Source organism: Saccharomonospora piscinae (assembly GCF_005862235.1).
Taxonomy (GTDB): domain Bacteria; phylum Actinomycetota; class Actinomycetes; order Mycobacteriales; family Pseudonocardiaceae; genus Saccharomonospora; species Saccharomonospora piscinae.
Genome location: NZ_VCEK01000003.1, coordinates 199 through 56981, shown reverse-complemented (window position 1 = coordinate 56981; position 56783 = coordinate 199). Strand labels below are relative to the sequence as shown.

General features: G+C 70.8%; 58 protein-coding genes and 1 riboswitch (1 of these 59 running past the window's edge). Of the genes, 26 read left to right on the top strand and 32 right to left on the bottom strand.

The genetic code is table 11. The annotated features are described in order from the left end of the window. Window positions 1–635 carry the 3' end of a helicase-associated domain-containing protein gene (locus FFT09_RS11475; RefSeq protein ID WP_138382666.1) on the top strand. The gene continues 1633 nt to the left of window position 1, outside the view, so only the last 635 of its 2268 coding nucleotides appear in the window; the start codon falls outside the window, past its left edge; the stop codon is at window positions 633–635. Between the two features lie 99 nt (window positions 636–734). Here the strand turns inward: FFT09_RS11475 and FFT09_RS11470 are convergent, their stop codons facing one another. From FFT09_RS11470 to FFT09_RS11445, 6 genes are all read right to left on the bottom strand, one after another. Beyond that, window positions 735–1334 carry a DUF742 domain-containing protein gene (locus tag FFT09_RS11470; RefSeq protein WP_081191743.1) on the bottom strand — a complete coding sequence of 200 codons (600 nt, stop codon included), beginning with the start codon at window positions 1332–1334 and terminating at the stop codon, window positions 735–737. Then, window positions 1327–1746, bottom strand: coding sequence for a roadblock/LC7 domain-containing protein (locus FFT09_RS11465; protein ID WP_024875247.1), 420 nt, complete (start codon window positions 1744–1746; stop codon window positions 1327–1329). Before FFT09_RS11465 ends, FFT09_RS11470 begins: the two co-directional genes overlap by 8 nt. 132 nt (window positions 1747–1878) lie before the next feature. Next, a complete protein-coding gene (locus FFT09_RS11460) occupies window positions 1879–2487 on the bottom strand; it encodes a GTP-binding protein (protein WP_024875248.1) in 609 nt (202 codons plus the stop codon). Further along, window positions 2468–3229, bottom strand: coding sequence for a DUF742 domain-containing protein (locus FFT09_RS11455; protein ID WP_081191744.1), 762 nt, complete (start codon window positions 3227–3229; stop codon window positions 2468–2470). Before FFT09_RS11455 ends, FFT09_RS11460 begins: the two co-directional genes overlap by 20 nt. A 54-nt stretch (window positions 3230–3283) precedes the next feature. Beyond that, entirely contained in the window at window positions 3284–3742 is a 459-nt protein-coding gene (locus FFT09_RS11450; protein WP_024875250.1) for a roadblock/LC7 domain-containing protein, read from the bottom strand. 3 nt (window positions 3743–3745) lie between these two features. Continuing rightward, window positions 3746–7033, bottom strand: coding sequence for a nitrate- and nitrite sensing domain-containing protein (locus FFT09_RS11445; RefSeq protein WP_138382665.1), 3288 nt, complete (start codon window positions 7031–7033; stop codon window positions 3746–3748). A gap of 575 nt (window positions 7034–7608) precedes the next feature. On the opposite strand from FFT09_RS11445, the gene FFT09_RS11440 reads away from it, so the two are divergent. The 4 genes from FFT09_RS11440 (at window position 7609) to FFT09_RS11425 (ending at window position 11164) form a co-directional block, all read left to right on the top strand. Then, window positions 7609–8631, top strand: a complete 1023-nt coding sequence (locus tag FFT09_RS11440; protein WP_081191745.1) for an ABC transporter substrate-binding protein — start codon at window positions 7609–7611, stop codon at window positions 8629–8631. Window position 8632: 1 nt separating this feature from the next. After that, window positions 8633–9403, top strand: a complete 771-nt coding sequence (locus FFT09_RS11435) for an ABC transporter permease (protein WP_081191746.1) — start codon at window positions 8633–8635, stop codon at window positions 9401–9403. Between the two features lie 134 nt (window positions 9404–9537). After that, complete coding sequence (locus tag FFT09_RS11430; RefSeq protein ID WP_138382664.1) at window positions 9538–10359, top strand: ABC transporter permease; 822 nt, start codon at window positions 9538–9540, stop codon at window positions 10357–10359. A 1-nt stretch (window position 10360) separates the two neighbouring features. Beyond that, complete coding sequence (locus FFT09_RS11425; protein ID WP_138382663.1) at window positions 10361–11164, top strand: ABC transporter ATP-binding protein; 804 nt, start codon at window positions 10361–10363, stop codon at window positions 11162–11164. 22 nt (window positions 11165–11186) lie between these two features. Here the strand turns inward: FFT09_RS11425 and FFT09_RS11420 are convergent, their stop codons facing one another. Beyond that, window positions 11187–13802: a sensor histidine kinase gene (locus tag FFT09_RS11420; RefSeq protein ID WP_138382662.1), complete on the bottom strand. Its 2616-nt coding sequence runs from the start codon at window positions 13800–13802 to the stop codon at window positions 11187–11189. 188 nt (window positions 13803–13990) lie between these two features. On the opposite strand from FFT09_RS11420, the gene FFT09_RS11415 reads away from it, so the two are divergent. The 3 genes from FFT09_RS11415 (at window position 13991) to FFT09_RS11405 (ending at window position 17511) form a co-directional block, all read left to right on the top strand. After that, complete coding sequence (locus FFT09_RS11415; RefSeq protein WP_176218263.1) at window positions 13991–14977, top strand: ABC transporter substrate-binding protein; 987 nt, start codon at window positions 13991–13993, stop codon at window positions 14975–14977. A 23-nt stretch (window positions 14978–15000) separates the two neighbouring features. Further along, window positions 15001–16647 (top strand): DNA repair helicase XPB, encoded by a 1647-nt coding sequence (locus tag FFT09_RS11410; protein WP_081191751.1) that lies wholly within the window; start codon window positions 15001–15003, stop codon window positions 16645–16647. An 81-nt stretch (window positions 16648–16728) separates the two neighbouring features. Next, window positions 16729–17511 (top strand): DUF72 domain-containing protein, encoded by a 783-nt coding sequence (locus FFT09_RS11405; RefSeq protein WP_138382661.1) that lies wholly within the window; start codon window positions 16729–16731, stop codon window positions 17509–17511. 2 nt (window positions 17512–17513) lie between these two features. On the opposite strand, the gene FFT09_RS11400 is transcribed toward FFT09_RS11405, so the two are convergent. From FFT09_RS11400 to FFT09_RS11370, 7 genes are all read right to left on the bottom strand, one after another. Beyond that, complete coding sequence (locus FFT09_RS11400) at window positions 17514–18092, bottom strand: type 1 glutamine amidotransferase domain-containing protein (RefSeq protein ID WP_138382660.1); 579 nt, start codon at window positions 18090–18092, stop codon at window positions 17514–17516. A gap of 150 nt (window positions 18093–18242) precedes the next feature. Beyond that, complete coding sequence (locus FFT09_RS11395) at window positions 18243–19871, bottom strand: M14 family zinc carboxypeptidase (protein WP_244231326.1); 1629 nt, start codon at window positions 19869–19871, stop codon at window positions 18243–18245. Between the two features lie 366 nt (window positions 19872–20237). Then, on the bottom strand, window positions 20238–21872 hold the full coding sequence (gene groL, locus FFT09_RS11390; protein WP_081191755.1) for a chaperonin GroEL: 1635 nt from the start codon (window positions 21870–21872) through the stop codon (window positions 20238–20240). A 254-nt stretch (window positions 21873–22126) separates the two neighbouring features. Beyond that, window positions 22127–23674 carry a serine/threonine-protein kinase gene (locus tag FFT09_RS11385; RefSeq protein WP_138382658.1) on the bottom strand — a complete coding sequence of 516 codons (1548 nt, stop codon included), beginning with the start codon at window positions 23672–23674 and terminating at the stop codon, window positions 22127–22129. 86 nt (window positions 23675–23760) lie between these two features. Beyond that, on the bottom strand, window positions 23761–23967 hold the full coding sequence (locus FFT09_RS11380; protein ID WP_005441480.1) for a cold-shock protein: 207 nt from the start codon (window positions 23965–23967) through the stop codon (window positions 23761–23763). A gap of 132 nt (window positions 23968–24099) precedes the next feature. Next, the gene (locus FFT09_RS11375; protein ID WP_024875264.1) at window positions 24100–24693 is read right to left on the bottom strand and encodes an AIM24 family protein; all 594 of its coding nucleotides are present in this window, start codon (window positions 24691–24693) and stop codon (window positions 24100–24102) included. Window positions 24694–24698: 5 nt separating this feature from the next. Continuing rightward, on the bottom strand, window positions 24699–25376 hold the full coding sequence (locus FFT09_RS11370; protein ID WP_081191757.1) for a TIGR00266 family protein: 678 nt from the start codon (window positions 25374–25376) through the stop codon (window positions 24699–24701). Window positions 25377–25451: 75 nt separating this feature from the next. On the opposite strand from FFT09_RS11370, the gene moeA reads away from it, so the two are divergent. The 4 genes from moeA to FFT09_RS11350 all read left to right on the top strand — a co-directional run bounded on the left by moeA (window position 25452) and on the right by FFT09_RS11350 (window position 30840). Next, complete coding sequence (gene moeA / locus FFT09_RS11365; RefSeq protein ID WP_138382657.1) at window positions 25452–26657, top strand: molybdopterin molybdotransferase MoeA; 1206 nt, start codon at window positions 25452–25454, stop codon at window positions 26655–26657. Between the two features lie 167 nt (window positions 26658–26824). Further along, window positions 26825–27523 carry a phosphatidylserine decarboxylase gene (locus FFT09_RS11360; RefSeq protein ID WP_081191759.1) on the top strand — a complete coding sequence of 233 codons (699 nt, stop codon included), beginning with the start codon at window positions 26825–26827 and terminating at the stop codon, window positions 27521–27523. A gap of 3 nt (window positions 27524–27526) precedes the next feature. Then, the gene (locus tag FFT09_RS11355; RefSeq protein WP_138382656.1) at window positions 27527–28504 is read left to right on the top strand and encodes a CDP-alcohol phosphatidyltransferase family protein; all 978 of its coding nucleotides are present in this window, start codon (window positions 27527–27529) and stop codon (window positions 28502–28504) included. A 38-nt stretch (window positions 28505–28542) separates the two neighbouring features. Continuing rightward, window positions 28543–30840: an AAA family ATPase gene (locus FFT09_RS11350; RefSeq protein WP_138382655.1), complete on the top strand. Its 2298-nt coding sequence runs from the start codon at window positions 28543–28545 to the stop codon at window positions 30838–30840. 11 nt (window positions 30841–30851) lie between these two features. On the opposite strand, the gene FFT09_RS11345 is transcribed toward FFT09_RS11350, so the two are convergent. Both FFT09_RS11345 and FFT09_RS11340 read right to left on the bottom strand, forming a co-directional pair. Beyond that, complete coding sequence (locus FFT09_RS11345) at window positions 30852–31550, bottom strand: LytR C-terminal domain-containing protein (protein ID WP_081191762.1); 699 nt, start codon at window positions 31548–31550, stop codon at window positions 30852–30854. Further along, window positions 31547–31861, bottom strand: coding sequence for a DUF3263 domain-containing protein (locus FFT09_RS11340; protein ID WP_024875271.1), 315 nt, complete (start codon window positions 31859–31861; stop codon window positions 31547–31549). The genes FFT09_RS11345 and FFT09_RS11340 overlap by 4 nt, the downstream gene beginning before the upstream one ends. A gap of 131 nt (window positions 31862–31992) precedes the next feature. Between FFT09_RS11340 and FFT09_RS11335 the strand changes: the two genes are divergently transcribed. The 4 genes from FFT09_RS11335 (at window position 31993) to thiD (FFT09_RS11320) (ending at window position 36196) form a co-directional block, all read left to right on the top strand. Next, window positions 31993–32544 (top strand): peptide deformylase, encoded by a 552-nt coding sequence (locus FFT09_RS11335; protein WP_024875272.1) that lies wholly within the window; start codon window positions 31993–31995, stop codon window positions 32542–32544. Window positions 32545–32629: 85 nt separating this feature from the next. Further along, complete coding sequence (locus FFT09_RS11330; protein WP_081191763.1) at window positions 32630–33559, top strand: S1C family serine protease; 930 nt, start codon at window positions 32630–32632, stop codon at window positions 33557–33559. A gap of 160 nt (window positions 33560–33719) precedes the next feature. Continuing rightward, window positions 33720–35357 carry a phosphomethylpyrimidine synthase ThiC gene (thiC, locus tag FFT09_RS11325; protein WP_081191764.1) on the top strand — a complete coding sequence of 546 codons (1638 nt, stop codon included), beginning with the start codon at window positions 33720–33722 and terminating at the stop codon, window positions 35355–35357. Further along, a complete protein-coding gene (thiD, locus tag FFT09_RS11320; protein ID WP_138382654.1) occupies window positions 35357–36196 on the top strand; it encodes a bifunctional hydroxymethylpyrimidine kinase/phosphomethylpyrimidine kinase in 840 nt (279 codons plus the stop codon). Before thiC ends, thiD (FFT09_RS11320) begins: the two co-directional genes overlap by 1 nt. Window positions 36197–36252: 56 nt before the next feature. On the opposite strand, the gene FFT09_RS11315 is transcribed toward thiD (FFT09_RS11320), so the two are convergent. Continuing rightward, entirely contained in the window at window positions 36253–37452 is a 1200-nt protein-coding gene (locus FFT09_RS11315; RefSeq protein WP_138382653.1) for a phosphodiester glycosidase family protein, read from the bottom strand. A gap of 150 nt (window positions 37453–37602) precedes the next feature. Here FFT09_RS11315 and thiD (FFT09_RS11310) point away from each other — a divergent pair, with 150 nt between their 5' ends. Beyond that, window positions 37603–38436 (top strand): bifunctional hydroxymethylpyrimidine kinase/phosphomethylpyrimidine kinase, encoded by an 834-nt coding sequence (gene thiD, locus FFT09_RS11310; RefSeq protein WP_138382652.1) that lies wholly within the window; start codon window positions 37603–37605, stop codon window positions 38434–38436. A 17-nt stretch (window positions 38437–38453) separates the two neighbouring features. Here thiD (FFT09_RS11310) and FFT09_RS11305 read toward each other — a convergent pair whose 3' ends face one another. From FFT09_RS11305 to thiO, 4 genes are all read right to left on the bottom strand, one after another. Further along, window positions 38454–38900: a MarR family winged helix-turn-helix transcriptional regulator gene (locus FFT09_RS11305; RefSeq protein ID WP_024875279.1), complete on the bottom strand. Its 447-nt coding sequence runs from the start codon at window positions 38898–38900 to the stop codon at window positions 38454–38456. 92 nt (window positions 38901–38992) lie between these two features. Continuing rightward, window positions 38993–39787, bottom strand: coding sequence for a thiazole synthase (gene thiG, locus FFT09_RS11300; protein ID WP_138382651.1), 795 nt, complete (start codon window positions 39785–39787; stop codon window positions 38993–38995). 5 nt (window positions 39788–39792) lie between these two features. Further along, window positions 39793–40002, bottom strand: a complete 210-nt coding sequence (gene thiS, locus FFT09_RS11295; RefSeq protein ID WP_081191769.1) for a sulfur carrier protein ThiS — start codon at window positions 40000–40002, stop codon at window positions 39793–39795. Further along, window positions 39980–41125, bottom strand: coding sequence for a glycine oxidase ThiO (thiO, locus tag FFT09_RS11290; RefSeq protein ID WP_138382650.1), 1146 nt, complete (start codon window positions 41123–41125; stop codon window positions 39980–39982). Before thiO ends, thiS begins: the two co-directional genes overlap by 23 nt. Then, a riboswitch (TPP riboswitch) is annotated at window positions 41121–41234 on the bottom strand. It overlaps the preceding gene by 5 nt. 51 nt (window positions 41235–41285) lie before the next feature. Between thiO and thiE the strand changes: the two genes are divergently transcribed. Next, window positions 41286–41966 (top strand): thiamine phosphate synthase, encoded by a 681-nt coding sequence (thiE, locus tag FFT09_RS11285; RefSeq protein WP_138382649.1) that lies wholly within the window; start codon window positions 41286–41288, stop codon window positions 41964–41966. Here thiE and FFT09_RS11280 read toward each other — a convergent pair. Together FFT09_RS11280 and FFT09_RS11275 are read right to left on the bottom strand one after the other, a co-directional pair. Then, window positions 41963–42835 carry a hypothetical protein gene (locus FFT09_RS11280; protein ID WP_208544408.1) on the bottom strand — a complete coding sequence of 291 codons (873 nt, stop codon included), beginning with the start codon at window positions 42833–42835 and terminating at the stop codon, window positions 41963–41965. The genes thiE and FFT09_RS11280 overlap by 4 nt on opposite strands. A 138-nt stretch (window positions 42836–42973) precedes the next feature. Then, window positions 42974–43708, bottom strand: a complete 735-nt coding sequence (locus tag FFT09_RS11275) for a GntR family transcriptional regulator (RefSeq protein WP_024875285.1) — start codon at window positions 43706–43708, stop codon at window positions 42974–42976. A 109-nt stretch (window positions 43709–43817) separates the two neighbouring features. Between FFT09_RS11275 and FFT09_RS11270 the strand changes: the two genes are divergently transcribed. Beyond that, window positions 43818–44897 carry an SIS domain-containing protein gene (locus FFT09_RS11270; RefSeq protein WP_208544407.1) on the top strand — a complete coding sequence of 360 codons (1080 nt, stop codon included), beginning with the start codon at window positions 43818–43820 and terminating at the stop codon, window positions 44895–44897. After that, window positions 44894–45901: an N-acetylglucosamine kinase gene (locus FFT09_RS11265; protein WP_138382647.1), complete on the top strand. Its 1008-nt coding sequence runs from the start codon at window positions 44894–44896 to the stop codon at window positions 45899–45901. The genes FFT09_RS11270 and FFT09_RS11265 overlap by 4 nt, the downstream gene beginning before the upstream one ends. Before the next feature lie 14 nt (window positions 45902–45915). Here FFT09_RS11265 and FFT09_RS11260 read toward each other — a convergent pair whose 3' ends face one another. Continuing rightward, the gene (locus tag FFT09_RS11260) at window positions 45916–46632 is read right to left on the bottom strand and encodes a DUF3159 domain-containing protein (protein WP_081192383.1); all 717 of its coding nucleotides are present in this window, start codon (window positions 46630–46632) and stop codon (window positions 45916–45918) included. Between the two features lie 209 nt (window positions 46633–46841). Between FFT09_RS11260 and FFT09_RS11255 the strand changes: the two genes are divergently transcribed. From FFT09_RS11255 to FFT09_RS11235, 5 genes are all read left to right on the top strand, one after another. Continuing rightward, on the top strand, window positions 46842–47708 hold the full coding sequence (locus FFT09_RS11255; RefSeq protein ID WP_138382646.1) for an SGNH/GDSL hydrolase family protein: 867 nt from the start codon (window positions 46842–46844) through the stop codon (window positions 47706–47708). A 64-nt stretch (window positions 47709–47772) separates the two neighbouring features. Next, a complete protein-coding gene (locus FFT09_RS11250) occupies window positions 47773–48477 on the top strand; it encodes an OmpA/MotB family protein (RefSeq protein ID WP_138382645.1) in 705 nt (234 codons plus the stop codon). 15 nt (window positions 48478–48492) lie between these two features. Beyond that, window positions 48493–48915, top strand: coding sequence for a hypothetical protein (locus tag FFT09_RS11245; RefSeq protein WP_244231325.1), 423 nt, complete (start codon window positions 48493–48495; stop codon window positions 48913–48915). Between the two features lie 61 nt (window positions 48916–48976). Then, window positions 48977–49468, top strand: a complete 492-nt coding sequence (locus tag FFT09_RS11240; protein WP_024875292.1) for a DUF6932 family protein — start codon at window positions 48977–48979, stop codon at window positions 49466–49468. Then, window positions 49462–50340, top strand: coding sequence for a hypothetical protein (locus tag FFT09_RS11235; RefSeq protein WP_024875293.1), 879 nt, complete (start codon window positions 49462–49464; stop codon window positions 50338–50340). Before FFT09_RS11240 ends, FFT09_RS11235 begins: the two co-directional genes overlap by 7 nt. Window positions 50341–50360: 20 nt before the next feature. On the opposite strand, the gene FFT09_RS11230 is transcribed toward FFT09_RS11235, so the two are convergent. From FFT09_RS11230 to FFT09_RS11195, 8 genes are all read right to left on the bottom strand, one after another. Then, complete coding sequence (locus tag FFT09_RS11230) at window positions 50361–50798, bottom strand: type II toxin-antitoxin system VapC family toxin (RefSeq protein ID WP_024875294.1); 438 nt, start codon at window positions 50796–50798, stop codon at window positions 50361–50363. After that, window positions 50795–51037: a ribbon-helix-helix domain-containing protein gene (locus FFT09_RS11225; protein WP_024875295.1), complete on the bottom strand. Its 243-nt coding sequence runs from the start codon at window positions 51035–51037 to the stop codon at window positions 50795–50797. The genes FFT09_RS11230 and FFT09_RS11225 overlap by 4 nt, the downstream gene beginning before the upstream one ends. 275 nt (window positions 51038–51312) lie before the next feature. Then, window positions 51313–52215 carry an ectoine hydroxylase gene (gene thpD / locus FFT09_RS11220; RefSeq protein WP_081191777.1) on the bottom strand — a complete coding sequence of 301 codons (903 nt, stop codon included), beginning with the start codon at window positions 52213–52215 and terminating at the stop codon, window positions 51313–51315. Between the two features lie 151 nt (window positions 52216–52366). Then, a complete protein-coding gene (locus tag FFT09_RS11215; protein WP_024875297.1) occupies window positions 52367–52756 on the bottom strand; it encodes an ectoine synthase in 390 nt (129 codons plus the stop codon). A gap of 41 nt (window positions 52757–52797) precedes the next feature. Beyond that, complete coding sequence (ectB, locus tag FFT09_RS11210; RefSeq protein ID WP_081191778.1) at window positions 52798–54051, bottom strand: diaminobutyrate--2-oxoglutarate transaminase; 1254 nt, start codon at window positions 54049–54051, stop codon at window positions 52798–52800. Window positions 54052–54112: 61 nt separating this feature from the next. Further along, a complete protein-coding gene (gene ectA / locus FFT09_RS11205; protein WP_024875299.1) occupies window positions 54113–54667 on the bottom strand; it encodes a diaminobutyrate acetyltransferase in 555 nt (184 codons plus the stop codon). Between the two features lie 273 nt (window positions 54668–54940). Further along, window positions 54941–55513, bottom strand: coding sequence for an HhH-GPD-type base excision DNA repair protein (locus tag FFT09_RS11200; protein ID WP_024875300.1), 573 nt, complete (start codon window positions 55511–55513; stop codon window positions 54941–54943). 56 nt (window positions 55514–55569) lie between these two features. After that, window positions 55570–56076, bottom strand: coding sequence for a mycothiol transferase (locus FFT09_RS11195; RefSeq protein ID WP_081191779.1), 507 nt, complete (start codon window positions 56074–56076; stop codon window positions 55570–55572). A gap of 48 nt (window positions 56077–56124) precedes the next feature. Between FFT09_RS11195 and FFT09_RS11190 the strand changes: the two genes are divergently transcribed. Continuing rightward, entirely contained in the window at window positions 56125–56778 is a 654-nt protein-coding gene (locus tag FFT09_RS11190; RefSeq protein ID WP_138382644.1) for a hypothetical protein, read from the top strand. The last annotated feature ends 5 nt before the right edge of the window (window positions 56779–56783 follow it).

Sequence of the window (56783 nt, the reverse complement as noted above, 5' to 3'; positions counted from 1 at the left end):
ACCTCGTCGACGACGTGGCGCGCAGGCACGGCAGGCTGCGCGGCGGGGTCGCGGCGTCGTTCCTGCGTTGCGACGACGAGGTGCTGCTGACCGAGGTCCTGGGCACGCAGGCCGCCTCGGAGCTGGAGCTGCGGCGCATCGCCCCCACCGTGCTCGTGTGCCCGTACCCGCTCGCCGAGGTGCTCGACGCCCTGCGCGGCGCCGGATTCGCGCCCGCGGCCGAGGGGCCCGACGGCCGCGTGCTGGACCTGCGTCCCCGGGGCAGGCGCATCGCCGCCCGGGGCAGGCCGGCCCGGCGCACCGACGTGACCGGGCGGGCCGGCGCCCTCGGCGACGAGCAACTGAGGGCCGTGCTCGCCCACGTGCGCGCGGGCGATCGGGCGGCCCGCTCCCGGAAGGGGTCGGTGGTCCGGCTGCCGGGCGGCGGCGGTGCGGACACGTCGGCGACCGTGGCCCTGCTGTCGCGGGCCGCCAGTGAGCGGCGGGAGGTGTGGATCGGCTTCGTCGACTCACACGGCACAGCGACCCAGCGCGTGGTCACCCCCGTCCGGGTGGGGGCCGGGCTGCTGGAGACCACGGCCGGGGAGCGTTACCCGCTGCACCGCATCACGTCGGCCGCGCTCGTCGAGGACTGAACCGGTCCGACAGCGACGCGAACCGCGGACACGGCTACGCGAGCTGCGGACACGACTACGCAGCCTGCGGACACGGCTACGTGGGCTGCGGACACGGTGTCAGAGGGCTCGGAGGCCGTCCAAAATGCGTTCCATGAAGTCGTGGGAGTCGCGGTCGGCGAGCACGAAGCCCGGCCGCCGGATGTCCACCGCCCGGGTCTCGGACAGGTCGTCGACCAGCACCTTCACCACACCGAGCGGCAGCCGGGCGAACGCCGCGATCTCGGCGACCGAGTGCACGTCCACACACAGGTCGCAGATGAAGCGCTGTTCCGGCGAGGCCACTCCCTCGTAGCGGCGACCGCTGTCGGTGGTGACGACCAGCGCCTCCAGCGCCAGCTCCTTCGCGGGGCGGGTACGACCACCCGTACGCGCGTAGGGCCGCACCAGCGACCGATGGGTGAAGTGCGGTGGCGCGGGCGCCGTGCGCGGCGGGGCGGGCGCCGGTTGCGCGCCCGGTCCCGGTCGCGGCGCCCCGTGCCCCGCGGGCGCCCGCCCCACGGGTCCGGGGTGGGCGGGCGGCGGCGACTGCTGGCGCACTCGCTTCGCCAGCTGGGTCACGCCGGAGACGCTGCTCAGGTCGAACCTGCTCGGCAGGTCGACGCCCTCGCGATCGCTCGGCGCGTTGAGGGCGGCCCACTCGTCCGGCTCGTCAGCCACGGCCGCCGCCCTGGAGCTGGGCCCGCAGCTCGGGGGTGAGCTGCTGGCCGACCCGGTCGACGAGCAGCGTCATCTCGTACGCCACCGTCCCGATGTCCGCCGAGGGAGCGGCGAGCACGGCGAGGCAGGAGCCGTCGCTGATCGACATGAGGAAGAGGTAACCGTGCTCCATCTCGACCACGGTCTGGTTCACCGTGCCGCCGTCGAAGCACTTCGCGGCGCCGTGGGTGAGGGACACGAGGCCCGACGCCACGGCGGACAGTTGCTCGGCCCGTTCCGTGGGCAACCCCTGCGAGCTCGCGAGCAGAAGCCCGTCGGCCGACACGACCACCGCGTGCGCCGCCCCCGGAACCCGGCGCACGAAATCGGTGACCAGCCAGCCGAAGCTGCCCTGCTGGGCTGATGCGGTCACTGTCCCTCCTAGCCTCCCGCACGCTGTCGCGGCAAGACTATTAGTCAGGTCAATCCTGTCGAGGTCAAATCCCCCGACCGCCGGGCCGAATCACGCCGGTGGCCCAACGCCGGGCTCCGCCTGCCGAGGTTCTCAGCCCGCGCGGAGCGCGGTGTCGTGCGCGATGGCGTGCTGCACGATGGAGATCAGCACCTGCTTCGCCGAGTCGCGGTCCCGCGCGTCGCACGCCATGATCGGCACCGACGGCGAGATCGTGAGGGCGTGGCGCACGTCCTCGATCTGGTGATGCAGCAACCGGTCGAAGCAGTTGATCGCCACGACGTAGGGCAGCTTCCGGTTCTCGAAGAAGTCGATCGAGGGGAAGGCGTCCGCGAGGCGCCTGGTATCGATCATCACCACGGCGCCGATCGCGCCGTGGGCGAGGTCGTCCCACATGAACCAGAACCGGTGCTGCCCCGGCGTGCCGAAGACGTAGAGGACCAGATCCGAGTCGAGCGTGATCCGCCCGAAGTCCATCGCCACCGTGGTGGTCGCCTTGTTCGGCGTCTGCGTCAGGTCGTCGACGGAGACACTCGCCTCGGTCATGGACGCCTCGGTGGTCAGCGGGTCGATCTCCGACACCGCGCCCACGAGCGTCGTCTTCCCGACACCGAAACCACCGGCGACGACGATCTTGGCCGACTGGGTCGGGCCTGACGTCGCCGGCGCGGCGGCGGAGGTGTCAAATTCTCCGAAGCCCACTGAGAACCCTTTCCATGAACTCGATACTGGGCCGGTCTCCCACCATGGAGGAGGACGCGGTGTGCACGAGCACGAGCCCGAGACCGGCAACGTCACCAACGAGGACCCGCACGACGCCGAGGGGCATCCGCAGCAGAGCGGCCACCTCGGCGACCGATCTGGTGTCGAGGCACATACCGCAGATAGACCTGTGTTCGGGCACGCGCACCTTCTCCAGCCGCCTGCCCCGCTCGCTCGTCGAGATCAGCGCCTCGATGGCCAGGTCGTAGTCCGGTTTCGTCCGGCCCTTGGTGCGGAAGTACGGCCGCACGAGCCCCGAGGACTCCTCCACCGGCTCGGGCTCGGGCTCCCTGCGGTGCCGGGGCACCGGAGACGGGGTGAACTCCCCCGAGGCCGGACCGCCGTCGTAACCGCCGTACGGGTCGTAGCCGCCGTACGGGTCGGGGGCTGACCCCTGCGCGCCCTCCGCGCCGGAGAAACCACCGCCGCCCATGCCGTACAGCTCGGCTCCCGGCCCCGACAGCAGTGAGCGGTCGTAGTCGGAGACGTCGAACTCGGACGGCCCCGGTGAGTCGAGACCGCCGGAGCGCAACCATTCACCTGTGTCGAGAGGGTCGTCGACCCGACGCGAGGCATGGCGTCCGCGTTCGCGGTACGCCTCGTCCGAGGGCTCGCCGCCCCAGCGCCCTGCCGCGCGGTCTCTGTCGAGCCGTCGATCACCTCGTGAGTGCCCGGAATCCACGGCAGTCTCCTCAGTGTTCTCTCGCCGAACTGCGATCTGTCACCGGACTACGTTTCACCGGCGGGAACCCTGGAGCTGCGCCCGCAGCTCCGGTGTCATCTGCTGCCCCACCCGGTCGACCAGCAACGTCATCTCGTAGACGACGAGGCCGATGTCGCTGTCCGGTGCGCCGAGTACCGCCAGGCAGGACCCGTCGGACACCGACATGAGGAACAGGAAGCCGTTGGCCATCTCGACCACCGTCTGCGCCACGGGGCCGCCCTCGAACACCTGCGCGGCACCCCGCGCGAGGCTGGTCAGACCGGACGCCACCGCGGCGAGCTGGTCGGCCCTGTCCTTGGGCAACCCGCGCGACGCCGCGAGCAGCAGCCCGTCGGCCGAGACGACGACGGCGTGCGCCGCACCGGGAACCCGGTGGACGAAGTCGGTGATGAGCCAAGCGAAGCTGCCTTGCTGGCCGGAGTTGCCCTGCTTCGGCGCACCCGGTGGCTGCGCTGAACCCGCGCGTGTCAACTGCTACTCCTTCGCCCCGTTGTGACGGGTGTCGTTGCCCGTCTGGTCGAACTGCTCACTCTGGGCCGACGGCTCCTTGAGCGCATGGCGACCGCTCTGGTAACCACGCTGGAAACTCTTCATCCGGTTGCGCGCCGCGTCGGCCGACCTGGCAACGGCACTCCGTCCCGGTTCGCCGGACGTGGTGTCGGCGAACGCGTTGCCCTGGCTCTGGGAGACCGAACCGGGCACCAAGTATGCGTTGGGCACCCGCTTGGGCAGACCGGCGGGCGTCGTTTCCTCGTGCTTGTCCTCCAGCAACGCGTGCGCGGCCTGCCATCCGGTGTCGGAGACACTGTGCCATTCCGCGTCGGGCGTGCCCTCCGGGACGGGTTCGGAGGCGCTCCGAAGATCCGTGCGGGTGGCCTCGCCGTCGTCGGCGTGGCCGTTCATCGCCGCACCCGCCCGGTGTCCGGCCTCGGGCTCCGAGCCGGCCGCCTCGGCCACCGCACCGGGGCTGGCACCCCATGCCTCACCCGCGGGCTCGGCGTCGGGTGTCGCGGGCTCGGCGGCGTCGTCCTCCGCGAACCACCGCGACAGCACTGACTGGTAGATCGGCAGTCTCCTGGTGGGTACATCGTCCTCCAGCGCGCTCCCGTCGCCGCCGCCCGACGGACCGCCGAGGCGGGGGTCCACCGGCACGGTGCGAGTCTCCTCGTTCGGCGACACCTCGTCGCCGTGGCGGTCGCTGACGTCGCCGTCGGGCGACTCCACCGGCCACTGGGGTTCCTCCGGTTCCGCATGTACCTGTGACCGCTCGGGCCGCGCGGGTGGTTCCGCTGTGCCGGGTCCGGGCACCCGCCGGGGCAGCTCGGTCTGCGGCTCCGGCGGCGCCGGGCTCATGAACGGGCCCGCCGCCTTGCCCGGGCCCCCGACGAGGTCGTCGAGGCTGATCGGCTGGTCGAGGGGCCGGAGCCCGTTCTCGACATGGTCACCCGAGGCACCCGAAGCCTCGGCCGGTGCCCCCGAGTTGCCCTGGTTCTGCCAGGGTTCGGGCGCCGGTGGTGCCGGTGGCGGAGTCGGAGCGGGTGGTGCCGGCGGGGCGGGCGGCGCGGGTGGCGGAGTGGTCCGGTCCACCGACGGCTTGCGCGGCGCGGGCAGCGGCGGCAGGCCGGGCTGCTGGTTCCCGCTCGGCAGCGACGCCTCGGTCCCGCTCTCCCCCGCCGAGAACGACGGTCCGGACTGCGTGGCCGACGCGGACGGGCGCGAGGCGTTGTGGGTGAGCAGATCGCTGGGCACCACGACCCTGGCGATCACGCCACCCTCGATGTCCTCGTTCTCGCGCAGCCGCACCTCGATGCCGTGCCGCTTGGCCAGGCGCGCGACCACGTACAAACCCATGCGGCGGGTCACGGAGACGTCGAGGTCGGGCGGGTCGGCGAGCCGCTCGTTCGCCTCGGAAAGCTGCACGTCGGACATCCCGACACCGCGGTCGGTGATCTGCACGGCGAGCGACGTCCGGCGGGTGACCACCGCACGCACGCTGATCCGTGTCTCCGGCTCGGAGAAGTAGGTCGCGTTGTCCAGCAGTTCGGCCAGCAGGTGCACGAGGTCGTGGACCGCCCTGCCGTGGACGGCCACGTCGGGGATCGCGCCGAGCTCCACCCGGGCGTACTGCTCGATCTCCGACACCGCGGCACCGATGACGTCGCCTGCGGGCACCGGCTTGGACATCGTCTTGGTGAGCCCGGCGCCCGAGAGCACCAGCAGGCTCTCACCGTTGCGGCGCAGGCGGGTCGCGAGGTGGTCCAGTTCGAACAGGCTCGCGAGCTGGTCGGGGTCCTGCTCGTCGGACTCCAGCCGGTCGATGACCCCGAGCTGGCGTTCCACGAGCCGCTGGCTGCGGCGCGAGAGGTTGACGAAGATGCCGTTGACGTTCTCGCGCAGCAGCGCCTGCTCGGCGGCGAGGCGGATGGCCCGCTCGTGGACGACGTCGAACGACCGCGCGACTTCGCCGATCTCCTCGCGGGTGTGGACGGGCACCGGGACGACCGCGTCGCGCGAGGCCTCCATCGGGTTCGGGTCGGCGAGGATGCGCCGCACCGTCTCCGGCAACCTGACGTAGGCGACCTCCAACGCACTGGACCGCAGTGTCCGCAGTGGACGGGTCAGCGCCCTCGCCACGATCAGGGTGAGCGCCACCGTGGCGATCAGAGTGGCGATCATCAGTCCGAAGAAGACCCACGCGGCCTGACTCGCCTGCCCCGCCAGCGTTTCGGCCTCGGTACGCAGCTCGTCCAGGAGTTCACTTTCGACCTGGCGCATCATGTCCGCCGTCGCGCCACCGTCGGTGGACAGCTGCCGCGAACTGACCTGGAGGCCGCCGGGGGAGTCCACAGCGGAGTAGGCGGTCGTGACGAGCCGTTCGCGGTTGTCGACCTCGGCGCCCGCCACGGTGTCGCTGTAGCGCTGCTGCTCGCCCAAGGTCGCGTTCGCGTTGAAGGTGTCCACCGCGGCCTGCGCGCTCGCCTGGGCGGCCATCGACCGGTCCAGCAGGTCGGCGACGAAGGCATGGTTTCCCGCCGCGATCTGCAGACTCGCGTTCTGCCGGGCGGTGTACTCCTTGGCCTCCGTGATCGCCTGCACCGTGGTGCCACGCCGCAGGAGGTCCCGGTCGGTCACCGACAGGTTCACCGTGCGCCCGAGGTTGATCAGCGGGTCCAGCACGGAGTTGTAGATGGTGTAGGCCGTCAGCTCGGGAAAGTCCGTGTTGTCGATCTTGTCGCGGAGCGGGCCGAGCGCGTCGAGGCGCTGCAGGGAGCGTTCGTAGGTGCGCTGGATCCCCTCGTCCCCGAGATCACGCTCCGCGATCATCTCCCGCAGGCGGCTCACCTCGGCGTCCACCGCGGCCGTCTGCTGGTTGACGGCCGCGTCGTCGATCCAGTCGGACGACATCCGCGTGGCCATCAGCGTCCGCTCGCGCTGGAGTTCGTGGACCAGCGTGGTGGTCTGCTGCGACACCTCGACCTGAGCCACGGTCTCGTTGAACTCGGCGGCGTCACCCAGCTCCGACACGGCGCGGAGGCTGCCGAAGACCAGCGCCGTCACCAGCGGGATGATGAGGACGACGGCGAGCTTGTAGCGCAGCGGCCAGTTGCTCAGTCTCCAGCGTGAGGTCGTGTCCTCGGAGTCCGCTCCCGCAGTGCCGGCCGCACCCTCCTCGCGCGCCGGGTCCTGCTGTTCGTCGTGGTTCTGGGCCTCGTCGCGCGCACGGCCCAGCCCCTCCTCGTCCGCGGTCTCGTTCTTGGGCACCGCTTTACCACCATCGTTGTCCGAGCCGGATCCGAAGCCGGCGTCCTGGCCGAGCACTTGTTACGCTCCGCACACGCATTCACGACCACCTGTCACCTCTGCGGCGGCCAGGCAGCGAGAGCATGCCGGGGAGCACCCAGATGGGTCAATCCTCACATGAGCGATGACGACACCGACGCAGCGACGTGACCAGCCCGATCGGCCTGGATTCCACCAAACAGTCATCCGCCCGTCACTACTTCGACGTTTCGTTGCCCCAGTTGAGACACAGAATGTAGCGAACACCCCGGAAGGATGTAACCCTCACCGTCGATCAACACCCACCGTTCACCGTGCGTTGATCATCGCGGGAATCGAACATCTGTGCCCACCGGTAAACCCAGAGTTAATTAGACCACACTCGCTACCGCCCGTTCGAGTGGACTTGAACCACCCACAGATTGCGGACACGCACACATTGTGAGTAGGCCGTCAAATCTCTACAGTAGCCCTGGCCGCTGGGCGACTCGGGAGGGCGTCGCACACAGTCGGCACATCACCTAACCGGGCATCGATACCTCACTGAGGGAGTGGCATTGCTTCACCACGGCACCACGAGAGGAAAATCCAGACGTTCGCGCCTTGCCGGCATGGTTCTGTCGGCAGGACTCGTCGTCTCCGTCAGCGGCTGCGGGCTGCTGAGCGGCGAGGACGAGGCCGCCGAGTCGCAGGGTGGTGACGGCTCGGTCGAAAAGTCCGCCATCACGGTGGCGCACCTGCCCTCCATCGACGTGGCTCCGCTGTACTACGCCGAGAGCCAGGGCTACTTCGACGACGAGGGGCTCGACGTCACGATCGAGCAGGCGGCCAGTGGCCAGGCCGCGACGCAGAAGATGCTGGGTGGCGACGCCGACTTCGTGCAGTCGAGCTACGTCCCGTTCATGGCGGCGCACGCCAAGGGCACCGCCGACATCAAGATCGTGTCCGACGCGGTCTCCGCCGCCCCGGACACGTTCGTGCTCGTGGCGGAGAAGGACGGCCCGGTCACCAAGCCCGAGGACCTCGAGGGCAAGAAGATCGCCGTGTCGGCCACCGGCACCATCGCCGACACCATGGTCATGTCCTACATGAAGGCCAACGGGCTGGACCACGAGTCCGTCGAATTCGTTCAGATGTCGTTCCCCGACATCGCGGCCGGAGTCGCGAACGGTGACGTGGCCGCGGGCACGCTCATCGAACCGTTCATCACGATGGGCGCCGAGGCGCACGGGGTGACCACGGTCGCCGACATCGCCACGGGACCGACCGAGGACTTCCCGCTCGCGGGCTACGGCGCTCTGGCCGAGACCGTCGAGCAGAACCCGAAGACGGTCGCGGCGTTCCAGCGCGCCATGGAGAAGGCCACCAACGACGTCCAGGACCGCGAGATCGTCGAGCCCGTCATCCAGGAGACGGCCGGCATCGACGCGGACATCGCGTCGCTGGTGAACCTGCCCAACTTCCACGCCACCCTGGACGCCTCCCGGTTGCAGCGGGTGCCCGATCTGATGGTCGAGTTCGGACTGATCGACGAGAAGCTCGACGCCGACGGCATGATCGCCCGCCCGGACACCACCTGACGTGCGTTCTGTCGTACGAAACCTCGCCGGCCTGGCCGCCTTCCTGCTGCTGTGGGAACTGGTGGTCAGGCTCGGTGTGGTGAACGAGGAGGACATTCCACCCGCGACGGTCGTCCTCGGCAGGATCGTGGAGCTGTTCGGGCAGGAGGAGTTCCTGCGCGACACGATCGCCACCGTGCTGGCGTGGTTGCTGGCGCTCGGTATCGCCGCGGCGATCGCCATTCCCCTGGGTCTGGTCCTCGGGAGCTTTCCCCACGTCCGGGTGGCGACCCGGGCGATCGTGGAGTTCCTGCGGCCGATTCCGTCGGTGGCACTGATCCCGCTGGTGCTCGTCACGATCGGCGGCGGCCCTGAGGCGAAGATCACGCTCGCGGTGTACGCGGCGTTGTGGCCGATTCTCTACAACACGATCTACGCCTTCGACGAGATCGATCCGCTGCTGATCGACACCGCGCGCTCGTGCGGGGTCGGCAAGACCGGCATCCTCACCACCGTGGCGTTGCCGCATGCCGCCCCGTTCGTGTTCACCGGTATTCGCATGTCCGCCGCGGTGAGCCTCATCGTGGTGGTGAGTACGGAATTCATCGCGGGTGCCAGCGTCGGCATAGGTGGTTTCATCCTGCAGGCCGCGCACGGCGCGGGCCGCACCGATCTGGTCCTGGCGGGAACCGTCGTGGCCGGCCTGATCGGCTACCTCGCGAACGAGGGGCTGGAACGGCTGGGGAACAGGTGGTTCCGGTGGCACAAGGCGACCACGGCGGAGGTGGCATGAGCGAGGATCGAAGCGCTCATGACAACCGACCGGGTGCGGGTGCCCCGCAAGACACCGGAGGTGGCATGAGCGAGGATCGAAGCGCTCATGACAACCGACCGGGTGCGGGTGCCCCGCAGGGCACCGGAGGTGGCATGAGCAGGACCGTGGGTGTCTTCAAGAATCTCCTGTTGAAGTGGGCGCTGGCCGTGGGGCTCGTGGTCGTGTGGGAGCTGGCCACGCTGGCCGCGGAGAGCCCCTTCTTCCCGCGTCCCACGGAGATCGTCGGTGCCGCCGTCGACACGTGGTTCTCGGGTCCGGCAGCACAGTTGTTCCTCGCCGACACGGTGTTCGACGACGTGGTGCCGAGTCTCGGCCGGGTGCTCGGAAGCTGGTCGATCGCCGCGGTGATCGGCGTGGCACTGGGAACGGCTCTGGGGCGCTCGCAGGTCGCGTTGGACTACGTGGGCCCGTTGCTGGCGTTCATGCGTGCCGTGCCGCCGCCCGCCCTGATCCCGGTGTTCATGGTGCTGTTCGGCATCGACAACACGATGAAGGTCGTGGTGATCGTGTTCGGCGCGATCTGGCCGATCATCCTGAACACGGTGGACGGGGTTCGGTCCGTCGGGCCGTTGCAGCAGGAGACGGCGCGGTCGTTCCGCACGCCCCGGCACTACTGGATCACCATGGTGGTCCTGCCCGCGGCAATGCCCAAGATCTTCGCCGGGCTGCGGCTGAGCCTGTCGCTGGCCCTGATCCTCATGGTGATCGCGGAGATGGTGGGCACGACCAACGGCATCGGCTACGAGCTCATCTACGCGCAGCAGAGTTTCGAGTTCACGACGATGTGGGCGTGGATCGTGCTGCTCGGAGTGCTCGGCTACGGCCTCAACGCACTGCTGCTCGCCGTGGAGCGCAGGGTGCTGGCCTGGCAACCTGCGAACGGCACCGCGAACGCCAACACGACGGGAGCGTGACATGTCAACAATGCTGGAGGTGTCCGGCCTCTACCACCGTTACGGCGGTGGTGACGGCGCGCACCTCGCGGTGAACGACCTGACGTTCACCGTGGAGACCGGGCAGCTCTCGTGCATCGTCGGGCCGTCCGGCTGCGGCAAGTCGACGATGCTGCGCTGCATCTCCGGGCTGATCAGGCCCTCGGGTGGAGCGGTCGTGCTGCACGGGGATCCGGTGGACGGGGTTCCGGAGGACCTGGCCGTGGTGTTCCAGGACTACAGCCGGTCGCTGTTCCCGTGGCTGACGGTGCGGCAGAACGTCGAGTTCCCGCTGCGCTGGCGCGATATCAGCAAGGCGGAACGCCGCAGTCGCGCCGAGGAGGCCCTGGAATGGGTCAACCTGCCCGGTGTCGGCAACAAGTACCCGTGGCAACTGTCGGGCGGGATGCAGCAGCGGGTGTCGATCGCCCGTGCGCTGGCGCGCCGTCCGGCACTGTTGCTGATGGACGAGCCGTTCGCGTCGGTCGACGCGCAGACGCGGTTCGAGCTGGAGGACCTGCTGCGGACGGTGCAGACCCAGAACGGGAGCACGGTCCTGTTGGTCACCCACGACATCGACGAGAGTGTCTATCTCGGCGACCGGGTGCTGGTGCTGTCGAAGTCCCCCGCGACGATCGTGGCGGACCTGCCGGTCGATCTGCCCGCGGAACGCGAGCAGATCAGCACGCGCGAGTCGGCGGAGTTCGTGTCGATGCGGGCCGAGGTGGCCCGCCTGCTGCACGGCGGGACACCCGCGAAAGCCACGGCCGGTTCCGGCGGCGACTGACGGTGGGGCGGGCGCGCTCGGGTCACGGCCACGTCGTACTTGGTTCGTCGGCCCTGGCGTGCCTGCCTCGCCGCACGGCCTGTTGCAGGCTCGCCATCCGCGCGCGTACCGCCTCGGGTGATCGGTTCACCGGAGGCGGGCGCTCACCGCGGCGATCGCCCGGCCCGTGCCGCTGAGGATGCACGGTGGGCTCGGTGTCGGCCTCGGAGTCCGCCAGTGCCGACGCGATCCCGGCGGGGGCCACCGGTATCGGCTCGGTGCGCTCCGCATCGGTGCCGGCCGGTCCGGCGAGGTCGGGGCTCGCGGCCCAGTCCAGACCGTCCGCCTGCGACGGGTCGAGCTCGCCGCTGTCGGGAAACCATCTGGACAGCAAGTCCCGGTACGCGGGAAGGCGATCGGTCGGGACCTCCTCCTCCAGCGCGGGCGGGCGTCCCTCGTCGTCGTCCTCCGTCGGCCACGCGGGCTGGGCGCCCAGCTCCACGGTGGTCCGCCTCGGCGGCGGCTCGGGCTCGGCTTCCCCGGCGAGGACGCTGCCGATCGGCGCCGGTGATGGCAGCGGCTCGGGCGCTGGTTCCGGCTCCCGCTGCTCCGGGGCCGGAGCAGTCACGTGCGGCGCAGGCTCGGGCTCGGCCGCGTCCGGCCGGGGCGCGGGCAACTGGATGGACTCCGGGATGCCGTGCTCGATGAGATCGGCGGGCACCAGCACCGACGCGGTCAGTCCCCTCGGGCTGGCCTCGCTGAGCCGCACGCGGACGTGGTGGCGCGCCGCCAGCCTGCCGACGACGAAGAGTCCCATGCGCCGGGACACCTCGACGTCGACGCGGGGAGGGTTCGCCATCCGCGCGTTGGCCCTGCGGATCTCCGTCTCGGGCATCCCGGCGCCCCGATCGGTGATGTCGATGCGCCACTGCCGCTCCCGGGTCACCGAGCTGACCACCGAGACCGGTTCGGGCGAGTACGCCGTGGCGTTCTCGAACAGTTCCGCGATGACGTGGATGACGTCGGCAGCCACGTCGCCCCGGACCGACAGCGCCGGGGGCACCTCCACGGCGATGCGCTGGTAGTGCTCGACCTCCGAGAGCGCCGCGCCGATGATCTCCGAAGCGGGCACCGAACCCGGCAGCGGCCGTCCCGCGTCCTCTCCCGCGAGCACCAGCAGATTCTCGCTGTTGCGGCGCATCCGGGTGGCGAGATGGTCGAGTTCGTACAGTCCGCCCAGGATGTCGGGGTCCTGCTCGTGCTCCTCCATGCGGTCGAGCACGGTCAGCTGGCGCTCGACGAGATCCTGGCTCCGCCGCGAGAGGTTCACGAACATCGAGTTCACGTTCTCGCGCAGCATGGCCTGCTCACCGGCCAGCCGCACCGCCTCGCCATGGACGGCGTCGAAGGCCCGCGCCACCTCGCCGAGTTCCTCCCTGGTGTAGACGGGTACGGGCTCGACGGCGCGGGTGTAGGTGTGTTCCGGGGTGGGATGTTCCTCGGTGAGGATGTCGTCCACCGCGGAGGGCAGCTTGTGCTCCGCGACGTCGAGTGCGCTGCTGCGCAACGCCTTCAGCGGCCCCAGCAGCGATCGCGTGATCACGACGGCGAGGATGGCCGCGATCAGCAGGGCACCCAGCACCACACCCGCGTCGGTGCCCGCCGAGCTCCGCGCCTCGGCGGCGAGCGCGTCCGACCGCTGTTGAAGGTGCCCCAGCAGGGCGTCCTGTACCTGCTTGACCAGATTGATCGTGTAGGTGGCCGACGTCTCCCACTCCTGCGCCGACAGCCCGTCGAGGTCACCGCCGTTCTCGGCGCGGGTGAGCACGGCCTCGACGATGCCGTTACCGAGGTCCACCACGAGGCCGATCACCGTGTCGGTGTACATGCGCTGCTGCTGCGGCGTGGCGAACGTCGAGAAGTCGTCCTTCGCCGCGTCGAGCTGCGCCTCGGCGGCCAGCAGTGCGCGCTCGGTGTCCTCGCCGAGCCTGCCCTCCGCCAGCGCGTGCGCCACCACGGCTCGCCGCACCGACATGCGGTCCTTCACCCTGGCGAGCGCGTTCGCGGCCAGCCTGCTGCTGGCCAGCTCGTCGTCCACGGCGTGAGCCACGAACTGATCGCCGACGTCGAGCACCCCGGTGACGAGCTCGCTGTACGAGCGCAGGACCGCCGCCGCGGGCAGTGCCGTGTTCTCCCCCGCGTACCGCAGGCCCGTGAGCATGTCGAGTTCGTCGCCGATGCGGTCGAACGCGGCGAGCGCGTCGGGCGACAGCGCGTGCCGGGAACTGCTCACCGTCGCGGAGAACGTGCCGACGGCGTCGTCCACCCGCGCGCGTTGCTCGCGGAGTTCGTCGATCGAGCCCCGCCTGCCGCCCGCGACGTATCGCACGGTGAGGTCGCGCTCCCGCTGGAGCTGGTGTACCGCCTCGGCGACCGTGGCCTCGACCCGCAGGCGCTCGGCACTCGCCGAGAACCCCGCCGCGCGGTCGAGGTCGTCGGTGGCCCGCAACGCGACCAGGACCAGCACCGCCACGGCGGGGATGAGCAGCATCGCCAGCAGTTTGGTGCGCAACCGCCAGTTGCGGATGCGCCACCGGCCCCCGACATGCCCTGCCGCTGGCGCGTCGTCCGGGGCGGGACGCTTACCGCGACGAGTCACCTGGGCATCCTTTGGTCGTCCGCAACCGGGTCTTACGCTTCGGAAATCATCAGGAGGGTAGCGTCACCCCACCACAATCCGGAGGACGCCCGTGGCCGGAGAAGGGTTGCGAAGCGATGGTATTGCTTCGAGCGGCCGAGGCTCCACACATTGTCTTGAATTTCGCCCTGTGATCTTGGAGGCGGTCGGTGCGAACTCACGCCCGTGTGCTTTTCGTCCTCGCTGTCGTGATGACACTCGGGGCGTGTTCGATTTTCACTGAATCGGCGGAACGCGGCGCGCCGCCGCCGGAGCGGCAGACGCTGCGCGTCGGTGTCGGCAACGTAGTGGAGACCGCGCCCCTGCGCCTCGCCGTCGCCGACGGCCTGTTCCGGCGGGGCGGCCTGCGGGTGGAACTGGTCGAGCTGGCGCCGGAAGACGAACCGATGGCCCAGCTCACCGAGGCCGAGGTCGACGTCGTGTTCGCCGACGGCGTGGAGCTGTTCTCCGCCGTCGCCGACGGCACTCCGCTGCGGATCCAGGGTGAGGCGCACGTCGCGGGCACCGACTCGATGGCGCTCGTCACCCTGCCCGACTCCGCCTACACCGACCTCGGCGCGCTCGACGCGCCCCGCATCGCGGTCCCCGACCGCCGCGGTCTCGGCTCACTCACGGCACGGTCCGTGCTGCGCGCGGCGGGAGTCGATCCGCAAGCGATCGATTTCGTGGTGGTTCCGTTCGACGGAATGGTCACCGCGTTGCGCGAACAACGGGTGGACGCGGCGTGGTTGACGGAACCGCACATCACCCGCGCGCAGAAAGACCACGGCGCCACGGTGCTGGCGGACTGCGCCCACGGCGCCACCGAGGACTTCCCCATGTCGGCCTACGCCGCGACAACGGATTTCGCGTCCCGGAATCCGCGCACCCTCGACCTGTTCCGGGAACTGCTGGCCCGCGCCCAACAACGCGGTACCGACACCGGCGCCCTGCGCCGGGGACTGCCCGGCGCGGGCGGCGCCGGCAGCGTCGGCAGTGTGGACGACGTCACGGCGTCGCTCGTCTCGCTCGGCACCTACCCGCAGGCCGCCAACCCCGAGCGGCTGCAGCGGGTCGCGGATCTCATGCACGGCTCGGGGCTACTCTCCCAGCGACTCGACGTGACCTCGCTCGTGCCGGAACGGGAAATCTCCTGAGCCTGGCACGTATAAAGGAGGGCGTGACTGATGGCCCCCTGATCGTCCAGTCGGACAAGACGGTGCTGCTCGAGGTCGACCACGACCTCGCCGACGACGCACGCATCGCCATCGCCCCCTTCGCCGAACTGGAACGCGCCCCCGAACACGTTCACACCTACCGGGTGACGCCGCTGGCGCTGTGGAACGCCCGCGCGGCGGGGCACGACGCCGAACAGGTGGTCGACGCGCTCACCACCTACTCGCGCTTTCCCGTGCCGCAACCGCTGCTCATCGACATCGTCGACACGATGGGCCGGTTCGGGCGGCTGCAGATTCACCACCACCCCGCGCACGGTCTGGTGATGTCCACCACCGACCGCGCGGTGCTGGAGGAGATCCTGCGCCACAAGAAGATCAATCCGATGCTCGGCGCGCGGATCGATCCCGACACGGTCGTCGTCCACCCCTCCGAGCGGGGACGGCTCAAGCAGGCACTCGTCAAGGTCGGCTGGCCAGCCGAGGACCTCGCGGGCTACGTCGACGGCGAGTCCCACCCCATGTCACTGGACGAGAGCGGCTGGGCACTGCGCGACTACCAGCGCCGGGCCACCGAGGCGTTCTGGGCGGGCGGCTCCGGGGTGGTCGTGCTCCCCTGCGGCGCGGGCAAGACCCTCGTCGGCGCCGCGGCGATGGCACAGGCCGAGGCCACGACCCTGATCCTGGTGACCAACACCGTCGCGGGCAGGCAGTGGAAGCGCGAACTCATCGAGCGCACCTCGCTCACCGAGGACGAGATCGGCGAGTACTCCGGCGAGAAGAAGGAGATCCGGCCGGTCACGATCGCGACCTATCAGGTGATCACCCGCCGCAGCAAGGGCGAGTACCGGCACCTGGAGCTGTTCGACTCCCGCGACTGGGGGCTCGTCATCTACGACGAGGTGCACCTGCTGCCCGCGCCGGTGTTCCGCATGACCGCCGATCTCCAGTCGCGCAGGCGGCTCGGGCTCACGGCGACGCTGGTACGGGAGGACGGCCGCGAGGCCGACGTCTTCTCGCTCATCGGCCCCAAGCGCTACGACGTGCCCTGGCGTGACATCGAGGCCCAGGGCTGGATCGCTCCGGCGGAGTGTGTGGAGGTGCGCGTCACGCTGACCGAGGCCGAGCGCCTCGGCTACGCCACCGCCGAGAACGAGGAGCGCTACCGCATGGCCTCCACCGCCCACACGAAACTCGGCGTCATCTCGTCGATCGTCGACCGGCACGCCGGCGAGCCCACCCTCGTGATCGGCGCCTACCTCGACCAGCTGGAGGAGCTGGGCAGGGAACTCGACGCGCCGGTGGTGCAGGGTTCGACGAAGAACAAGGAGCGGGAAGCCCTGTTCGACGCCTTCCGCCGGGGCGAGATCGACAAGCTGGTGGTGTCGAAGGTCGCGAACTTCTCCATCGACCTGCCCGAGGCGTCGGTGGCCATCCAGGTGTCGGGCACGTTCGGATCGCGCCAGGAGGAAGCGCAGCGGCTCGGCAGGCTGCTGCGGCCCAAGGGCGACGGGCGGCAGGCGCACTTCTACTCCGTCGTGTCCCGCGACACGGTGGACACCGAGTACGCGGCCCACCGGCAGCGTTTCCTCGCCGAGCAGGGCTACGCCTACCACATCGTCGACGCCGACGACCTGCTTCGCCCGCTGTAGGACGGAGGTGCGCGCATTCCGGCCGGTGGCCCGCAGCTGCGGATCGGCACGTCGGGCTGGGACTACCCGGCCTGGCGTGGCGTGTTCTACCCGCCGGGCCTGCCGCACCGGCGCGAGCTGGAGTACCTCTCCCGCCGCGTGAACTCGGTCGAGATCAACGGATCGTTCTACTCGCTGCAACGCCCCGAGCGGTACCGGAGATGGCGGGACGCGACGCCGCCCGGCTTCCGCTTCGCTGTCAAGGGCGGGCGCTACATCACCCACCTCAAGCAGCTGCGCGGCGTGGAGACGGCACTGGCCAACTTCTTCGCCTCCGGTGTGCTCGCTCTCGGCGACGCGCTCGGCCCGGTGCTCTGGCAACTACCGGCCCGCCTGCCCTACGACGCCGACCGGCTCACCACGTTCTGCTCGCTGCTGCCCCGCACCACCGGCGAGGCCGCCGCGCTGGCCCGCCGCCACGACGACAAGCTCACCTTCGAGGCCCACACCACCAGCGAGACCGACCGGCCGCTGCGCCACGCCCTCGAAGTACGTCACCCCAGCTTCGCCGACGGCCGCGCCACCGCACTGCTGCGACGGCACGGTGTCGCACTCGTCGTCGCCGACACCGCGGGCACCTGGCCCTACCTGGACGACGTGACCACCGATTTCGTCTACGTGCGCCTGCACGGCGACGTGGAACTCTACGCCAGCGGCTACAGCGACAAGGCGCTCGCACGCTGGGCCGCCACCATCACCCGCTGGCGCGACGCAGGGCACGACGTCTTCGTGTACTTCGACAACGACGTCCACGCGAAAGCACCCGGCGACGCGATGACCCTGGCCCGCAAACTCGGCCAGAATCCCGCGCCGCCGGGTGCCTGAACTCAGGCGCTCGCGGCCTGCCTGCTGTGCTTGCCCTCCGCGATCTCCTCGACCAGCTTCGAGCAGAACGCGGGCAGATCGTCCGGCTTCCGGCTGGACACCAGCCCGCCGTCCACCACGACCTCTTCGTCGACCCACTCCGCGCCGGCGTTGCGGAGATCGGTCTGGAGACTGGGCCAGGAGGTCATCCTCCGGCCCCGCACCACGTTCGCCTCGATCAGCGACCACGGGCCGTGGCAGATCACCGCGACCGGCTTGCGCTGCGAGAAGAACTCGCCGATGAAGCGCACGGCGTTCTCGTCGGTGCGCAGCAGGTCCGGGTTGGCGACGCCGCCGGGCAACACCAGCCCGTCGTAATCGTCCACCGACGCCTCGGTCACGGCCTTGTCGACCTCGAACGTGTCCGCCTTGTCCAGGTGGTTGAACGCCTGGACGCGGCCCGACCGGGTGGAGATCAGCTCCGGCCTTCCGCCAGCCTGCTCGACCGCCTTCCAGGGTTCGGTCAGCTCGACCTGCTCGGTACCCTCGGGCGCCACCACGAACGCGACTCGACGACCGGTGAGTGTGTCCGCCACCCTCATCACTCCTTCTACTGTCGGGATCACGAATGGGCTACCCGGCCGCCCGTCCCCCCGAAACGACCGTGTCCGCAGCCTGTGTAGCCGTGTCCGCAGGCCCCGTAGCCGTGTCCGCAGCTCCCGTAGTCGTGTCCGCAGCTCCCGTAGCCGGTCCTACCGTCCCGGACCGCCCGCGCAACGCCGCAGGTCGACCTCGGCGCGCTCACCGCGTGCGACAGTGACGTCCACTTCCTGCCAGGCCGCACCGCGAGGCCGCTCGCAGCGCACGGTCCAGCTCTCGGTGATGGTGCCGCCGTCCCTGGCAGGCCGCACCGACGGGTTCACACTCCACTCCACGGCGCCGCCCGGGGCGGTCATCGTGGACGTCAGTTCGCTGGTGAACGGGATCGGCTCGCCCACTCCGCCGTCCGGCTGCCGCACCGGAGCCGTTCGCTGGGTGAAGGTCTTCTCGACCGTCAACGTCGCCCCGCGGGGTGCCGACACGTCCAGCACGGAGTGATTCTCGCGGTCCGCCGCCGCCTCGAACTGGCGCAACAACCCTTCCCGCACCCCGCCGTCGGCGTGGTCCTGCGTGCCGATGCCGAGGTACTGGTCGACGACGCCTTCCTGGTACGCGACATGGAAGTTGCCGCCCTCCAGCTCGAACTCGAAGCCGAAACCGCCGGTCGTGAAGTAGCTCCACTCGCCGGTGGAGCCGCTCGTGTCGTAGAGCTGGTACGACGGGATGCTGTCGTAGCCCGTGGCGTCACCGAGCGCGTCGCCGATGTCGGCATAGCGCTCCTCGTCCGCCGTCAACGGCGTGTCCGACTGCTGCGGCGGTCGCAGCACGAGCCCGCCGTAGTTGTGCACGCTCTGCAGCGACGTCACCTGGTGGGTGGACACCAGATGGCGCACGTTGCGTACTTCGGGCTCGGAGAACGGGCTCGCACCCCGGTAGGTGCCACTCTCCGGATCGGGGCTCGCCCCCCGCCCTCCCCAGTTCACTCCGTAGTTGCGGTTGAGGTCCACACCGAGCCGCTCGTGGGCCGGGTCGGCGCACTCGCCGGGAGTGATCTCGTCGTCGCCGTCGACCACCCGGCAGTTCTTGCGCTTGTACTCCTGCAGGTAACTCCGGGAGAGGTCGTAGCCGTCCACGTTCACGATCGGCACTAGGATGATCCGCGCCCGCTCCAGCAGACCGGTGACGCGCGGATCGGTGCCGTCGTGCTCCACCAGGTCGTGGGCGAACTCCATCACCATCTCGGCCGTCGGCCACTCCCGTGCGTGATGTGTACCGACGAGCAGGAACACGGGCCTGCCGTCGCCGTCGGCCACGTCGCGCGCGATTTCCAGGCCCCGCACCTCCTTGCCCAGCAGTGACCGGTGGGGCAACGTGATCGGGCGGACCAAGTCGGGGTTCGCGGTGGCGAGCCGGTCCATCTCGGTGCCGTAGTCGGCGAGGGTTCGGTAGGTGTTGCGGCCGCTGGGCAACGGCGACGCCGAGGCGGTGCGGGCTCGCGCCTCGTCCTCGGCGAGCACCGTGCGGGTGTGCGCGGCGAGGTCGCGAATCACGACGTCGTAGTGGAACCCGGAGTTTTCGAGGGCGCGCCGGTCCTCTGGGCCGTGCGCGTAGACCTCCAGATAGCCGTCGCCGGGCGCGGGTGCCACGTCGGCGCCCGTGGCGACGAGCCGGTTCGCCTCCGCGGCGGTCGGCGTCGGCACACGCAGGAGCGCGACGGCATCGGCCCCGTCGGCTCGGCCGGCCTCGTCGGTGGACTGCGTCGGCTGCGCGTACGCGGGCACAGCGGCCAACGTGACTGCGACGGCGGACGCCAGCACCGAAGCTCGGCGGCGTGTTGCGGATCTTCTGCCCATGTCTACCTCCCGGTCAGAGTAGCGACACGGAGCGTAAGAAAGTTCGTTAGGACAGCGAAAGGCCCGAACGTACGACGTTGGCTGCTACCCACAGTGCGAACACGGCTACACAACCTGCGGACACGACTACACAACCTGCGGACACGACTACACAGGCTGCGGACACAGCTACACAGGCTGCGGACACGACTACACAGGCTGCGGACACAGCTACACAGGCTGCGGACACGACGAGGCCCGGTCCCCTGATCGGGAACCGGGCCTCGTCATACCTCTGTGGCTAGAGGGCGGAAATCACATCATGCCTTCCATGCCACCCATGCCGCCGGTGGGGTCGGCGCCGCCACCGTTGTTCTTCTCCGGCTTGTCCGCGACCACGGCCTCCGTGGTCAGGAACAGGCCCGCGATGGAAGCGGCGTTCTGCAGCGCCGAGCGCGTGACCTTGGTCGGGTCGGGCACGCCCGCCGCGAGCAGGTCCTCGTACTCGCCGGTCGCGGCGTTGAGGCCGTGGCCCTGCGGCAGGCCCTTGACCTTCTCCACCACGACGCCGCCCTCGAGACCGCTGTTGATGGCGATCTGCTTGAGGGGGCCCTCGACGGCGACCTTGACGATGTTGGCGCCGGTCGACTCGTCGCCCACGAGCTTGAGGCTGCCGAAGGCGGCCTCGGCTGCCTGGAGCAGAGCCACGCCACCACCGGCGACGATGCCCTCCTCGACGGCGGCCTTGGCGTTGCGCACCGCGTCCTCGATGCGGTGCTTGCGCTCCTTCAGCTCGACCTCGGTGGCGGCACCGGCCTTGATGACCGCGACACCGCCGGCCAGCTTGGCCAGGCGCTCCTGCAGCTTCTCCCGGTCGTAGTCCGAGTCGCTGTTCTCGATCTCGGCACGGATCTGGTTGACCCGGCCCTGGATCTGGTCGGCGTCGCCCGCGCCCTCGACGATGGTGGTCTCGTCCTTGGTGACGACGACCTTGCGGGCCTTGCCCAGCAGCGAGATGTCGGCGTTCTCCAGCTTGAGGCCCACGTCCTCGCTGATGACCTGACCACCCGTGAGGATGGCCATGTCCTGCAGCATCGCCTTGCGGCGGTCACCGAAGCCCGGCGCCTTGACGGCAACGGACTTGAAGGTGCCACGGATCTTGTTGACGACCAGGGTGGCCAGGGCCTCGCCCTCGACGTCCTCGGAGATGATCAGCAGGGGCTTGTTGGCCTGCATGACCTTCTCCAGCAGCGGGAGCAGGTCCTTGACGTTCGAGATCTTGGAGCCGTACAGCAGGACGTACGGGTCCTCGAGCACGGCTTCCTGCCGCTCCGGGTCGGTGGCGAAGTAGCCGGAGACGTAGCCCTTGTCGAAGCGCATGCCCTCGGTGAGCTCCAGCTCAAGCCCGAAGGTGTTGCTCTCCTCGACGGTGACGACGCCTTCCTTGCCGACCTTGTCGAGCGCCTCGGCGATCAGCTCACCGATGGTCTTGTCGGCCGCGGAGATGGACGCCGTGGCGGCGATCTGCTCCTTGGTCTCGACCTCCTTGGCCATCTTGTGCAGCTGCTCGGTGACAGCCTCGACGGCCTGCTCGATGCCGCGCTTCAGCGCGATCGGGTCGGCACCGGCTGCGACGTTGCGCAGCCCTTCCTTGACGAGAGCCTGCGCGAGCACGGTGGCGGTGGTGGTGCCGTCACCGGCGACGTCGTCGGTCTTCTTCGCGACTTCCTTGACGAGTTCGGCCCCGATCTTCTCCCACGGGTCCTCGAGCTCGATCTCCTTCGCGATCGAGACACCGTCGTTGGTGATCGTCGGCGCGCCCCACTTCTTCTCGAGCACGACGTTGCGGCCACGGGGGCCAAGCGTCACCTTGACGGCCTCGGCGAGGGTGTTCAGGCCGCGCTCAAGACCGCGGCGGGCGTCCTCGTCGAACGCAATCAGTTTGGCCATTTGAGTGTGGTCCTCCGGTAGTCAGGACACGTCCTCGGCCAGGCTCGGTGCCCGCGACGGACGACCAGTTCGGGTTTCGCCGAACGTGGCCTCACCGTCCCGACCTTCAGGCGGTGATCGTCGACCGACCGCCTAGCACTCGACGGTGCCGAGTGCCAATTTCGTGTTTAGCACTCTCCGGGGCCGAGTGCAAGCAACGGGGCGCACCACCGCCCGGTCGTGCCGCGGCCGTCACCGGGCGACGCACAGCGGTCTCAGCCGCCGGGAACGATCGGAATGCTCGTCGGCGGCAGCCCGCCGGTCGGCCCTGAGTCCGTGCCACCGGTGGGATCCCCCGGGCCGACGGGGATTTCCGGCAGCGTGCTGTTGTCCGACGTCTCCGAGCCGCCGGGCACCGGAGCGTTGTCCCCGCCGCCGCCGCCGCCGTCGTCGTCGCCGGACGTGAGCAGGACCACCACGGCGATCCCCGCACCGACCACGACGGCCGCCACGAGGGCCCACACCCACCACGGCGGGGACTTCTTCCGGCCGCCTCCACCGGGCCCGCCGGGCGCACCGGGTCCACCGGGTTGCGGATAGCCCTGCTGGCCGTATCCGGGAGGGACGCCGACTGGCGGGGAGCCGTGTGGCGGAGTGCCGTAGGGCGAACCCATCGGACCGGCCTGCGGTGCGGGCGGCTGCCCGTAGCCGGGGCCGGGCTGTCCCTGCTGCGGCGGAGGCATCCCCGGCGGCTGGCCCGCCGGAAATCCCTGCCCCGGCGGGCCGACACCGGGGGGCTGCTGGCCGAACGCGCCGGGCCCGGGAGGCGGACCCTGCGGACCCTGCCCCTGCGGAGCCTGCGGTCCCTGCCCCTGCGGACCTTGCGGCCCGTTGCCGTGTTGCGCGCCGAACGGCTGCACCGGCGCCCCCTCTCCGTGTCGGGCGGCTTCCTGTCGGCGGTCGCGCGGCGCGCCGCCACTTCGCTCCACTGCCGTGCGCGCCGCCGCGACGAGTTCCACGCAGTTCGGGTAGCGATTTTCCGGCGATTTGGCCATGCCCCGGCGAACCACGTCGTCCACGGCGGGCGGGATCGACGGCACGGCACCGGAGACCGACGGCACGTCGCCGCTGAGATGTCCCTTGATGACGGCCTGGACGTCCCCCGTGAAGGGTGGTTGCCCGGTCAGGCAGGCGAACAGCATGCAGGCCAGTGCGTACTGGTCGGTGCGCCCGTCGAGCGGCTCGCCCCGCAGGTGCTCGGGAGCGGCGTACGTCGGCGAACCGAGGAAGTCGCCGCTGCGCGTCCGGTGTCCCGTGGTCCCGCGCCGCGTCAGCCCGAAGTCGGCGATGTAGACGTGTTCGCGGGCCGACTCCCGGCTGGTCACCAGCACGTTGGCCGGTTTGACGTCGAGGTGGACGAGACCGCGGTCGTGCAACGTGTCGAGCGCGTCGGCGACCTGGTCGAGCAGCCCCAGCGCCCGCGGTGGCGGCATGGCCCGTCCCGCGACGAGGCTCGCCAGGTCCGAACCGTCGACGAGCCGCATCGCGATGTAGAGCATCCCGTCGAGTTCGCCGAAGTCGTACAGCGGCACGATGTTCGCGTGGTCGATCGCGGAGGTGTTGCGTGCCTCGTCGACGAACCGCTCGCGGAACTCGGCGTCGGCACCGAGGTGCTCGCCGATCACCTTGAGCGCCACCTTGCGCCCCAGCCGCACGTCGGTGGCCCGGTACATCACGCTCATGCCACCTCGGCCGAGCACACCGTCGATGCGGTAATTGCCCAGCCGCCGACCCGTCAGGTCGGCCGACTCCTCGCCTGCCACAGAGCGCAGCCTAACGTCCGCGAATCGGTCCCGGCGCCAGTGTCTCGTGTCCAGGACAGATACACCGGAAGACCGGGACCGACGTTCTACGAGACCTTTCGGACGTCCGCGGCCTGACTACGGCCGTCACGCCCGGCCGTGATCTCGAATTCCACCCGGTCGCCCTCGTCGAGGGTCCGGAAACCCTCCGCCTGAATGGCGGAGTAGTGTACGAAGACATCGGGGCCCTCGGGGGACTCGATGAATCCGTAGCCTTTTTCCGCGTTGAACCACTTGACCGTGCCGACAGCCACGGCGTCCTCCTCGTGACAAACCACAACGCGGCAGTGGTGCCTACCGCGTTCCAAGCGTCGATCACGCTACCCGAAGAACGGCTCAGGGCAATGGTCAATTCGCGGTAAACACGCGCTGTGAGCACGCCTCGGTCAACCGCGACGGCGAGTGTGGACGAACACGGTTCCCGGCCCCGCCGCGTCGAGCGCGAGTCCCTCGCCGGTCCGGATCGACTGCGGCAGCGCGGGATCGAGCGTGCGGAGCCGAACCTGCACCGTGTCGGGGAAGGCCAGCACGAACAGCGGGTTGACCGTGACGAGTTCGCCCGCCTTCAACGTCAGTGAGTCCACCGGGCCACGGCACGACAGCACCAGCGAGCCGGTTCCGCTGACGTGCTTGAGAAAGCCGGTGTCACCGCCGAAAAGGGACTGGTGCGCCGGCCACGGGTGGTCGTGACGCACGGTGGCCGGCCTGGCCAGCACCGCGTCGCGCGCCACCGACCAGCCCAGCTGACCGCCGAGTTCCAGCGGATAGACGTCACCCGGATCGCGGGGCGCCAGGTCCAGCCAACCGCCCTGCGCGGGGGCGGTGAAGACCACGGGACCGGACCCCTTCGACCTGCCGGACCGCGTCACCCCGTAGCTGTGCGCGAGCACGGTGTCGGGATGGGCCTCGACGGCGTCGCCACCGGTGAGTTCGATGCGGGCGACGCCGAAAGCGGGAGTGTGCCTGGTGTGGACTCGCATCGCGCTCACCTGGACGGCATGCGCGCGACCAACCAGCCCAGCAGGGCGTCCGGGTTGCGCGTCTGCGTGAGGATCTGGCCGGGTCCGGCGAAGTCGAAGACGAGGCCCTCGCCACTCTTGAGCGACTGCACCACGCCCTGGGACACTCGGCGCAGCTGCGTCTGCACGGTGTCGGCGTAGGCGACCACGTGGCCGGAATCGACGGTCACGTACTCGCCCGGCTGAAGGGTGACGACGTCGATGGCCCCGTAGCAGGCGACGACGAGCTGGCCCTGCCCCTGTGCGTGGGTGAGGAATCCGCCCTCGCCACCGAAGAGGTTGCCGAACCCGCCCCAGCGGGTCTCCAGCGCGATGCCGTGGGAGTTGGCGAGCCACGCCCCCCTGGTGACGCACCAACCCACCCGGCCGTCCATTTCGAGGACCTGGACGTCGCCAGGAAGCCCGCCCGCGACGTCCACCCAGCCGCCGTGCGGCGGCGCGGTGTAGGTGGTGACGAACAGCGACTCGCCGCCGAGCACGGCACGGCTGAGCCCCTTCATGACGCCGCCCTGCGCGCGTGACTCCATCTGCATCCCATAGCTGGTGGCGACCATCGCCCCCGACTCCACCTGCACCGGCTCCTGCGGCGCCAGCGACAGCCTGGCCACCGCGAAGGAGGGTTGATGCCGAACCTGTACCTGCACGCGACTCTCCCCTGTTGTGCGACGTCTGCGCGGTGAAGTTTTGCATGACGCCCCGCGACCGCGAGGATGGTCCGCGTGATCTCCGTCGAAGAACACAGCGCCAGGGTTCGCGAGGTGGTCGGCGACCGGCCGGTGGTGCGGCTCCCGCTACGGGACTGCGCGGGACTCGTGCTCGCCGAGGACGTCGGCGCCGGTGTCTCCCTGCCGCCGTTCGACAACTCCGCCATGGACGGATACGCCGTGCGCGCGGTCGACGTGGCCGGAGCCTCCGGCGGCACACCCGTCGCGTTGCCCGTGGCCGCCGACATCCCCGCGGGGCGCACCGACGTTCCGCCGCTGGAGTCCGGCACCGCACACCGCATCATGACCGGGGCGCCGATGCCGCCGGGGGCCGACAGCGTGGTCATGGTGGAGCACACCGACGCGGGAACCGAGCGTGTCCTGATCTCCACGCCCGTCGCGGCCGGCACGCACGTGCGCCGCACCGGCGAGGACGTGACGGCGGGCGCCACGGCTCTGCGCGCGGCAACGGTGCTCTCGCCTGCACACCTCGGCCTCGCCTCCGCTGTGGGCCTCGACCGGTTGCCCGTGTTCGCGCCGCCGACGGTGCTGGTGGTGTCCACCGGCACGGAGCTGGTGCTGCCGCCGGAACCGCTGCGGCACGGGCAGATCTACGAGTCGAACAGCGTGATGCTCGTCGCGGAGCTGGCCGCGCTGGGCTGCCGGGTCGAGACGGTCCGCAGTGTCGCCGACGACGTCGCCGCGTTCCGCGCCGCCCTCGAACCGAAGCTGCCCGGCGTGGATCTGGTGCTCACGTCGGGCGGGGTGAGCGCGGGAGCCTACGAGGTGGTCAAGGACGCACTGGCCGGTGCGGGGGTGGAGTTCGGCAAGGTGGCCATGCAGCCCGGTGGCCCCCAGGGTTGCGGGCAGTGGAACGGGGTGCCGGTGGTGACGTTGCCGGGCAACCCGGTGAGCGTGCTCGTGTCGTTCGAGGTCTTCGTCCGGCCCGCGCTGCTGGCCGCCCTCGGGCACACGCGGGTGCAGCGGCCCCACGTGCGGGCACGGCTGACCGAGACGTTGACCTCGCCGCGGGGCAAGCGCCAGTTCCGCCGCGGCCTGCACACCGCACGGCACGGCGAGGTCACCGGTGTCGTGGGCCCTCAGGGAGGTCCGGGCTCGCACCTGCTCGCGTCGTTCGCGCAGGCCAACTGCCTGATCGTGCTGGAGGAGGACGTCACCGAGGTCCCGGAGGGCGGCATGGTGGACGTGCTGCTGCTGTGAGCCGCCGCCCTCGACCCGACCATTCACGGCACCCTTTGTAACGTTTTCCACACAGCAGGTTATCGACGAGGGCTTTTCGCCCTACCATCGACGGTCCGCGGCCGGGTGGCGTACGACGTCGGGGGGCGGACGGCACCCGGCCCGTCCATACGGAAAAATCGGGGTTCATGAGCGCCAACTCGCTCGGCCACGCCGCGCGCCTCGTCCGTGACACCCTCCCTCCCCTGCACCCCGCGGGACGCCCGTTCGTCGCGGGCGGAGCGGTCGCCACCCTCCTGTTACGCAAGCTCTCGCCCCGCCTCGGCCTGCTGGCCGGGCTGGGTACCGTCGCCACGGCGGCGTTCTTCCGTGAGCCGCGCCGCGTGCCGCCGACCGGTGACGGGCTGGTGCTGTCGGCGGCCGACGGCCTGGTGTCGTTGATCGAGGACGTGCCGCCTCCGCCCGAGCTCGGGCTGCCCGGCCAGCCGCTGACCCGCGTGAGCGTGTTCCTCTCGATGTTCGATGTTCACGTCCAGCGAACACCGCTGAGCGGTACGGTCGAGAAGGTGTCCTACCGGCCCGGCGCGTTCCTCTCCGCCGACCTCGACAAGGCCAGCGAGGACAACGAACGCAACTCCGTGGTGCTGCGCACCGAGGACGGCACCAGGCTGGTCGTCGTCCAGATCGCGGGGCTTGTGGCACGGCGTATCCTCTGCCAGGTCGGTGAGGGCGATCACGTCGAAGCCGGGTCGACCTACGGTGTGATCCGGTTCGGCTCGCGGGTGGATACCTACCTGCCGCCCGGGAGCCGGGTGCTGGTCCGCAAGGGTCAGCGCACGATCGGCGGCGAGACCCCACTCGCCGAACTCGGAGCTGCGAAGGACTGATACATGTCCCGGACCACACCCGGCGTCCGCCTGCTGCCCAACGCGATCACCGTGCTCGCGCTGTGCGCGGGACTGTCCGCGGTGCAGTTCGCGCTGAACGGCCAGTTCGGACTGGCGATCGGTGCCATCGGCATCGCCGCGGTGCTCGACAGCCTCGACGGCCGGATCGCCCGGCTGCTCGACGCCAGCACGCGGATGGGCGCGGAACTCGACTCGCTGTCCGACGCGATCTCGTTCGGGGTGGCACCGGCGCTGGTGCTCTACGTCTGGCTGCCCGACCCCGGCCGGTTCGGCTGGGTCGCCGCGCTGATCTTCGCGGTGTGCATGGTGTTGCGGCTGGCCCGCTTCAACACGCTGCTCGACGAGGACCAGCCGCCGTACGCGAACGAGTTCTTCGTCGGCGTGCCCGCGCCCGCGGGCGGCCTGCTCGCACTGCTGCCGATGATGGCCAGCCTCGAATTCGGCCAGGGCTGGTGGTCGGCGGAGGCGGTCGTCTGGGTGTGGACGGTGGCGATCTCCGCGCTGTGCATCAGCAGAATGCCGACGCTGTCGGTGAAGAAGCTGCGGGTACCGGCCAAGGCCGCCGCTCCGCTGCTGGTCGTGGTGGGGCTGGCCGCTGCCGCGACGATCCAGTACCCGCTCTTCGTGCTAATGAGCATCCTGGTGCTGTACCTGCTGCACCTGCCCTACGGCGTCTGGCGGTACCACTGGCTGGCGAACCACCCCGAGGCGTGGGACGCACCGGCCAAGGAGCGCAGGGCGATCCGCCGCAGGCGCACGCAGCGCAGGATCGGGCTGCGCAAGCCCCAGTTCCACAAGGTCGCGGGCGCCGCTCGCCGCGCGGTGAAGCGCCCGAGGACCACGGCGCACGTGCCGAGGGTGTACCCGGCCGAGAACGTCGCCCCGCCGCGGGCGCGCTCGGGCGCACGGGGCCGACGGCGCGACTGGCGGCGGATCGGATTGCGGTCGGGCCGGGATTGAGCCCACCGAGCGTGTCCACTCGTGTCTAGAGTGGTTCCGTGACGTCACCTCAACTGTCGCTGACCGTTCGGCACACCACGTCCGCGCTCGACTCCCGCCGGGGCATCGTGCGCCTCCATCCGGAGATCCTCGACGCGCTGGGCCTGCGTGCGTGGGACGCGGTACGGCTCACCGGTGCGCGGGCCAGCGCGGCGCTGGCCGCGAGTGCGCCCGGCTCGTCGGCGCCCGGCGTGGTGCTGGTCGACGACGTGACCATGGCGAACCTCGGCGTCGCCGAGGGGGCCGAGGTGGTCGTGGAACCGTGTGACGTCACACCCGCGCGCGGTGTGACGGTCGCGGGTTCGCGGCTGGCCAGGATGTCGCTGACACCGCACACGCTGCGCCTGGCCCTGCTGGGCAAGGTCTTCACCGTGGGCGACGCCGTCTCGCTGCTGCCGCAGGACGTGGCACCGCCGCCGGGATCGGACGTCTCCGCCGTGCGCGGCACGCTGTCGCGCACCGTCGGGGCGAGCTGGACCACCGAACTGCTGACCATCACGGCCACCGAACCGGCGGGCCCGGTCACGGTCGGCCAGGCCACCGTGGTGTCGTGGCGCGGCGACGACGTGACCGGCGATGTGACCGGCGCGCAGACCGCGGAGGGCACGGGAGCCGCCGCCACCACGGTGCTCCCGACGACCGAGGCGGAACACACCTCGCCAGCGTCAGGTGCCGGAGCGCCTGCCGAACCGGCGTCCGCCCCGACCGGCCCGGACGAAGCGCCGCCTCCGGTGGCGGATCTCGCCGGTGCCGAACAGGCCGCGAAGCGGCTGGCGGAATGGTTCGACCTGGCGTTCCACCGTCCTGACCTGCTCGCCCGGCTGGGTACCTCGGCCCGGCTCGGAGTGCTGCTGTCCGGCGCCGAAGGCGTCGGCAAGGCCACGCTGGTGCGGTCGGTGGCCCACGCCGAGGACGCCGCCGTGGTGACGCTGGAAGGCCCGACGCTGGCGGTGCTGGAGCCCGACGCGGCGCTGAGGCGGCTCGCGGACGCCGTGGCCGCCGCGAGGTCGGCCGAACGCGGGTCACGCCGGGGCGTCCTGCTGCTGACGGACGTCGACACGGTGCTGCCGTCCTCGCAGCCGCCGCCGGTCGCGACGGTGCTGCTCGACCGGCTGCGCGACGCGCTCGCGGGCGCCGAGATCGCCGTGGTGGCCACCACGGCCCACCCCGAGTCGGTGGACCCCCGCCTGCGCGCGGTGGACCTGCTCGACCGGGAGCTGCGGCTCGGCATGCCCGACGGCCGGACCCGGACGGAGATGCTCAACGTGCTGCTGCGCGACATCCCGCTCGAATCCGGGGTCGACCTCGGCGCGGTGGCCGAGCGCACGCCGGGCTTCGTGGCCGCCGACCTGGTGGCCCTGCGCAGGGACGCCGCCCTGCGCGCCGCGCTGCGGCAGCCCGAGGGAACCGAGCCACGGGTGAGCCAGCAGGACCTGCTGGAGGCGGTGGGATCGGTGCGCCCGCTGTCGCTGTCCACCACGGACACCCTGTCGACCGGCGGCATCACCCTGGACGACGTGGGCGACATGACGGAGGTCAAGCAGTCGCTGACGGAGTCGGTGCTGTGGCCGCTGCGCTACCCCGACTCGTTCGCCCGGCTCGGAGTCGCCCCGCCCAGGGGCGTGCTCGTCTACGGCCCGCCCGGCAACGGCAAGACCTTCCTCGTGCGGGCGCTGGCGGGCACCGGCGCGCTGAACGTCTTCTCGGTCAAGGGCGCCGAGCTGATGGACAAGTGGGTCGGTGAGTCGGAGCGCGCGGTGCGGGAACTGTTCGGCAGGGCCGCCGAGGCCGCTCCTTCGCTGATCTTTCTGGACGAGGTGGACGCGCTGGCTCCCCGCCGGGGCCAGTCCGGCGACTCCGGCGCCTCCGACCGGGTGGTGGCCGCGCTGCTGACCGAACTGGACGGTGTGGAGCCGCTGCGCGACGTCGTGGTCGTTGCCGCCACGAACCGCCCCGAGCTGGTCGACCCCGCTCTGCTGCGGCCGGGCAGGCTCGAACGGCTGATCTACGTGCCGCCGCCGGACGCCGAGGCACGCGCCCAGATCCTGCGGGCGGGAGCGCGGAACACACCGCTCGCGGGAGACGTCGACCTCGACGAGCTGGCCGCCTCGCTCGACGGCTACTCCGCGGCCGACTGCGCTGCCCTGATCAGGGAGGCCGCGCTGGCCGCCATGCGGGAGTCGCTCGACGCCAGCGAGGTCACCGCCCAGCACGTGGCCAGGGCCAGGGACGCGGTGCGGCCCTCGCTCGACCCGGCGCAGCTCGCCGAGCTGGAGGCGTACGCCCGCTCGCGGTGAGCGGCCGGGAGCTACTTGCCGTGCGGGTTCTCGTAGTCGCGTGCCACGATCACGATGACACCGGGACTGGCGTCGGCGATCCCGTCGAAGCGGGGCTCGACTCGCATCCCGAAGCTGTCGGCCAGCGACCGCGCGGCGGACTCCTCGTCGGTGCCCGGCCGGAAGTACACCGTGGTCTCGGGGATGACCCCGGCGGAGTAGTTGCCGGTCTCGACGACGTCCCAGCCCTCGGCCCGGAGATCGCCCGACGCCTCGGCGGCGAGCCCGCCGATGTTGCTGTTGTTGTAGACCCGCACCGCGACCCCGGTGTCGTCGGACACCGGCTGGTCACGACCGTCACCGGTGCCCGGGTCGGAGTCGCGACCGCCGTCGGCGCCGCCGGGCTCGTCCGTGCCGTCGCTACCGTCACCGTCGGGGTCGTCGGCGTCACCGTCACCGCCGTCACCCGGCCGGTCGCCCCCGTCGGGCTGCCCAGGCTCGGACGAGTCCGACGGCGCCTGCGGCGAGGAGGAGGGCTCGCCGTCGGGACGGGAGTCCTCGCCCTCGTCCGGCGGGGGTGCGGACGAACTGGCCGCCGCGTTGTCCGGATTGCCGGAGTCGCCGCCCGAGACGAGCGTGACGCCACCGACCGCGGCCGCGACCACGGCGACCGCGAGCAGGCCCAGCCCGGTGGCCCGCAGCGGCCTGGACACCCCGTCGAGAATGCTCATGGCAGTTCAATCCCCAACCGCCGTGCCGCGCGGGTGCGCTGCCGGGAGGCCCGCACCTTCCGGAGCCGCTTCACCAGCATCGGGTCCGCGCGCACGGCTTCCGGCTTGTCGATCAGCTTGTTCAGAATCTGGTAGTAGCGCGTGGGAGACACCCCGAACCGGTCGCGGATCGCCTGTTCCTTGGCTCCCGCGTACTTCCACCACTGCCGTTCGAACGCGAGTACCTCCAGCTCACGCTGGGTGAGTTCGCTGTGGGGCCGGGCCTGCGGGGACGGCTGCCCATCCGGCGTCGTCGACTCCGCGGCGTCCATTCCGCTCCCTCGTCAGCTCAGGTGATCATGGCTGTCTCCCGGGTTGCCATTAGATCACGAGAGACACGCCGGTGCCCGGAGCACGCCCGGCGCGTCAGGGTGGCGGTCCGGCTCGCCTAAGATGACGAAACGTGACCATCCACGCCATTCGCATCGCAGGCGATCCCGTGCTGCACCAGCCCACCCGTGAGGTGTCGGCCTTCGACGACGCGCTGGCCACGCTCGCCGACGACATGTTCGAGACGATGTACGCCGCCGAGGGCGTGGGGCTCGCCGCCAACCAGATCGGCGTGGACCTGCGCCTGTTCGTCTACGACTGCCCCGACGACGAGGGCGTGCAGCACAAGGGACTCGTCGTCAACCCCCGCCTGGAGACCTCCGAGATCCCGGAGACCATGCCGGACCCGGACGACGACTGGGAGGGCTGCCTCTCCGTGCCCGGCGAGTCGTTCCCGACCGGCCGGGCCGCGTGGGCCAGGGTCACGGGTGTCGACCTCGCGGGCGAGGCACTGAAGGTCGAGGGCACCGGCTACTTCGCCCGCTGCCTCCAGCACGAGACCGACCACCTCGACGGCCACCTCTATCTCGACCGGCTCGTCGGCAGGAACGCGCGGGCGGCGAAGAAAATGCTGAAGGCGAACAAGTGGGGCGTGCCGGGCAACAGCTGGCTCCCGGAGTCCTGAGCTACGCCGTCGGCGAACGCCGGTGCGTGAGCGGCCCGCACCGGCGCAGAATGGCGGTGACGGTGTACTTCGACAGGGGCCGCTCATGTCCGACGCCGATTCCGAACACGACGCGTTCGACGCCTACTCGCGCCTGGTCAGCTCCACCGCGCGATCGGTGACGCCGCACGTCGCCGCCGTCCGGCTGGGCCGCGGCGGCGGTTCGGCCGTCGTGTACGCCGACGACGGCTTCCTGCTCACCAACGCGCACGTCGTCGGCCACGCGCGCGAGGGGACGGCGACGTTCGCCGACGGGGCGGAAGCGGAGTTCGACGTCGTCGGCACCGATCCGCTGTCGGACCTGGCCGTCGTCCGGGTCGGGGGCGAGCCGCCCGAAGCCGCGCGGTTCGGCGACGCCGACGCGCTGGTGGTGGGTCAGCTCGTGGTCGCGATCGGCAGCCCGCTGGGCTTCGCGGGTTCGGTGACGGCCGGCGTGGTCAGCGCGCTCGGTCGCGCCCTGCCGGTGCGCCAGGGCAACGCGGCGAGGGTGATCGAGGACGTGATCCAGACCGACGCGGCGCTCAACCCCGGTAACTCCGGCGGCGCGCTCGCCGACTCGGCGGGCCGGGTGGTGGGAATCAACACCGCGGTCGCGGGCATCGGGCTCGGCCTGGCTGTGCCGATCAACGCGACGACCCGGCGGATCATCGACACGCTGCTCGTCGAGGGCAGGGTGCGCCGGGCGTACCTCGGGATCGTCGGGGTGCCCGCGCCGCTGCCCGACGACGTGGCGGCACGCACCGGCCAGACGGCGGGCCTGCGCGTCGTCGAGGTCGTCGGCGGCGGGCCCGCCCACCGCGCCGGGATCAAGCCGGGTGATCTCGTGCTGACGGTCGGGCGGGAACAGGTCGCCGACGCGCAGGGCGTTCAGCGGCAGCTCTTCGCCGAGGTCATCGGCACGCGGCTGCCGGTGACCGTGCTGCGCGGCGGCGCGATGGTCGACGTGATCGCCTCGCCCACCGAACTGGTGGGTTGAGTCGAGCCCCTCCGCGTGGCATGGTCGACGGGACAACGTGAAAAGTCGCGGGAGCTCGCGCCTTGGCGGGCTGAGAGGGCGGCTGGTGTCCGTGTCCGGACCCGGTGCCGCCGACCGCAGGAACCTGACTGGGTAATGCCAGCGTAGGGAGTGAGATTTCTTGACGGCCACGGACGGCGCCGAGGTTCGGCCCAGCATCACCACCGGCCCCATCACGGGATCGCGCAAGGTCCACCACGTCACCGGCTCGGGGCTGCGGGTTCCGGCCCGCCGCATCGACCTGTCGAACGGCGAGCACTTCGACGTCTACGACACCTCCGGCCCCTACACCGATCCGAACGCCACAATAGACGTCCACAGCGGACTGACACCGATCCGGGAGCCCTGGCTCGCCGACCGGAAGCACGACACCCAGCTCGGCTGGGCGAAGGCAGGTGTGGTCACCCGCGAGATGGAGTTCGTGGCCGCACGGGAGCGCGTCGACCCGGAGTTCGTCCGCTCGGAGGTGGCCCTCGGCCGGGCGGTCATTCCCGCCAACCGCGCCCATCCCGAGACGGAACCGATGATCATCGGCAAGAACTTCCTCGTGAAGGTCAACGCCAACATGGGAAACTCCGCAGTCTGGTCCTCTGTGGAGGAAGAAGTCGACAAGATGGTGTGGGCAACCCGTTGGGGCGCCGACACCATCATGGACCTCTCCACGGGACGGCGGATCCACGAGACCAGGGAGTGGCTGCTGCGCAACTCGCCCGTGCCCGTGGGCACCGTGCCGATCTACCAGGCGCTCGAAAAGGTCGGCGGCGATCCTGCGAGATTGTCGTGGGAGGTCTACCGCGACACCGTGATCGAGCAGTGTGAGCAGGGTGTCGACTACATGACCGTCCACGCGGGAGTGTTGCTGCGCTACGTCCCGCTCACGGCCCGCCGGGTCACCGGCATCGTCTCGCGGGGCGGATCGATCATGGCGGCATGGTGCCTGGCGCACCACACCGAGTCGTTCCTGTACACGCACTTCGAGGAGCTGTGCGAGATCCTGCGCTCCTACGACGTGACGTTCTCGCTCGGCGACGGCCTGCGGCCCGGCTCGATCGCCGACGCCAACGACCGCGCCCAGTTCGCCGAGCTGGAGACACTGGGCGAGCTGACTCACCTCGCCAGGCAGCACGACGTGCAGGTGATGGTCGAAGGGCCCGGCCACGTGCCCATGCACAAGATCAAGGAGAACGTGGAGCTGGAGGAACGGCTCTGCGGCGAGGCCCCGTTCTACACCCTCGGGCCGCTGGCCACCGACATCGCGCCCGCCTACGACCACATCACCTCGGCCATCGGCGCGGCCCAGATCGGCTGGTACGGCACGGCGATGCTCTGTTACGTGACACCGAAGGAGCACCTCGGACTGCCCGACCGTGACGACGTCAAGACCGGCGTCATCACCTACAAGATCGCCGCCCACGCTGCCGACCTCGCGAAGGGTCACCCCTACGCGCAGGAGTGGGACGACGCGCTGTCCACGGCTCGCTTCGAGTTCCGCTGGCACGACCAGTTCGCGCTCTCCCTCGACCCGGACACCGCGCGGGCGTTCCACGACGAGACGCTGCCCGCCGAGGCGGCCAAGACGGCGCACTTCTGCTCGATGTGCGGGCCCAAGTTCTGCTCGATGCGCATCACCCAGGACGTGCGCGCCTACGCCGAGGAACACGGGCTCACCAGCATGACGGCCATCGAGGAGGGTATGCGGGAGAAGTCGCGCGAGTTCACCGAGCGCGGCGGCCAGGTGTACCTGCCGGTGGTGGAGTGATGACGGAGACACCCAAGACGGCGTTGACGATCGCCGGGTCCGACTCGGGCGGCGGCGCGGGCATCCAGGCGGACCTGCGGACGTTCTTCGCCTGCGGCGTTCACGGGCTCACGGCACTCACGGCGGTGACCGTGCAGAACTCCGTGGGTGTCCACGGGTTCACGGAGATCCCCGCCGACGTGGTGGCGGCGCAGATCGAAACCGTGGCCGGCGACATGGGTGTGAACGCGGCGAAGACCGGCATGCTCGCCACGGCTGAGATCATCGCGACCGTCGCCGCCACCGTGGACGCCGTCGGCATCGGCCGGGGGCGCCGCGTCCCGTTCGTGGTCGATCCCGTCGCCGCGTCGATGCACGGCGACCCGCTGCTGCGCGAGGAGGCGCTGGAGGCGATCCGCACCGAACTCCTGCCCAGGGCCACGGTGGTGACTCCGAACCTCGACGAGGTGCGGCTGCTCACCGGAATCTCCGTCACCGAGGAGGCGGGGCAGCGGGAGGCGGCCGAGGCGCTGCTGGCCTTCGGTCCACAGTGGGTGCTCGTCAAGGGTGGGCATCTCGCGGGCAGCACCCGGTGCGTGGACCTGCTCTCCGACGGCACGCACGTGGTCGAACTGGAGGGACGCCGGTACGACACGCCGCACACGCACGGCGGTGGCGACACGCTCGCCTCGGCGGTCACCGCGCACCTGGCCAAGGGCCTCGGCGTGCCCGACGCCGTGTCGGTGGGCAAGCGGTTCATCGAGCGGTGCGTGGCCGAGTCCTACCCGCTGGGCCAGGGAGTCGGGCCCGTGTCCCCGTTCTGGCGACTCGCTCCCGACTCCCCCGCCCCGGCCGACTGACGCCGTGTCCGCAGCCCACGTAGTCGTGTCCGCAGGCTGCGTAGTCGTGTCCCCGCTCAGCGCGGGAACACGCCCACGCCGTTGGCGACGGCACGCGGCTGCCCGTCCGACGGCGTGTTCACGACGGTGACCCGCGCGGCGCCCGGCTCGCGAGTCACCATCGTCGACGAACCGCCGCCGTCGAGATTGACCACGTCGGTGGCGCCGAACGAGCGCACCAGCTCGGCCAACTCGGCCACGGTCATGCCCGCGCTGTCGTCCGAGCGCCCGTCCACGACGACCAGCCACACGGTGCGCCCGTCGGCGCTGACTCCTGCCGCGGTGCGGGGAGCGAGCACGGTGTCGTCCAGGCCCCGGAGGTCGTCGCCCCCGCGCACGATGGGAAAGCCGCCCACGGCGAAGGACAGCGGCGGCCCGTCGAAGGTCGTCAGGTCGTGGCGCACAAGGACCCGGTCGCCCTCGTCCAGTGCCTCCAGTTCCGCCGCGCCGTCCTCCCTGCCGACGAGCACCACGGTGTCCTCGGGGATCGGGCCATCGCCGGGCCGGTCGCGTTCGGCGACCACGACACCGTCGCGGACGACGACCTCCTCGGTCTGTTCGCTGCACGGCGCGGTGCGGCTGGTGTCGCTGCCACAGGTGGCCCGCACGCGGTTGGCGTCACCCCATTCGCTGGTGAACACGGCGATGCCGTCCTCGGCCAGCGCATAGGTGTTGTAGCCCTCGATGTCGTAGCGCAGCGGCCCGGACCGAACCGTGCCCGTCAGGCGGAGTTCGCCGACCCTCGCCTGGCGGTTCACCCCGACGCCGAGCACGTCGCGGGTGGAGGTGGTCGCGGGCAGTGCGGGGCCGAACCGCTGTGCGTCGGGAACGGCGGCCTTGAGGTCCTGCCCCTCCGCCACCGCCGGTCCAACGGAGGCACCCGTCGCCGCCACACCCTCATGGGAGGACGAGATGTTGAAGAAGTCGCCGTTGACCCCGGCGAGTGCGCCCTGGGCTTCGGCCAGGTCGGGGATCTCGTCGGTGGCGGCCACGCTGCCGGGGTGGAGCAGGTCGAGCCGCGCGTGCCGCAGGTCCACGGCCAGCAGGTGCCCACGCACGGGGCCGTGCGCGGTGGTCAGGTCCAGCGGCCGGTAGCCGACGCCGTCGGCGAGCGACTCGCCCGGTTCGGCCACGGCGGGCGTGGCGGGCAGGACGAGGCAGGCGGCGGCGACCGCCAACGCGACGCCCCGGCGCCGCGATGAGGGAGAGATCGTCATGCGGGCGAGGCTGGCACGGTCCGCTGCCCCGAGGCCGAGCACGACCCGGCGAGTCGGTGAACACGCGCTGAACGACTGCCCGAACGGGTGAAGCCGGGTCCCCCGGGACCTGCGACCGGTGGGCCGGAGGTGGTCCACCACACTGGGGACATGAGCGAGATGCGACCGCCGTCGGCGCTGACCATCGCGGGATCGGACTCGGGAGGCGCGGCCGGGCTGGAGGCCGACCTGCGCACGTTCCTCACGTGCGGTGTTCACGGGCTCGTCGCCGTCACGGCGGTGACGGTGCAGAACACGCTCGGCGTACACGACCGCTCGGACATCCCCGCGCGGGTCGTGGCAGGCCAGATCGAGGCCGTCGCCGACGACATGGGCGTGGACGCCGCCAAGACCGGGATGCTCGCCTCAGCCGAGATCATCGAGGCGGTCGCGGACGCCTGCGAGCGGGTGGGCATTGGCGGCGACACCGGGGTGCCGTTCGTCGTCGACCCCGTGGCCGCGTCCATGCACGGCCACCCGCTGTTCGACGACGCTGGCCTGGCAGTCCTGCGCGAGCGCCTGCTGCCCGTGGCGACCGTGCTGACGCCCAACCTCGACGAGGTGCGCCTGCTGACCGGCCTAGAGGTCACCGGCAGGGAGCAGATGCGGGACGCGGCCGTGGCGCTGCGGGAGCTCGGTCCTCGCTCCGTGCTCGTGAAGTCGGGGCACCTCACCGACGACCCCGAGTGCGTGGATCTGCTCTTCGACGGCACCACGTTCGTGGAGCTGCCGGGGCCTCGGCACGACACGCCGCACACGCACGGCGCGGGCGACGCGATGGCCTCGGCGCTCACCGCGGGTCTCGCCCGCGGCATGTCCGTCACCGAGGCCGCCCTCTTCGGCAAGTGGTACGTCTCCCACGCCGTCGAGCACTCCTACCCCATGGGCGCGAAGGTGGGCCCGGTGTCGGCGTTCTGGCGGGTGGCCGACGAACCGGCGCGGTAGCGCCGCCACCGGCCGGGTCAGTCCCGGCGTTCTTCGTCACCCAGCAGGGCTTCGAGTGCGGGCACCGCCGCGTCGAGCGACCGCCGGTGCTCCGGTGAGAGCCGCTCGATGCGCGTGCTCAGCTCGTGGATGCGGGTGGAACGCACGTCGGACAGCAGTCGCGTGCCCTCGTCGGTGAGCGCCACCAGCCACGCCCTGCGGTCCACGGGATCGGACTCACGGTGCACGTACCCGGCGTCGACCAGGGCGGACACGATGCGCGACATGGTGGCCGCCGCGACGCCCTCCCTGGCGGCGAGGTCACCCAGCCGCATCCGCCCGCACGCGCTCAGCGTCGCCATGGCCGAGATGGCGCCGTGGCCGGGCCCCGGCGCGCTCGCCTGCCGCAGCGACCGCGACAGCCTTCCGATGATGAGGAACAGCCTGCCGGGTACGTCGGGCGACGACTCGGTCGAGTCGGTCACGTCGGCTCCTTCGATGCGCGCTCCGCTCACGTGGCCGGAGATTGCCGTACACCTTACGTGCCGGTCCCGTCACCGCGAATCCGGCCGCGCGATCATCGGGGAGGGCTGGAAGCCTGTGCCCAGAAGCGCCGGGGTACGCGCCCGGCCTGCCGCGCCAGCCGTCCCGCGACCACGGCGGAACGCATGGCGTGCGCCATCCGTTCCGGGTCCTGCGCGCGCGTGACCGCCGTGGACAGCAGCACGCCGTCGCAGCCGAGTTCCATCGCCAGCGCGGCGTCGGAGGCGGTGCCGATCCCCGCGTCGAGCACGATCGGCACGCTCGCCCTCGACGTGATCAGCTCGATGTTGTGCGGGTTGCGGACGCCGAGCCCCGTCCCGATCGGCGAGCCCAGCGGCATCACCGCCACGCACCCGGCCTCCTCCAGCCGCAGCGCCAGCACGGGGTCGTCATTGGTGTACGCCATGACGGCGAACCCGTCGGCCACCAGCTGCTCGGCGGCCTCCAGCGTCTCCACCGGGTCGGGCAGCAATGTCCGGTCGTCGGCGTGGACCTCCAGTTTCACCAGCGCGGTGCCGAGTGCCTCCCTGGCCAGCCGCGCCGTGAGCACGGCCTCGGCCGCGGTCCGGCACCCCGCCGTGTTCGGCAGCAGCTCGATGCCCAGGCGGCGCAGCAGGTCGAGCACGCCCGAGCCGCCCTCGGCGTCCGCGCGCCGCATCGCGACCGTCGTCAGCTCGGTGCCGGACGCCACCAGAGCCCGCTCCAGCACCTTCAGGTTGCTCGCTCCCCCGGTTCCGATGATCAACCGCGAGGTCAGCTTGTGGTCGTTGACGACGAACTGGTCGCCGTCGTCCGCGCTGGCGTCGCGTGTCGCCGGTTCGGTGTTCATCGGTCTCACCCTCCCTGCACGGCTGTCAGGATCTCCACCTCGGCGCCGTCGGCCACCACGACCTCCGGCCAGTGGCCGCGCCGGACCACCTCGCCGTCGACGGCCACCGCGATCCCCCGGGCGCCGTTCGCGTCGCCGACGGCGGTTCCCACCACGTCGGCGACCGTGCTGCCGTCGGCCAGTTCCCGTTGCTCACCGTTGACGGAGACCCGCATCGATGCGCTCCTCACTGCTGTTGCGGTCCGGTCGTGCCTCGCTCGTCCCCTCGGGGGGCTCGGTGCCCGCGAGCCAGGCCAGCACGGCGTCGGCCGTGACGGGCGCCAGCAGCAGGCCGTTGCGGTGGTGCCCGGTCGCCGCGTACACGCCGTCGCGCAGCGGCCCCAGGTACGGCACGGTGTCGTCGCTGCCGGCGCGCAGGCCCGCGGAGGTCTCGGTCAGCTCGTACTCCGCGACGCCGGGGAACACGCGCTCGGCCGCGTCGAGCAGCTCCCGCACGCCACGCGCCGTCACCGTGGTGTCGAAGCCCGCCTCGTACTGCGTGGCACCCACCACCAGGCCACCGCCGGTTCTCGGCACCAGGTACACGGGGCGGCCCTCCACCACGGCGCGCACGGTGCGGGCCGGCGGCGGCACCGTGCCCCGCCGGGCACGCAGGCGCAGGATCTCCCCCTTCAGCGGACGCACCGCCCCGGCCAGCTGGGGGTGCAGGGTGCCGCTGTGGGCGCCCGCGGCGAGCACCACGGCGGCGAACCGGCGCGGCCCGGACTCGGTCCACACGGTGTCGGCGGCGAGTGCCCGCGCCGATTCCGGCACGAACTCCACACCACGCAGCCTCGCCGCCGCCAGCAGTGCCTCCAGCAGCGCGCGGTTGTCCACGAACAGGTCGCCCGGGACCAGCAACCCGGCACGGACGGGGCCCAGCCCAGGTTCGGTGCGGCGCAGCTGGCGGCCCGTGACGAACGTGGCCTGCCTGCCGAGACCGGTGAGATAGCGCGCCAGCACGTCGAGTTGCTCGGCGTCGGCACCGTCGAACGCGGCCACGACCGTGCCCGACTCGGACAGGCCGCTACCGGGGTGCGTGCCCTCGGCGCGCAGGTCGGCCGCGAACCGCGGCCAGCGGCGCAGCGACTCCTCCCCCAAGGCCAGCGCGGCTTCCTCGCCGGGCCACGCCTCCGCGACGGGGGCGAGCATCCCGCCTGCCACCCACGATGCCCCGCCCCGCGCGGGCCGGGGGTCGAGCACGGTGACCCGGTGGCCCTCGGCGGCGGCCCGCCACGCCACGGCAAGGCCGATGACGCCCGCGCCCACGACCGCCAGGCCGTCCGAGCTGTCGTTCATGAGAGATCACGCTCCCTGCGCCGGCATGATCCGGATCAGGTTCCACGGTCGGAGCGAGTTCGCTGCCTCGCTCCCTCTCAGCCCTCGCCGGGCTCCCGTGCGGACGTCCCCAGCCTACTCCCGCGTCGGCGGAGGTCTCCGGGACGGCTACCGTGGCGTTATGCCCGGTCTCGACGGCGACCAGATCAGGACACGGCTGCGCGACGCACGGCTCTACCTCTGCACCGACGCGCGGTCGGCGCGCGGCGACCTCGCGGAGTTCGCCGACGCCGCGCTCGCCGGTGGCGTGGACATCGTGCAGCTGCGGGACAAGACGGGCGGGGCTCCGTTGGAAGCCGCCACGGAGATCGCGGCTCTGGAGACGCTTGGCGAGGCGTGCCGACGGCACGGGGCGCTGCTGGCGGTCAACGACCGTGCCGACGTGGCTCTCGCCGTGGACGCGGACGTCCTGCATCTCGGTCAGGACGACCTGCCCGTGTCCGTGGCCCGCCGGGTCGTCGGTGACGTCCCGGTCATCGGCCGGTCCACCCACTCGCTGGAGCAGGCCACGGAGGCGGCGGCCGAGCCCGGTGTCGACTACTTCTGCGTGGGCCCCTGCTGGCCCACCCCCACGAAGCCCGGCCGCACCGCTCCGGGTCTCGACCTGGTGCGCGCCGTGGCCGGGCAGGTCGAGACCGAGCGGCCGTGGTTCGCGATCGGCGGTATCGACCGGGAACGGCTGCCCGAGGTTCGCCGCGTGGGCGCGGACCGAGCCGTCGTGGTGCGGGCCGTGACCGAGGCCGAGGACCCCGCCGAGGCCGCCCGCGCGCTGCGGGAGGGCCTGACGGCCCGGTCCGCCTAGGGCTGCGAACCGGGCTGTTCGCCGTCGCCGCCGGGCACGGTCGGCTCGGGTTCCTCGGGCTGCGTCGTGGTGGGCTCGTCCACGGGCTCCGACCGCGTGGGTTCCGGAGTTTCGGTGGATTCCTCCTCCGCGGGTCGCTCGTCGGGGTCGTCGGCGGGCGAGGTACTCGGGACCGGCGAGGTGGGCGAGCCGGTGGGGTCGGCGGGCGCGCCCGGGTCCGCGTCGCCGTCCTGGCCGCCGTCCTGGTCGCCGTCCCGGCCATCACCGGTGTTGTCCCGCCCCTGCTGCTGCCCGCCGCCGAACCCGGCCTCACCGCGCACGATGCTGCTGACCGTGGTGTCACCTCCGCCGGACAGCGCCTTGCCGGTCACGCCCTCGTAGCCCGTCACGGCGAGCATGCCGATGACGAACGCGAGCGCGCTGGTCGCCGCCACGACGGGGCCACGGCGGCGCCACCACTGGCTGCGCTCCTTCGCGTCCGCCTCGCGGCCGGTGGAGGCCAGAACGCGGGTCCGCTCCACTGCGGCGTTGTGTTCCGCCCACTGCTGCCGGGTCGGCGCGGGGAGGTACACGGTGCGGTGCGGGTCCGACGCCTCGGCACCCTGTTCGCCGTGTTGGCCACGCCGTCGCACACCCGGCAGCACGCGGGCGGCGGCTCTCGTCCGCTCCAGCGAACGCATGAAGAACTCGCTGCCCACCGTGGTCACCACACTGATCAGCCCCGCGCCGAGCACCGTGCCGTAGACGCCCAGCGTCGAGCCCAGAAACGCCGCGGTGACCGCCGCGAGTGCCGCCGCCGTCACCTGGGCGGGGGCCAGCCCGGACTTCTTCTCGTCCTCGTCGCCGACCTGCTTCTTGCCGTCGCTCATAGTTCCGATCCGTCGCACTCCCCGGACAACCGTCCAACGGGGTTATCGCCGCGACGACTCCCGATGTTGCCCGAACGTGAGCACGATTACGCGACACCCGCCGGGTAAGTCTACTGTGGACTCAGAGCGACCGGCCGGTCACGGACGGGTCAGAGTCGTGATGAACTTGTAGCGGTCTCCGCGATAGATCGAGCGCACGTACTCCACGGGCTTGCCGTCGGCGGCGAACGTCTGCCGCGACAGCAGCAACACCGGCATCCCGACGTCCGCACCGAGCAGGTCGGCCTCCTGCGGACCGGCCAGCGACGTCTCGATGGTCTCCTCCGCCCGGTCCAGCACCACTCCGTAGCGGTCGCGCAACGCCTCGTACAGCGAGCCGCCCGTCGCCACGTGCCTGCGCAGGCCACGGAACCGCGACGACGGCAGGTGCGTGGTCTCCAGCGCCATGGGCTCGTCGTCGGCGAGCCGGAGCCTGCGCAGCCGCAGTACCCGCGCCCCGGTGCGAATGCCGAGCAGCCTCGGCAGCTCGCCCTCCGCGGGGACCTCGTCGATCTCGAGCACGCGCGACGACGGCTCCCTGCCCTGCGCGCGGATGTCCTCGGTGTAGGAGGACAACTCCAGCCGCTGAGCGAGCTTGGGCTCCGCGGCGAACGTTCCCTTGCCCTGTACCCGGTGCAACCGGCCCTCGGCCGTCAGGTCCGCCAGCGCCTGCCGCACCGTGGTCCTGGAGACCGTGAACTCCGTCGCCAGCGCCCGTTCCGTCGGGATGGCCGCACCGGCGGGCATCGACTCGAGCAGATCGAGCAGGTGTTGTTTGAGCGCCCAGTACTTGGGTTCCCGCTGCGCTCGTATGCCGGAAAGCGTCTCCACCATTGCCGACTCCCTCACTGCGACACCTACCCCCTCACCCTGGAACGTACCCTTCGGATAGTACGTTGAACGTACGTAGTATTGGTCTAGACCGGTCCTGTTCGAGGCCCGGATGACCGGCTCGGGTGAAAGCAGGGTGAGGACCGTGAACGACACCAGTCCCGGCAGGCACATGGCCGCGGAGGTCGCCGAGCAACCCGACGTACTCGCGGCGCTCGTCCGGGCACGCTCCGACATCGCCGCCGTGGCGGAGACCATCGCGGCCCGCCCGCCCCGGTTCGCGCTGCTGGCCGCACGGGGCTCCAGCGACCACGCCGCCCTCTACGCGAAGTACCTCGTCGAGGTGCTGCTCGGGCTGCCCACCGGGCTGGTGTCGCCGTCGACGACGACGCTGTACCACGCGGAGCAGGACCTGACCGACGTCCTGCTCATCTCGGTCAGCCAGAGCGGTGGCTCGTACGACCTGCTGGAGGTCACCCAGGCCGCCCGCGCCAGGGGCGCGCTGACCGTCGCCGTCACCAACACGCCGTCGTCGCCGTTGCAGGAGGCGGCGGAACTGTCGGTGGACGTGCGGGCGGGCACCGAGCACGCGGTCGCCGCCACCAAGACCTACACCGCCACCCTGCTGGCGCTGTACCTGCTGGTGGACGCGGTGCGCGGGGGCAGGGCCGAGCACGTCGCCGACATCGGCGACCTGGCCGCGAGGACGCTGGCCGGCGCGGAGGAGGACGTCGAACGGGCCGTCGAGCGCTACCGCTTCGCCGACCGCATCCTCACCACGGCCCGGGGCTACTCCTACGCCACCGCTCTGGAGGGCGCGCTGAAGCTCGCGGAGACGAGTTACCTGCCCACCCGCGCCTACAGCGGGGCCGACCTGCTGCACGGGCCGGTGGCCGCCGTGGACGCCGAAACGGCCGTACTGGGCATCACCAGCGCGGGCCGTGGCGGCGAGGCCATGCGGGACGTGCTGGCAGCGGTCTCCGAGCGCGGCGCCGACCTGCTGTGTGTCGGCTCGGCGGCGCGCGCGGTGCCCTCGGCGGCGCTGACCGTGCCGGTGCCCGAGTCCGTCGAGGAAGTCGCCCCGATTCTGGAGGTCCTGCCGATGCAGCGGCTCGCCCTGGGGCTCGCACTCGCGAGGGGGGTCGACCCGGACCAGCCGCGCGGGCTGCGCAAGGTGACGAGGACCCGATGACCCTCGCGGTCGGGGTGGACGCCGGAGGCACGTCCACGCGCGCATGGGTCGTCGGCCCGGACGGCCGGGTGCGCGGCAGCGGGACGGCGGGAGGCGCAAACCCGAACTCGCACGCCCCGGAGGCCGCGGCGACCGCAATGGCCGACGCCGTCGGCGCGGCACTGGCCACGGCCGACCCCGCCGAGGTGGGTGCCTGGGTGATCGGCATGGCAGGCCGCAGCAAGCTCACCGACCCCGCCGTCGCCGTGGTGTTCGAGCGGGCGTGGGCCGGACTCGGCCTCACCCGGGCCGGAGCGCCCTCGCTCGTCTCGGACGCGGAGGCGGCCTTCGTCTCGGCGACCGCCGAGCCGGACGGCACCGTGCTCGTCGCGGGCACCGGCTCCATCGCGGGCCGGATTCGCGACCGCCGCATGGTCTCGACGGTCGGCGGCTACGGCTGGCTGCTCGGCGACGAGGGCTCCGGGTTCTGGCTCGGCAGGCAGGCCGTGCGCACGACGCTCGACGTGCTGCGCGGCCACCGCCCGCCGTCCCGACTCGCCACGGCCGTGCTGGAGGCGGCGGGCATCGACCCCGCCGCGCCCGACGCGGCGTATCGGCTCATCACCGCCGCGAACGCGGAGGCACCGGTGCGGCTGGCGCGGTACGCGCCGCTCGTGAGCGCCGCCCACGCGAGCGGCGACCCGGCGGCCTGCGCGATCGTGGAACACGCCGCGACCCTGCTGACCGAGACCGCCCTCGGAGCCCGCGACGACGGCGAACGCGCTCCCGTGGTGCTGGTCGGCAGCGTGCTGGGAGCGGAGAGCCCGGTGGGCGAAGCGGTACGGACGGGCCTGCGCTCCGCGCTCGGTGACGTTGCGGTAGTGGGCAGTGACAGCGGAGTGCTCGGCGCGACCTGGCTCGCGGCACTGCGGGCGTTCGGTTCCGACGCGGTGCGTCCTGATGCGAGTACCGTGGAAACCGGCCCCCGGACCTCCCCCTCGCCGGGGGCCCCTTCCTCGCGGTGAGCCCGCCGCGCCCGCTACTCGCGCTTCGGCTCGGGGCCGCTGCCGGCCTCCGAATCCCCCTCGGCGCGCGCCACCGTTCCGGCGGGGTCTCTCGGATGCCGCAGGCCCGGATGGTCGCCGGGCAGGCACCGGTACAGGACCCACCCGCTCACGACGAGCGTCGCCAGCACCAGCGGCCACGACAGCACGATCCTGGCCGCGCTGAGGGCCACCACGTCGCCCGCCGCCCACAGCACGCCGAACACGGCCACCCGCAGCACGTACTGCCCGAACACCCACACCCAGCTCGCGCGCGAGTACGCCCGCAGCAGGTCCGGGTCGGCCCGCCAGCGTGTTCGCTGCCCCAGCACCAGGCCCACCACCACGCCGAGCAGCGGCCAGCGGATCACGATGCTGACGGCCCACGCGAGGGCGCTCGCCACGTTCGACAGCAGCTGCGGCAGGAAGAAGTCCTCCGGGCGCCCCGTGTACAGCGCCAGCAGCGCGGCCACCGCGACCGTGCCCAGGCTGACGAGTACCGCACGCGGCCTGCCACCCCGCGCCACCCGCAGCGACCCGATCGCCAGGCCGACCACCAGCGCGGCGGCGGCCCCCCACGCGATCGAGTCCGCGGCCAGCCAACCCGCCACGAACCCGACCGGGGGCAGGCTGGCGTCGAGTGCGCCCCGGCGGCCACCGAGCAGCGTGGCCAGCGACTCCCGCCGGGCGGTGCTCGTGGGACCGTCAGTCACGCCTCCCAGCGTGCCGTACGCGGCGAATCCACGGCACCGACGGTTCGAGACGTTCGACACACCCTCCGAAACAGCCAGCGCGGGTGCGGGAAAATTGTCAAAACTGGGGCTTGCGATCTGAATAACGGTAGCGTAGGTCGACCTCACGGGGGCACGCTGGCGCGAAGAGATCGCGTAACTCCACAGAGCGTTGGTGGGAGGAGACGTTCGTGACGGGATTCGACAGCTATGTGGCGATCGGGGACAGCTTCACCGAGGGACTCAACGACGAGTGGCCCGACGGCACGTTCCGGGGGTGGGCGGACCGGCTGGCGGAGGTGCTCGCGGACGGCAGGGACGACTTCCGCTACGCGAATCTGGCGGTGCGCGGCAAGATGCTCGACGAGGTGATGACGGAGCAGCTTCCCGTCGCGCTCGACATCAGGCCCGACCTCGTCACCGTGTGCGCGGGCGGCAACGACATCATCGTCCCCGGCGCCGACGTCGACGAGGTCGCGGCCGAGTTCGAACGGGGCGTCGCGCGCCTGCGTGAGGTCGGCATCGACGTCCTGATCTTCACCGGCCCCGACACCAAGGGGCTGTCGGTGATGAGCATCCTGCGCAGCAAGGTCGGTATCTACAACGCCCACCTGTGGGCGATCGCCGACCGGCACGGCGCCAAGGTCGTCGACCTGTGGGCGATGCGGACACTGCACGACGGACGCGCGTGGAGCGACGACCGCCTGCACTTCACCCCGGAGGGCCACCGCAGGATCGCACTGCGCGCCGCCGAGGTGCTGGGCGTGCCCACCGAGGCCGACTGGCGGGAGCCGTGGCCGCAGGACTCCCCGCCCGCGACGTGGCTGACGTTGCGTCGCTCGGATTTGGTCTGGACCAAAGCACACCTGCTGCCCTGGATCCGCCGCCAGCTGCGGGGCGAGTCCATGGGCGACGGCGTGTCGCCGAAGCGTCCCCAGCTCGCCCCCCTGCTGACGGCCACGGGCGCGGCCACGGCCGTGACCAGGGCGACGGCACTCTCCCCCGAGGCCGAGCCGGTCACGGCCGCACCGCAGGAGGCCCGGCCCCGGTCCGCCTGACGCCGCCGCCCCGCGCCCGGCCATGAGCCCGGCGCGGGTGCCGTGGCGGGCTTACAGTCGCGGTATGCCACCCGCACGCCGGTATGCCGTTCTCACCGCGCTGGCGGTGCTGGTCACCGGCGCGCTGGCGTTCGCGGCGACCTCCGTGGAACGGGCGGGCATCGAGGCCGACCTCACCACACGAGCCCGGGACGCGCTGTCCGCCTCGAACCTGCCGGGTGAGGTCAGCTTCACCGGCCGCGACGCCACCGTCCGCACCGGCACCCCACGGGAGGCGCTGCTGGCGAGAGCGGTGGTCCGCGGGCTCGACGGCGTCCGTTCGGTGACCGTCGTGAGCGCCCCGGGCCGCGCGGCGGGAGGACCCGACGGCACTCCGGACGCGGTCACCGACCCGGACACCGTCGCGAAGGCACGGCTGCAACGAGCCGTGGACGACGTCCTCGCCGACGACCCGATCGAGTTCCGGCCGTACTCGGCCGACCCGAGCCCCGACGGCCTCGACACGGTGTCGGCCGTGGCCGCGCTGCTGGCCGACGCTCCCTCGGATTGGCGGTTCGAGGTAGGAGGGCACGTGGCGCGGGTACCCGGAGCGGAACCGGAGAGCGCCGGGGAGCTGTCGGAGGCACGCGCCGAGGTCGTCGCCGAGGAACTGGTGGACCTGGGAGTGTCACCCGAGCAGGTGAATCCTGTCGGGTACGGCGACACCCGCCCACTGTCGGATCGCGGCACGTCGGCCGCCGACCGGAGGGTGGAGATCACCGTGCGGTAGCGCCGTCGGCGCGGCATGAGCTGGCAGGAGGGCACCATGCTGTGGTTGTTCGGCGAGATCTGGCTGTGGTTGTTGATCGCGTTCGTCGTGGGTGGCGTGCTGGCCGCGGTGATCCTGCGATCGGTCCGGAACCGGAGCGGCGCGGCCGGGACCGGAGAGCCCGCCACCGGCTCGGAGCAGGGACGATACGCCGCCAGCGGCAGGCCCGAACCGGAACCGGAGGCGGAACGCACCCAGCGCATCCAGCGGGTCGCACCGCAGTTGCGGTTCGGCGAACCCCCACCCCGCGCCCGGCCCGAACCGGACGACGTGCCCGACGAGGGCAGCACGCACGGCATCCTGCCGCTGACCGCGTCGGAGTGGCACGCGCGCAACGAGTGGCCCGACGATCGGGACATCGCGGTGGCGGAGGAGAACCGCCCGCGCCGCGACCACTGACGGGGCAGGCTGATAAATTGCCCGGTGATCCCCGGTTCACGCCAGCAGGTAAGGATCGTGCATGCCGCTACCGCACTGGACGTCGGAGCACGTTCTCCCGCCCGGGCGGCATCCGGCCGACCTCTCCGATCTGTACGAGCGGTTCGTGTGGGACGCGCCGCACCGGAACGAGCGGGAGATCCTGTTCAGCGCGTTGAGCGGATACCTGGGCGTGGTGTGCCGGCTCATCCCGTCGGGTAGGGCCTGGCTCAGCGGCAGCCTCACCGTCCGCTCCGCGGAGGTCCCCTACGATGTCGACGTGGTGCTGGTGCCCGACGAGTGGGGCACGCTCAAGCGCCTCGACGGCCCCGCGCGGGCCACGTTCTACGGCATGTTCACCCTGCGCGGGGTGATCGCCGAGCAGCCCGCGATGTATCTCGACCAGGTGCAGCCCGTGAGCGGCCTGGTGGACGGTTTCCTCTGCCATCCCGGCGACGAGGACGTCTGGGAGGCCGTGTGGTCCCGCGGCCCCGTGCCGGGCACGGTGAAGGGCTTCGCGGAGGTGAGCTGGTGAGTTTCCGGCAACTGGCCGACAACATCCCCGGCGGCACGTGGCTCGACGACCTCGCGAGGGCGTCCGCCATGGCCGCCTACGCCAAGTTCGAGCGGCGCTCCCGGTCCCCGTTGCTGCGCGTGTCCATGCTGGGTTCGGCCCACCTCGACGCGTACACGTCCTCGGACATCAGCCGCGCGCTCCAGGACGCCACGGCCAAGATCGGCCACATCGTGCGCAACCCGCAGACCGAGATCACGTCGGTACAGCCGGCCGACCGCGAGAAGGCCCCGCTGATCCAGCGCGGCCAGGCGGGCAACGCCATGTTCTTCGGGTTCCCCGAGACCTCGCTGCCGGGTGCCCTCATCTCCGACGGTATCGAGACGCTGTCGGAACGCGCGGTCAAGGAGCTGTGCGACTTCCTGCCGGTCAACGGCTCGGACGACGGTGCGCTCGACGCCGTGCTGCTCCAGCGCGACACCGTGCGCAACGCGGTGAGCGACCTCGTCAACGCCGTCATGCGCACGTCCGGGGTCGCGCTGTCCCTCACTCCCACCGCCGGTGAGGAGGTCATGCGCAGCATGACCACCGACCAGGCGAAGGTGTTGCAGGGCAGCCTGCGTGAGTCCCGCGAGGACGTCGGGTACGAGACCGTGACGGGCAGGCTCGACGGGGTGCGCACCCGGCGCCGGATCTTCTACCTGGAACGCGACACCGGTGCCACCATCCAGGGCGCGGTGGCCCCCGACCTGCTCGACGAGATCAAGGAAAACCTCGACCGGCCGGTGACAGCGCGGCTGCGGGTCGTGCGCACCACCACCATCGACGGGCGGCGGGGGCGACCGGTGTACGAACTGCTGGCGATCCACTCGGAGACGAGCCTCTTCGACTGAAAGCCCCCAGAACAGCTCGCTCAGCGACCGTCGGCCGGGAGCAGACGGAAGGCGTCGAACTGCGGAGACAACGGCTTGACCGCCCGGTAGTCTCGATGGTCGAGCGTGAAGATCCGATCAGTGCGATAGCGGTCCGCGAGGAGAACACCGACCGCGTCGGCAAGGTCCAGTCGCAGTGACGCATAGCGTCGCCGAACCTTCTGCGCGACGATCATGTCTGTATGCTTCAGTTCGGCCAGCTTGTACTGCCCGTCACTGATGCGGTCCACCAGTGCCTCGGCCACGTCGCAGGAAGCGAGAAAGCCGATATCCCGACGGATCAGATGGTCGAGTTCGGTCAACACCAACGGTGAGATGGCAAGTGTCTCGGATTCCATGACGGACGCTGCCTCGGAATGCTCTTCCTGGTCAGCGTCGAACGCGGCGTAGAGAGCGGACGTGTCTGCGACGACAATCATCTGCGAGATGCTCGGTCCTTGATCTGACGCGAAACGTCCTCGGCCAGTTGGGTGACGTCTCGGGACTGCCCGCTGCGGAGCACGGGGAGCGGCTGCTTCTCGCGCGGCCGTCCGGACGCTTCGAGGACCATGGCGATTCCACGCCGAATCAGCTCCGCCTTGCTGACCCCAGACGCCGCAGCCTCTGCGTCCAATCTCGTTTCGAGATCGTCCGGAAGATAGACCGTAGTCTTGACCATGCCATATAGGGTACCACCCAACCAGCCCTGGTCAGCGACGTTCCAGCACACGAATACGGCCCCGTGCCACCAGTCCCGAATCTGGCGGCGCGGGGCCGTACTCGCGCAAATCACACATCGTCGCCTCGGCTGGCCTCACCCCGAGCAAGGATGCCCACGCCGGTGGCGGCGATCACCTCACCAGCCGCGCCGTTGAGGTTCGGATACGGTAACAGACCGCGTCAAGCCGACTACACCCAGCCCGACGCGGTCTGTTCCGAGTTCAACTACCGCGCTCAGCGGGTCAGCGGCGTGAAGTCGCGGCTGCCGATGAACGTCGGCCGTGGGTGCTTCGCCGCGAACGGCTCCACCAGCGCGTTCTCCACGCTGTTGAAGACCAGGAAGATGTTCGACCTCGGGTACGGGGTGATGTTGTTGCCCGACCCGTGCATGATGTTCGAGTCGAAGAACAGCGCCGACCCCGCCGGCCCGGTGAACTGGTCGATACCGTGCTCGGCGGCGAGTTTCGTGATGTCGTTCTCGCTCGGGACGCCGATCTCCTGCTCCTTGAGCGACGCCTTGTAGTGATCGTCGGGCGTTTCACCGATGCACTGCACGAACGTCCGCTGCGACCCGGGCACCACCATCAGGCCGCCGTTGAACGGGTAGTTGTCCGTGAGCGCGATGGAGCAGCTCACCGCGCGCGGCTTCGGCATGCCGTCCTCGGCGTGCCAGGTCTCGAAGTCCGAGTGCCAGTAGAAGCCGTTGCCACGGAAGCCGGGCATGTAGTTCACCCGGCTCTGGTGCAGGTACACGTCCGAGCCGAGGATCTGCTGCGCCCGGTCCAGGATCCTGGGGTCCCGTGCCAGTTCGCCGATCAGCTCGCTGATCCGGTGGACCTCGAAGACGGACCGGACGTTGCCGGACTTCTTCTCGGTGACCACCCGCTCGTCGGTCTTGAGTTCCTCATCCGACGAGAGCCGCACCAGTTCCTGCCAGTACCCCTGCACCTCGGCCGGGGACAGCAGGCCCTCGATGATCGAGTACCCCTTGGAGTCGTGCGAGGCCAGCGCGGCCCCGTCCATCGGGCCGTCGTGCTCGCCGCCCCACACCGTGGGGTCGGTCCGGTCGAGCAGTTGCGCCTCACCGGTCACGCGAGTGGGGTAGGTGTCTAACGTCCGGCTCTCCGCGAGAGTCACGTAACTCGCCTCCTCCGAGTGCCTCTATGTTTTTTCCGTTCTGTCGTGGGCTTTTCTCTGAACCCCGTTCGAGTGAGTGATACCCGATCGGGGGGTGTGGGAACCGCCTCACGCTGAGACGGATCCCACGAAACCCGGAGTCGGCTCGCGGTTAGTCCTCGACGACGAGCGGGTAGACCCCGTTCTCGTCGTGTACCTCGCGACCCGTGATGGGCGGGTTGAACACGCAGACGGTGCGCATGTCCGTCTTCGGCCGCACCTGGTGCTGGTCGTGCTCGTCGAGCAGGTAGAGCGACCCGGGCTTGAGCTGGTAGGTCTCGCCCGTGGCCTTGTCCGTCAGTTCGCCCTCACCCTCGACGATGAACACCGCCTCGATGTGGTTGGCATACCAGAAGTCGTTGACGGTTCCGGCGTACAACGTGGTTTCGTGGACCGAGAAACCGACCTTGTCCTTGGCGAGCACGATGCGCTTGCTGCGCCAGTTCGGCTGCTGGATGTCGGCCTCGGTGCCGGTGATCTCGTCGAGGGTGCGAACGATCAAGGTTTCTCCTCTTGCGCGTGAATCGGTTGTGCGTGCCGTGCTCAGTGGGAGAGCACGGAGTCGACGGACTCGGAGATGATCGACAGACCCTGTTCGATCTCCTCGTCGGTCGTGGTGAGCGCCGGAAGCAGCTTCACGACCTCGCCGTCGGGCCCGGAGGTCTCCATGAGTAGACCACGATCGAACGCGGCGGCGCACACCTTTCCGGCGACCTCTCCGCTGGCGAACTCGAGGCCCCTGGCCAGGCCACGGCCCTTGGCCACGAGACCGGCGTCCGGGTGCCGGTCCACGAGTTCCGTGAACACCCGGCCCACCGCGTCGCCCTTGGCGCGGGTGCCCTTCTCCAGCGTGTCGTCGCTCCAGTAGGTACGCAGCGCCTCGGCGGCGGTGACGAACGCGGGATTGATGCCGCGGAAGGTGCCGTTGTGCTCGCCCGGCGACCAGACGTCGAGGTCCGGCCGGATCAGCGTGATCGCCAACGGCAGCCCGTACCCGCCGATCGACTTCGACAGGCAGATCATGTCGGGCTTGATCCCGGCCTCCTCGAAGCTGAAGAACGGCCCGGTACGCCCGCAGCCCATCTGGACGTCGTCGAGGATCAGCAGGATGCCGTGCCGCTGGCACAGATCCGACAGGCCCTTCAACCACTCCAGGCGCGCGGCGTTGATACCGCCCTCACCCTGCACCGTCTCGACGATGACGGCCGCGGGCTCGTTCAGGCCACTACCGGAGTCCTCCAGCAGCCGCTCGAAGTACAGGAAGTCGGGGTACGCGCCGTCGAAGTACTTGTCGTAGGGCATCGGCGTCGCGTGGACCAGCGGGATGCCCGCGCCGCCGCGCTTCATCGAGTTGCCCGTCACCGACAGCGCACCCAGTGTCATACCGTGGAAGGCGTTGGTGAAGTTGATGACCGACTCCCGGCCGGTCACCTTGCGCGCCAGCTTCAGCGCGGCCTCGACGGCGTTGGCGCCGCCGGGCCCCGGGAAGATGACCTTGTACTCCAGCTCGCGTGGCTGGAGGATGACGTCATTCAGCGCTTCCAGGAAGTCACGCTTCGCGACGGTGTACATGTCGAGCGCGTGCGTGACGCCGTCGCGCGAAATGTAATCGATCAACGCCTTTTTGAGCACCGGGTTGTTGTGCCCGTAGTTCAGCGCTCCGGCGCCGGCGAAGAAGTCGAGGTAAGGCTTGCCATCTTCCGAGTAGAGCCAGCTGCCCTGTGCCCGGTCGAACACGGTGGGCCAGCCACGGCTGTAGCTGCGCACCTCGGACTCGAGCGTTTCGAAGATGCTCACGTGTCTCAGTCTCCTGATATTGGAACTAGTCGAATGACGCGACATGGGTCACATTCGCGAGTCAATCGCTCACGACTGTCGCTGGGGGCGCCGAGAGCGGCCCGATGCGGTACAGGTCCTCGGGCTCGTGGACGTCCGGAAAGTCGTCGGCCTCGAACAGCCGGGACGACTCCAGCGTGGCGTTCCACCTCTTGGCGAACGACGCGAACAACCGGATCGACGCGTCGTTGTCCGGCGTGATGGTGGTGTCCAGGTACCGCACCCCGTCGTTCACCAGGCGGCCGAACAGATCGTCGAGCAACGTGCCTGCCAGGCCACGCCCTCGCTGGGACGCGTCCACGGCGACCTGCCACACCAGCGCGGCATCGGGCTCGGTGGGCCGACGATAGGCGATGACGAACCCCACGGCCTCCCCGTCGACCCGTGCCACCACCGAGGTGTCGGCGAAATCAACACACCACAACAGGTACTGGTACGAGGAGTTCAGATCCAACTTCTGCGAATCACGGGCTATTCGCCAGAGAGCCGCTCCGTCACGCTTGGTTGGCGTTTCGATCACAATGCGGCCCGTCGATAGAATATCGCCGTTCGCACGCTCCGAGTGCTTTCCGGACATATTCAAACAACGTAACAGAGTGCTTTGCCGAGCTCAGCCCGACGAGGGACGCCCAGCGTTGCTACCAGCAACAACGCGGAAACACGTGTGACAACACCGACAGCAAGCTTCCGATCATGACAATCGGTGTGCTATAAGCACAACGCGGTACCCGCTCCATTTCGGTCGGCTTCCGGTTACGGTAGTGGCGACGCGCACAGAACGCGAGAGCTGACCGGGTTAGTCCACCGGGGGTGGCAACCGGGAGCCCCGTGACCGCGAACACCCGGACGCTCAGTCCTGCCGCGCGGCCTCCTTCGCGGCCTTCTTGAACGCACGCACCTCGGCCAGTGCCTCCGGGCTGGTGACGTCGGCGATGGAGCGGCGGGAGCCCGCCTCCCCGTAGGCGCCTGCCGCCTCCCGCCAGCCCGGCAGGGTGACGCCGAATTGCTTGCCGAGCATCGCCACGAAGATCCGGGCCTTCTGGTCCCCGAAGCCGGGCATCGCCTTCAACCGGCGCAGCACCTGCTTGCCGTTTGGGTCGCCGTCGGTCCAGATCCGCTCGGTCTCCCCCGCGTAGTGCTCCAGCACGTGGTGCGCCAGCGCGTGGACCCGCCTGCCCATCGACGCGCCGTAGCGGTGGATCGCGGGCGGCTGCACGCACAGTTCCACGAACTCGTCGAGGTCGGTCTCGGCGATCCGGTGGATGTCGAAGCCACCCATCCGGTCGGCGATCTTCTTCGGTCCCATGAAGGCGTGTTCCATCGGGAACTGCTGATCGAGCTGCAATCCGGTGAGAACGGCGAACGCATCGTGGCTGAGCAGTTCGTCGGCGTCGGCGTTGCCGGTCAGGCGAAGCGTGGGCATGGCGCCATCGTCCCACGTCACGCTCGGTCAGTTGCGCCGAGCGAGCACGGCGCGCGTCAGTGACGCAGCGAGAGACCCCGCACGTACGCGGCCTGCCCGGCGTGCTGCAGGTCGTCGGCGACGACGCTGACCAGCCGCACGCCCAACGTGACCGGCGGCGTCCACGACTCGTCGATGACGACGTCGAGATCGTCGTCATCGAGACCGCCGAGGTACGACAGGGTGTTCTCGTACACCGCGTCGTGGTAGCCGGTCAGCAGCTCCGCCGAGTCGACCCGGACCGCGTCGACGTCCTCGGTCGTGTGGCCGAACCCCGTGTCACCCGGCGGCAACGGCAGCGCGAAGCGGTCCGCCCAGCCCTGTTCCCATGCCTGTTCCACACCGGCCACATCGGACACGTGGTCGTCCTGCACCCTCGTGAGGTGCCAGAGCAGCCAGGCGATCGAGTTGGCCTGCTCGTCGGGGCGGTGATGCAGTGCCGCGAGGTCCAGGCCGCGCGCGGCCCCGTGTACGGCCTCGGCGACCCTGGCGAATCCGTCGGTCAGTACGTCCACGCCGTTCATGCCGGAATTCTCGTGCATGACGACGTCCGGCGCTGCGACAATCCCCCGATGGCAGCACCGTCTGCACCGACCGTGGACGCGTTCACCGCGCTGGCCCTGTCGTCGCCGCGCCGGTGGCGAACGCTGCGGTTCACGGTGACCTGGCGCCGCGAGGGGCGCACCGATACCGCAGTTCGCGCGTGGCTGCGCCGCCCCGGCGACCTGCGCGTCGAGACGCTGGACGGCCGCGTGCTGGACCGGCAGCGGGCCGCACACACTTCGCTGCCCGACGACGACCCGATGTACCAGGACTACCGGTGGGTGGCGATGCTCAATCCGCGCGAGCTCGGCGTCGTGACCGACCAGGGTCTTCCGGTGGCGGGTACGCCGGTGGAGCACCACGGCTTGGGCGAGGTCGTGCACCACGGCAGACGTGCGTGGCAGGCCGAGTTGGTACCGGGCGAACACTACGATCCGCGGTGCTCCTGCTGCCCGCTGCTGTTCTCCCGGATCAGCGAGGACATCGAAGCCGACATGGGCGTCGAGCCGGTACGCGCGCGGGAGCCGGACCTGCGCTACGCCGAGGCCCATCGGGTGCGACTCGACGTGGGTACCGGCGTGTGCGTGTACACCGAGGAGCTCGGCGGCTCGTTCGCGGGCCGGGGACACGACCTGACCATCGAGGCCGTCGACGAGCCGATGCCCCACCGGCTGTTCGACTGACCCGT

Bases quoted from the DNA above. Each gene is read 5' to 3' on its own strand.
- FFT09_RS11315 (WP_138382653.1), bottom strand. From the start codon at position 37,452: ATGACGATCTCTCCCTCATCGCGGCGCCGGGGCGTCGCGTTGGCGGTC.
- FFT09_RS11425 (WP_138382663.1), top strand. From the start codon at position 10,361: ATGTCAACAATGCTGGAGGTGTCCGGCCTCTACCACCGTTACGGCGGT.
- thiS (WP_081191769.1), bottom strand. From the start codon at position 40,002: ATGCGGGTCTCCGTCAACGGTGAGCAACGGGAACTGGCCGACGGCAGC.
- FFT09_RS11340 (WP_024875271.1), bottom strand. From the start codon at position 31,861: ATGGACGCCGCGGAGTCGACGACGCCGGATGGGCAGCCGTCCCCGCAG.
- FFT09_RS11400 (WP_138382660.1), bottom strand. From the start codon at position 18,092: ATGAGGGTGGCGGACACACTCACCGGTCGTCGAGTCGCGTTCGTGGTG.
- FFT09_RS11355 (WP_138382656.1), top strand. From the start codon at position 27,527: ATGTCCCGGACCACACCCGGCGTCCGCCTGCTGCCCAACGCGATCACC.
- FFT09_RS11345 (WP_081191762.1), bottom strand. From the start codon at position 31,550: ATGAGCATTCTCGACGGGGTGTCCAGGCCGCTGCGGGCCACCGGGCTG.
- FFT09_RS11280 (WP_208544408.1), bottom strand. From the start codon at position 42,835: ATGAGCGACGGCAAGAAGCAGGTCGGCGACGAGGACGAGAAGAAGTCC.
- FFT09_RS11375 (WP_024875264.1), bottom strand. From the start codon at position 24,693: ATGCGAGTCCACACCAGGCACACTCCCGCTTTCGGCGTCGCCCGCATC.
- thiD (WP_138382652.1), top strand. From the start codon at position 37,603: ATGAGCGAGATGCGACCGCCGTCGGCGCTGACCATCGCGGGATCGGAC.
- FFT09_RS11250 (WP_138382645.1), top strand. From the start codon at position 47,773: ATGCCACCCGCACGCCGGTATGCCGTTCTCACCGCGCTGGCGGTGCTG.
- ectA (WP_024875299.1), bottom strand. From the start codon at position 54,667: ATGTCCGGAAAGCACTCGGAGCGTGCGAACGGCGATATTCTATCGACG.
- thiO (WP_138382650.1), bottom strand. From the start codon at position 41,125: ATGAACGACAGCTCGGACGGCCTGGCGGTCGTGGGCGCGGGCGTCATC.
- FFT09_RS11195 (WP_081191779.1), bottom strand. From the start codon at position 56,076: ATGAACGGCGTGGACGTACTGACCGACGGATTCGCCAGGGTCGCCGAG.
- FFT09_RS11275 (WP_024875285.1), bottom strand. From the start codon at position 43,708: ATGGTGGAGACGCTTTCCGGCATACGAGCGCAGCGGGAACCCAAGTAC.
- FFT09_RS11430 (WP_138382664.1), top strand. From the start codon at position 9,538: ATGAGCAGGACCGTGGGTGTCTTCAAGAATCTCCTGTTGAAGTGGGCG.
- thiG (WP_138382651.1), bottom strand. From the start codon at position 39,787: ATGAACACCGAACCGGCGACACGCGACGCCAGCGCGGACGACGGCGAC.
- thiD (WP_138382654.1), top strand. From the start codon at position 35,357: ATGACGGAGACACCCAAGACGGCGTTGACGATCGCCGGGTCCGACTCG.
- thiE (WP_138382649.1), top strand. From the start codon at position 41,286: ATGCCCGGTCTCGACGGCGACCAGATCAGGACACGGCTGCGCGACGCA.
- FFT09_RS11270 (WP_208544407.1), top strand. From the start codon at position 43,818: ATGACCGGCTCGGGTGAAAGCAGGGTGAGGACCGTGAACGACACCAGT.
- FFT09_RS11240 (WP_024875292.1), top strand. From the start codon at position 48,977: ATGCCGCTACCGCACTGGACGTCGGAGCACGTTCTCCCGCCCGGGCGG.
- FFT09_RS11330 (WP_081191763.1), top strand. From the start codon at position 32,630: ATGTCCGACGCCGATTCCGAACACGACGCGTTCGACGCCTACTCGCGC.
- FFT09_RS11200 (WP_024875300.1), bottom strand. From the start codon at position 55,513: ATGCCCACGCTTCGCCTGACCGGCAACGCCGACGCCGACGAACTGCTC.
- FFT09_RS11245 (WP_244231325.1), top strand. From the start codon at position 48,493: ATGAGCTGGCAGGAGGGCACCATGCTGTGGTTGTTCGGCGAGATCTGG.
- FFT09_RS11225 (WP_024875295.1), bottom strand. From the start codon at position 51,037: ATGGTCAAGACTACGGTCTATCTTCCGGACGATCTCGAAACGAGATTG.
- FFT09_RS11265 (WP_138382647.1), top strand. From the start codon at position 44,894: ATGACCCTCGCGGTCGGGGTGGACGCCGGAGGCACGTCCACGCGCGCA.
- FFT09_RS11230 (WP_024875294.1), bottom strand. From the start codon at position 50,798: ATGATTGTCGTCGCAGACACGTCCGCTCTCTACGCCGCGTTCGACGCT.
- FFT09_RS11360 (WP_081191759.1), top strand. From the start codon at position 26,825: ATGAGCGCCAACTCGCTCGGCCACGCCGCGCGCCTCGTCCGTGACACC.
- groL (WP_081191755.1), bottom strand. From the start codon at position 21,872: ATGGCCAAACTGATTGCGTTCGACGAGGACGCCCGCCGCGGTCTTGAG.
- FFT09_RS11190 (WP_138382644.1), top strand. From the start codon at position 56,125: ATGGCAGCACCGTCTGCACCGACCGTGGACGCGTTCACCGCGCTGGCC.